Raw genomic sequence first — 57,671 nt, forward strand, 5'->3', positions numbered from 1 at the left:
GAAAATATCAAAGCAAAAAGAGAATATACTGAGCAATCTTCCGCTTCATTTAAAGTCTTCAAAGTGGAACAGAAAGCGTTTACGGCGTATTGGCATTATCATCCAGAAATTGAACTCACTTATATTACCAAAGGAAGTGGATTACGGTTTGTAGGCGATGAAGTCAGCACTTTTGAAGAAGGTGATTTTATTTGGGTTGCTCCCAATGTACCGCATCAGTGGGTTTCCTCTAAAGAAGTGGAAGAAGTGGAGGCGTATGTCATTCAGATCGATCAGGAAAGATTAATGCAAATTCCAGAATTAAAAGACCTTTTCAACCAATTCCAACATAAGATAAGCGGACTGAATTTCACACCTGTTGAAACATCTTTAAAGCATTTTGCTACTACTCTTTTCAATACTAAAAACAGTACTTCTCAATTTTTTAAGCTACTTGAATTACTTCATCAATTAAGTCAACAGAAGGGAGAACTCATTCCTATGATGAAAAACAGCACGCAACAAATTATTGGGAATGAACGACTAGATATTATTCATCGGTTCATTTTTGAAAATTATCAACAGCAAATTGAATTAGAAGCTTTGGCTACTAAAGTCAATATGACCAAAACCTCTTTTTGCAGATGGTTTAAACAGGCGAAAGGGATCAGTTTTGTGGCTTATCTACATCAATTTAGGATTGAGCAGGCTTGTCATCTTCTTAAAAACACTAGGCGCTCTAAAAGTCAAATTGCCTATGAAGTAGGATTTGACAGTATCAGTCAGTTTAATCGTACTTTCAAGAAAATTAAGGGAGTCTCGCCATCAGAATTTTCTAAAATTATTTCTTTATAAAAAAGAGAGCATACTTTTTCAACCCAAACTAAAACAAATTACTCTTAAACATGTTAAAATTCAGTATATTATGAAATGAACATTACAATATGCTCAGATAATAATTAACTAACTATTTTCTAATTACTGGATGAAAAATAAGTACTTTGACCTGATCGATCAGACCTACTATTTTCCGCAGGAAGGTTTTGATCTGAAACAGGATTCCTTGGCTTTTCATGGAATCAGTTTAAAACACCTCATCGAAAAATATGGAACCCCATTTCGGTTTTTCTATTTGCCTAAAATTGGAGAACAGATCAAAAAAGCACGCAACTTATTTAATAGAGCAAGAAAAAGACATGGATACAATGGCAGTTACAATTACTGCTATGTGACCAAGTGTAATCACTTCTCTCATGTGGTTTCTGAAGCACTGAAATTTAATGTTAATCTTGAAACTTCCTCTACGTTTGATATCAACCTCATTCAAAGCTTGTATGCTGAAGGGAAAATCGATAAAGAACGAAAAATACTTTGCAACGGCTATAAGACGGACAATTACCTCAAGAAAATCATAGAACTACAAGAATCGGGATTCTCTAACATTACCATCATATTAGATGGAAAAAATGAACTCAAACGCCTTCTACATTTTGTTCAGGAATCGGATCAGGTGTATAATATAGGTGTAAGAATTGCCATCAATGGCGAGCCGGGCTCTCCTTATAATACTTCTCGATTAGGAATACCTAGCAGTGAGATTGTGGAGTTTGTTAAAAATGAAATCAATCCATTAGACAATGTAGAACTGAAAATGATGCATTTCTTTGTGGACTCCGGCGTGAAGGACACTCTCTATTATTGGAGAGAGTTTCAGAATGCATTGTTTACTTATGTCAAACTCAAAGAGGTTTCTGAGTCCCTAGATTCTTTTAATATCGGTGGTGGTTTGCCTATTCGAAACAATCTTGGTTTTGAATACAACTATGATGATATCATCAATAATATTGTTTCGACTATCAAGGAAACGTGCTCTGAACACAAAATCGATGACCCGCATTTATTTACTGAGTTCGGGAAATTTACCGTAGGTGAAAGTGGAGCTATTATTTTTCAAGTTCTCGACCAAAAACATCAAAACGATACAGAGTGCTGGTACATCGTCAACAATAGTTTGATGAATACGATCCCGGATGCATGGTCTATTCATGAAAAATTTATCCTTCTTCCGATAAATAAGTGGCAGAATCGATACAGGAAAGTAATTATTGGTGGTATTTCTTGTGATCACTCAGACTATTATAATTCAGAAGATTTAAACCAAGAAGTACTCTTGCCAGAATATAGTGAAGAAGATGAAGAGCCACTCTACCTTGGCTTCTTCCATACGGGTGCCTACCAAGATGCCATCTCAGGTTATGGTGGAATCAAACACTGTCTTATCCCCTCTCCTAAACATGTGATTATTGACAGGGATGAGAAAGGAAATATTGTGGATTATGTCTATAGAAATGAGCAATCTGTAGAGGACATGTTCCATTTATTAGGGTATAAAGGAACAAACGAAACGGAATAGCTTATGCCAAATTTTGCAGGTTTAGAAGATGAATTTTGCCAAAAAGACACGGCAAAAGTATGGTTGCAATCCATTCCATATGACGGCACAAGCACATGGGGAAAAGGCGCTGACAAATCCTTTGTTCCTTTTCTTGATGCATTGGAAAATATGGAACTCTATGACATAGAAACGAATTCTGAAGTCTATCATGAAGGTGTTCATATTCTTGATCCAATCACTGAAAAAAGCACTCCCGAAGCGGTTTTTAAGGCCATCTATGAAAGTACAACAGAGCTTTTAAAGACGGATAAGTTCCTGACTTTCTTCGGCGGTGAGCATTCTATTAGTATAGGAATTATAAAGGCTTTTTATGAGAAGTTTGACAACCTGACTGTATTACAACTGGATGCCCACACGGATCTACGCCCCTCTTATTTAGGTACGCCTTATAATCATGCATGTGCTGTTTATGATGCTAGTGTGAATACAAATCTGATACAAGTGGGTATCAGAAGTATGGACATTTCAGAAATGAAATACCTCAATAAAGAAAAAACCTACTTTGCTGAAGAGATTTATGGTACTACAGAATGGATGCAAAAGTCTATTGATCAAATGACAGATGACGTTTTTATCACAATCGATCTTGATGCTTTTGACCCCTCTATCATGCCCTCTACCGGTACTCCCGAACCTGGAGGTTTACTTTGGAACCCTACCATTCAATATTTAAGAAAAGTATTTGAGCAAAAAAATGTGGTGGGTTTTGATATCGTTGAATTGGCTCCAATCAAAGGCCTCAAAGGTCCTGATTTTTTGGCCGCCAAACTCTACTACAAATTGTTAAGTTATAAATTTAAATTCAATGGGAAATAAAGGACCAATTACCGAATTCATGCTTGCCCACTACAAGCATTTTAATGCCGCTACTTTAATTGATGCATCAGAGGCTTATGTAAATCACTTAGGAGAAGGAAAGAAAATGTTAGTTTCTCTAGCCGGTGCCATGTCAACCGCAGAGCTCGGTCGATCTTTTGCAGAGATGATCCGACAAGATAAAGTACATATTGTCTCTTGTACAGGGGCCAACCTCGAAGAAGATGTAATGAATCTGGTGGCACACAATCATTATGAAAGAGTACCCAACTACAGAGACCTTACACCAGAGGATGAATGGAATTTACTAGAAAGAGGCTTGAACCGAGTAACGGATACTTGTATTCCTGAAGAAGAAGCATTTAGAAGAATACAAGAACATATTTTCCAAATATGGAAAGAGGCTGAAGAAAAAGGAGAGCGTTATTTCCCTCATGAGTTTCTTTATAAATTATTGTTATCAGGTATTTTAGAACAGTACTATGAAATTGATCCTAAAAATAGCTGGATGTTGGCCGCTGCCAAAAAGAATATACCTATTGTAGTTCCTGGCTGGGAAGACTCAACACTCGGTAATATTTTCGCCTCTTATTGTATTAAGGGTGAATTGAAAACTTCCACCATGAAATCGGGAATTGAATACATGACTTTCTTGGCAGATTGGTATACCGAAAATGCAACAGATTTAGGTATTGGTTTTTATCAAATTGGCGGTGGTATCGCCGGTGATTTCCCTATTTGTGTGGTGCCTATGCTCTATCAAGATTTAGAAAGAACAAACACGCCATTCTGGAGTTATTTCTGTCAGGTTTCAGATTCCACTACTTCTTACGGTTCTTATTCAGGAGCAGTTCCCAATGAAAAAATCACTTGGGGTAAATTAGATACAAAATCTCCAAAATTCATTGTAGAATCGGACGCAAGTATTGTCGCTCCTCTGATGTTTGCTTATATACTGGGCTGGTAAATTAAACTAAGTTTTCGTTAATTAAGACAATTCCTTTTATGATGGATAAATGGTAGTGTATTGTGATTCGTGAGGAATGAAATTTAGCTTTTGACTTCTAAGCCTAGATTTTTTGCTTCGTTTTTCATCAATGGAAAAATGAAGAAGAAGGAAGCTTGAAAGTAGATCATCAAAACTTGCAGGAATGTCGATATAAAGTTGAAAAAATAAAAAAGAGTAATCCCATTTACTTAGGATTACTCTTTTTATGTTAATTGACAAGTTTATTCCAATTGGCATCTGCTTTCTTTTCTAACTTATCAGGCCCTTCCTCATGCCAATACTCTTTGGTATTCGAAAAGAACTTATTGTAAAAAAGCATCAGCCTACCATTCTGGACAACGAAGGTTTCGTAGTTAACATCTACTTTCTCTCCTTTGTCTGCCATGGCATAAGCACACCAACCACCATAGGCAGGAAGGTACTTTTCTGGATTGGCTAAAAACTTATCAACATGCTTCTGTGAAATAAATCGATATTCAGCACCTTTGTATTCCGCTGTGAATTCTTTTTCACCTTCAACCGCTTTTGTATCGAAGTAACTCACAACATCGTAGCCACCAACTGCCAATTTTCCTTTCGAAAGATTTAAGTCTTGTGTGGTTTGTGAATAACTCCATTGGTTTAAACTGAAAAAACAAAAGAATACAAACAGTACCTTCAATTTAAATTTCATAGTAGATAGTTATTTTGAGCGAAAATTTTTAAATACCAACACTGTTGTTGATATCTTTTTGATTTATGTTCTTATACTGATTTAATAGTGAAAAGTTGTTCACATATTGAAAAAAATATTTTCAAACACGTTTAAAAGCTTCAAATTATCAACTTACCAACATCAATAAATTGTAGAAAAATGAGCGTATATGCTACTTTATCAACAGTTTGACACAAAATAAAAGGGATAGAGTTTTGCATTAAAAAAATACAAAACTTTATCCTCATTATTTCTATTTCTAATCCTGAACTAGTAGATCACTTGCTTGTCAAAAGCTTCTTCTACCTCTGAAAGGATATTCATTACCTCATCGTGCGTCATTGCTTCCACCAACTGAGTTCTGAAAGGTTTGAAATGTTGTACACCTTTAAAATAAGTAGTGTAGTGTCTTCTCATTTCAAAAATACCCGTTTTATCTCCTTTCCACTCTACTGAGAAGTTCAGATGACGTTTTACAGTATCAATTCTTTCTTGGATTGATGGAGGGTCAAGGACTTCTCCTGTTTCCATGTAGTGCTTGATTTCTCTGAAAATCCAAGGATAACCAATAGAAGCTCTACCAATCATGATCCCGTCAATACCGTATTTCTCTTTGTACTCCACTGCTTTTTGAGGAGAATCAATATCACCATTACCAAAAATTGGAATGTGGATATCTGGATGGTTTTTCACTTCAGCAATTGGATTCCAATCTGCCACACCTTTGTACATCTGCTGACGAGTACGGCCATGAATTGTCAATGCCTGCACACCTACATCTTGAAGTCTTTTCGCTACTTCTAAAATGCGAATATTGTCGTGATCCCAACCCAAACGAGTTTTTACGGTAACAGGTTTTTTCACCTGCTTCACAATTTCTTCGGTCATCTTTTGCATCTTGTCGATGTCCAAAAGAATACCTGCTCCAGCTCCTCTACCTGCCACTTTCTTAACGGGACAGCCATAGTTGATATCAATAATTTCTGGATTTGCTTCTTCAGCAATAGCCGCAGCCTCTCTCATTGATTCAATCTTCTCTCCGAAAATCTGAATACCAATTGGGCGCTCATAATCGTAGATATCTAATTTCTGACGACTCTTTACTGCATCACGAATTAACCCCTCTGCAGAAATAAACTCTGTATACATTAAGTCTGCACCGTTTTCCTTACAAACCGCTCTGAAAGGAGGGTCACTCACATCTTCCATTGGTGCTAACAGTAATGGAAAATCTTTTATTTCTAAATCCCCTATTTTTACCACTTTTCTATAGCTTTTAATACGTTTAGCAAAGTATGAACTTCCTGATTCCAATCGTGCGATTACTACACTTATTAAAAGAAGTGTATCTTTGCTATCATTAGTGAACTCTATTAAAACACTTTAGGTTCCTAAATTCCTAATTATGAGTCAATTCATAACAACTATTAGGAATATTAGACCTTATTTGTTTTAAAATACAAATGTAATAAAAGAACATGACAGACCATATTCAAGCACAAAATCCTGGATATTTCTTTAAAAAATTTCTTTTACTTATCCTTTTTGTGATCATGGCCACGTTTGTTGGCCAAGCTGTTATAGTGGGTGTTTTGTTACCGCTGTATGACTTTAGTGTCGAAGAAGTATTTAACCAATTATCGCATAAAGACAACAGAATGGTAATGCTTACCGTTCAAGGAATTTCTGCACTTTTCACCTTTATCTTGGGGCCATTAACTTATGGCTACTTTTATGATCAAAAGTTTACAGAACAGCTAAGTAAAAAGCTTCCAGAAAAAAGCCAATTACTTCTAAGTATGATTGTCATTGCAGTATTTCTACCTTTGGGTTCCGCTTTGCTGGTATGGAATCAAAATATAGAACTTCCCGCTGCATTTCATGATTTAGAAGTAATCATGAAAGAAACAGAACTTCATTTAGCAAAACTGACTATATTCCTTGTCGATTTTCAAAGTTTTCCAGAGTTCCTTGTTGGTTTTCTTGTGATTGCCATTTTTGCAGGGGTAGGTGAAGAACTTCTATTTAGAGGGTATGTTCAAGGCTATATCGAAGGGATGTTAAAAAATGCACATCTAGCGGTTTGGGCTACTGCTTTTATTTTTTCAGCGATTCATTTACAATTTTATGGTTTCTTTGTAAGAATGTTCTTGGGAGTATTGCTAGGATATTTATTTTTGTGGTCAGGTAGAAGTTTATATCCAGCTATATTAGCCCATATTACCAATAATGCCATCACTGTTATTAGCGTTTATGTAAATAAAGAGGAAATATTAAAAGAAATGGCAGATCCATTTTCAACGGAAGCTCCGGAATGGTATATTGTAATACTGTCTACAATTTTTGCTTTTGGATTTTTATTTTTTTACAAAAAAAGAGGAGAAAAATTGTCTTTTAATCACTAACCTAAGATTCAATAAACAACAATAACATGGATAATTGGGAAAAAGTGTTTGCTAGCGATCAGCTATATCAGGCCGAAATCGTGAAGGAAACATTAGAAGCACGTGGTATAAATGCCGTTATTTTAGACAAAAGAGATTCTTCTTACAATAACTTCGGTTATAGAGAAGTTTATGTTGAGAAATCTGTTGCTGAACAAGCAACACAAATTATTAAACAAGATGTTCAATTTGAATAAAAGCTCCGAACTCACTCAACGTGTCATCGTTGGATTTTTAGGGGGTGTTGGTATGCTGGGTGCCATCTACTACGGAGTTTGGACCTATTTTATTTTATTTTTAATTATCAGTGTCGCTACCATCCTAGAGTTTTATCAACTACTACGTTTGGAGTCGCACTTACCTCTGCGTACTTATGGTACTTGCTTAGGGATTCTAATTTACTGCCTAACGTTTTTTATCGAATTAGATATAATTGAAATGAAGTGGCTGTACCTTGTCTTTTTAGGCTTTTCGTCAGCTTACCTCATTAAGCTTTACAATAAGAAAGACGATAAACCATTTAAAAACTTAGCTTATACCTTTTTGGGAGTAATGTATGTCGCTGTACCTTACTCTATGATTCACGCTTATGTATTTTTTGATACAAAATATCATTATGAAATACTTATAGGAGCCATGCTTATTTTATGGGCAAATGATTCAGGGGCTTATTTCTCGGGAAAAACTTTTGGACGAAGAAAACTTTTTGAAAGAGTTTCTCCAAAGAAAACTTGGGAAGGAAGTATTGGAGGAGCAGCACTAGGTGTTACGGTAAGTTTGATCTTCTCGCATTTCTATACTTCTTTGGAAGCTTGGAGATGGGTGACCATTGCCATTATCATTGTAGTCACGGGCACTTACGGAGACCTTGTTGAATCACTTTTCAAGAGATCAATGAGTATTAAAGATTCTGGAAAAACATTGCCTGGACATGGTGGTTTCCTAGATAGATTTGATGGTTTATTACTCTCTGCACCCTTTATTGCAGCGTTTTTGAAGTTATTTCCACCAAATTTATAAAAAATACAGCAAATATTTGGATTGTATAAATTCATCCCACATATTTGCACCCGCTATCACACAAAGATAGCACATAGAGAGTTGGCAGAGTGGTCGAATGCGGTGGTCTTGAAAACCATTGTACCGCGAGGTACCGGGGGTTCGAATCCCTCACTCTCTGCAAACACAAGGCATCAAATCTTACGGTTTGATGCTTTTTTTATGCCCTTTATCTTCTCAATCCTTATTTTCTTTTCCTACAAAATATGTTGTCATTCTATGATTTTATAATGATATTATGATCAATATTTTCCAATTAATACACTACAAATGCTAAGCAAACTACTTCAGTTCTTCAGTGCTTCTAAAGGCACTACCCCTAGAACAAAACCTACGGGTCAAAACCTTCAAATGACCAAAGTTGAAATACCAAAAAGCGGTGAAGCTATTAGAATGCCTAAAATGATGGATGATATGAAATCTGGCATTATTTCGAAATGGCATGTAAAAATAGGTGACATGGTAAAAGCGGGTGATATAATTGCCGATGTGGAAACGGATAAAGCAACAATGGAATTAGAGAATTATGAAGAAGGTACTGTCACTTATATAAATCCTAAAAAAGAAGTATTGGTGAATGACGTCATAATGGTCATTAATCCCATAAACCCAAAAAGAAAAAATATTTTTGAACACAAGGACCTTACCATAACTGAAATAGATATTCCTGAAGGAAGCGTAGCTGTAAGGCTACCTATGATCTTTGATAATATGAAAATGGCTCATGTCACTGAATTATTCACTGAGGTGGGTAAAGAAGTTAAGAAAGGAGACATTTTAGCTGAAATTGAGACGGAAATAGGTGTAATGGAATTAGAAAGCTATGATGATGATGGAATAATCACTTACATCAACCCTAAAAAGGAACTGTTGGTGAATGAAATTATCATGATCATAAAAGGTCTGAATACCAACCCAACTGAAACTAAAACCTCCGAAAATATAGATAATGATAGCTTAGAAATCCCCAATGTAGAGGTACCAAAAAACGGTAAGGCTGTTATAATGCCTAAAATGATAGACAGCATGAAGTCTGCCATTATTTCAAAATGGCATGTAAAACTTGGTGACATGGTAAAAGAGGGAGATATACTTGCGGACGTTGAAACAGACAAAGCAACAATGGAATTAGAGTGTTATGATAATGGAATAGTCACTTACATCAACCCCAAAAAAGAAATCTTGGTAAATGACACCATCATGGTCATTGGTAGTCATGAATCTATTGAAGAAAAAGAAGAAGACCTTGTGAAGGTTCCATCGCTTGGTAGAGATATCAACACCGTCACCATTTCTAAATGGCTCGTAGAAATAGGTGATCATGTAAAAGTGGATGATCCTTTGGTAGAACTTGAATCTGACAAAGCTACATTTGAGTTGGTCGCCGAAAGAGATGGAATCATTAAGTGCATTACAAATGATAAAGAAGTCAAAGTAGGTGACACTATTTTAAAATACAGTTAATACATAGTGAACTAAGCTTTGGGTAACTTACAATTGATTATTGTGCAAGATTTTATAGGATCTACTTTCAAACTTCCTTCTTCTTCATTTTTGTCTTAACACAAAAACGAAGCAAAAAAGTCAAGGCTTAGAAGTCAAAAGCTAAATTTCACTCCTTTCGCCTAAATGATTTTAAACTCGCTAAAGCTCGAACAAGAAAATCATTTTTGACGGCTCAATCCATGAAATTCTTAACGCTTTTCCCTTCAAGGCCGAGGAAAGCACTACAAAACGAATTGGGTAGAAAGTCCACTGACGCGAATGTTAAGCGATAGCGACATTCGTGTCCTGTAAATCATCAGAAATCTCCTGATTTCTAAAAAGCATAAATGTCCGAAAAGTTAGATTACGGTATTTTGCTAATCATTTTCCATAAAAAACCTCCTGCAAGCTTATATACTTACAGGAGGTTTTAGTTATAATTCTACTATATCCACTAAAAGCCAATACCCACCACGGTAATATCGTCTCTTTGTTCTTCTCCTTCTTTAAATGTTTCCAATTCTTGCTCTATATTTTTAAGCTGTTCGGTGAAATCCAACTGAGAATTTTCATTGAGCATTTCCAAGAATTTCACTCTACCAAATTTCTTACGGTCAGCCTTATTTTGATCCATATAACCATCAGATGCCAAATAGATACAATCTTCTGGAAGAATAGTCAATATGTTCTTTTCAAACTTCACATCTGATTTTCTTGATGAACCAATTGATTTTTTGGTGGTAGGATAAACGGTAATTTCTTTTTGGAAACTATCATAATGATAAAGAGGTGTTTTTGCTCCTGCGAATTCCAAGATGGTAAGTCCTCCTTGAGGTGTGAATTTACATATGATCAAATCCATTCCCGCATCTTTAAAAGAGTCATCATGACGGAAGGCATTGTAAACCTTCTCATGAAGTTGATCAAGAATGACGCTCACATCATCAATCTTTTGTTCTTTGATCAAGTTATTTAAAATCGAAGAGCCAATCATCGACATAAAACCACCCGGTACACCATGACCTGTACAATCGGCCACTACGAAGTAAATATTTTCTTTATTTTGATGTAACCAAACAAAATCACCAGAAACTAGATCTTTAGGAAGGTATAGATTGAAGATCTTATTAAAGGCCTTTCTCAACTCACGTTCAGAAGGTAGAATGGCCTTTTGGATCGTTTTAGCGTATCGAATACTATCAATCAGTTTATTATTTGTCTCTGTGATCAGATCGTTCTTTTTCAATAAAGACTCTCTCTGCATTTCTAATTCCTCATGCTGTTCTTCGAGCTTAGCATTGTTAGACATGATTTCATCATGAGCATTCTGCAAGTCTACTGTACGCTCTCTCACCAACGTTTGTAGTATCTTCTTGCTCTTCTTATAAGCGTATACTTTATACTGATAGAAGGCAATCGACAGCAATACAAATAGGAAGGCTGAAGTGATCTTAAACCAGGTTGTTTCCCACCAAGGCGGTAAGATTGTTATCTTCATTTCCTTGACCGCAGGATTAAACTGTCCATCATTATTAGATCCGCGTACCATAAAGGTATATTCGCCTGCATCAAGGTTGGTATAATTTACCCATCTGTTTTCAGCTGAAACATCAAACCAATCTTTGTCAAAACCTTGCAGTTTATAAGAGTACTTATTCTTAAGAGGAGAAGCGTAATGCAGTGCAGCAAATTCAAGCGAAAAATTCTTTTCATCATGATCCAACACCAATGCATTTGTAAGCGAAATATTTTTATTAAGTATAACATTTCCATTTACAGAGTCTCCAACATTGACAGTCCTATTGAACAGTTTAAAGTTGGTAAACACAATCGAAGGTACAATGGTATTATGCGTGATTTTCTCTGGATCAAACATCGTAATCCCATTTACACCACCAAATAATAATAATCCTTCATCAGTTTTGGCCTTTGATAAATCTTGGAATTCATTTCCTTGCAACCCATCACTTCTATCATAATTTGTTATCGCTAATGACTCCGTGTTTAATTGTGCTAAACCATCGTTTGTTGATACCCAAATATGACTATTTTCATCTTCTAGAATACCTTTAATCGTATTATTAGGCAATCCATCAGCAGTCGTAAACTTCAAAAACTTATTTTCTGCAGCTATAAACTTATTTAATCCACCTCCCATAGTGCCAATCCAAATGTCTCCATTTTTGGAAGGAAGTAAATCTAAAATATAATCTTGACTGATACTGTTTTTATCATTCACATCATTTTTGTAAACAACAACTGAAGGATTATCAGCATAAACCTGATCTTCCGGAATCATATTCAAACCGTCTGCTGTTCCCACCCAAATATTGCCAAAACTGTCCTCTTGAACACTTCTAATAATTGAACTACTCAATTGCCCATCCAATTGTTGGGTAGGTAGTTGTACCACCTCATCCAGATTTAAATTATCATTGACTTTAAACAGACCTTTACTGTAAGTTCCCACCCAGATAATACCTCTACTATCTTGAAAAAGTGTCATGATAGAGGAGAAGTCAAAATCAATTTTGTTTATTCTCTTCTCAAATGGAATCGTTTTATCACCATTTACATCAGTAACCAACAATCCAAATCGGGTCCCTAGCCAAATCTTTTTCTTACTACCACTGTTTACCTCAATGATAGAATATAACTTGGGGATATTTTTTGCTTGCTGAAATTGATTATAATCCTTTTTAGGTGGTAAATAATTCAACCCCTCTGAACCTGTTCCTACCCAAAGCCCACCTTCACTATCAATGAGCAAACCTCGGGTACTATTATCAAGTAAACTTCCTATAGTCCCTGTTTTTTTGATGTGCAAAAATGGTTTACGATAAATATCCAATTTATTTACCCCGCCTGCTATAGTACCGATCCACAAGGTCCCTTGTTTATCTTTATAAAGGCTTGAAATATCATTATTATTTAAGCTATGTTCATTATAAATGTTCTCTTGATATTTTGCCTTAAATTTTAATTTACCTTTCTTATCGTACCCTATTTCCACCAATCCATTTCGAGTCGCCACCCATAAGGTTTCTTTATTATCGGTGAATTCTAGATCATTAATACCTGCATAAAACAACACACAAAAATAAGATTTCCCTGTCTCTACATCTTTAAACTCATAGTTCAACCCAGAATTGGATCCCATCACCAGCTTCCCGTTTTTATCTTCCGTAATGACATTTACAACACCAGTTGTTTTAAATCTCTCAAAAATAAACTTTCCTTTTGACTCATCTATCAAATGATAAGCCACTTGAGCACTTGCTCCAAACCACAATTCACCCGATTTTGTCTCGTAGACACACGTCACTCTTTTTGGAAATCTATCACTCAAATTAAGCTCCATCGACTTAAACTTTCTGCTTTCTGCAGGCATATTCAAGTCCAACATATCGATCCCTCTTAAGTGAGTAATCCATAATCTGTTTTTGGCATCAATGTGTAGATCTGTCACATGATCATTACTAATACTTGTGGGATCATCCGGGTCGTGTTTATAAACTGTAAATTCCTGAGAAGCTTGATTGAGCATACTCAATCCACCTCCAGATGTACCAACCCAAAGATTGCCTTCTGCATCTTCATCAATGGCGTAAATCAAATTACTACTGATTGACTGTTTAGAAGAAGCCTGATTTCCTTTTTTGTACACTTTAAAACTATAGCCATCATACTTATTCAAACCATCATAAGTACCAAACCACATAAAACCTTGATTATCTTGAAAAATACGGGGAACTGAGTTCTGAGCAAGGCCATTTTTGGTCGTAATGTGTTCAAAAAACTTCGATGAATTAATAGCTGCTTTTTGTTTGTTCAAGCCAAACCTTTTAATCCACGGTGTCTGAACAGGTGTAACCGCAATGTTCTTGATTTCAGCATTACCTTTATCACTCGTAGAGGCTATAATTTCAACATCCTTTGCTTTATGGTTTGTGGTTACTTTAAAAATTAGAGAATACTGTTTATCCTTCGGTTCATTAATATCCACCATTAGATTATCCAGCATATCTCCTTTCAAAGCCACATACGCTTTTACATCTGGATTATGATTGATGGCATTAAATGTCAGTTGGTAATATTTATAAGGCTGAACGGGAACTTTTCTTGATGCAGACGCTTGACCTTTCATCGTCAAATGGTAATCATTTTCTTCTATATTGGTCATAACATCACCTTCTAACTGATCCCATCCACTCTCTGTAAATGTGTTGCTTTGTCTTAAATGAAAAGGAATTTCTTTTTTAGCAATGATATACTTCTTGATCAATTTCTTTTGAGAGTGATGATCTTGAGGAGATGTGAAAAAGCATTCGATATAATACCCTTTATTTTGCTGAAAACTTTTCTTTATTTGAATGGGTATAGTCGTGATATGCTTTCCTACTAAAGCATCTTGTCTTCCAAAACCTATTATTTTTTTGTCCTTATCTTTTACAGCAATGTTGATGAACTGTTTTCGTGAACTATGGTATTGTACCGGAACATAAATTTTGGCATCTATTTTAACAAGATTTGAAGGGGAAAAAAATGCTATTGAATCTTTCTTCACATCAACTTTTCTGTAGGAAGAAAAACTGAGCATAGTAAGAATAATAGTTGCGAGAGCTAATAATTTCATCCAAGTAAATTTCATTTCATTAAATAGATTAAAAAAATCTGCGTTAGTGTTTACAGGAGTGCGAAGGCACATAAATAGTGTTGTTGTAAAAAGTTATGAATTTAATTTACTAAACAGGGGAGAATTAGTTTTATTTCTCACGAATCACAATTATACCCCCCTTAATTTCAAAATTTCATCTCCCTTAAAATCATCTCTATTACAATGTCTTTGGGGTAAAGGAAAAGAACTATTTAAAAGAATAAGCTTATTTTCAACCTTCTATGTTTTCATTTATCAAAAAAAATAGCCTCTCACTTTGTTATCAGCAAGAGGCCCAATTTTATATCTCACTCACAAGCTTCACCACGCTTGCTTTGTTCGTCTTAGAATTTCTCTCCAATTTCAAAACGTGATCGTAAATCGATGGATCATTTTCGTTTGGTGAACCGAAGATCAAGCGGATATTTTTGGAGTTGGTATAATGGATCAAATCTCTTAAGTAACGATCTGATAATTTACCAACCTCATCAATCACACAGTGTACAAAGTAATCCTCTTGTTCTTTGTAAGCGTTCTCTTGGAATACGGTCAGGAGCGTAATGTAAATCATCGATTTCACCAACACATCCGTACCTTCCGAACCTACATTAGACAGTTTCTCTACCCAACCTGTATCGTTGTTGTTTTCTATTACTCTAAAGCGCAACATGAAAGTATCTTCTAATGTAATCTGCTTTTGAGCATTTTCCTTAATTACTCTACGAAGGTCTTTCAACAACTGAACAGAGTAGCGAGAATCTTTTGCTGAAGAATTGACATTCACTTTAAAAATATCGCCTTGATCTGAGAATGAAACGTTTTCATTGAGCTTGTAGATTTTCTTTAAAGTAGTCAACAGTGGTGTGTTATTCTCATTGTATTCCAATTCGATGGACTTCACTACACCCACGAAGTTACTTTTCGCAAATCCGTTGTTGATGTCTTTGACAATTTTCTTAATCAAATCAGAAGTATCTGAAAGATCTTTCACCTGACGAGCCACAGCACTGATGATTTCTCTATGCTGTTTCTCTAATTGATCCCTCATGTGTGACAATCGTTCTCCATCCAATAAACTTGGAAGGACTTTCTTTGCCAAGTAGATAAATTCTTGTAAAGTCGATTGAGCAAAGAGTGCAGGAATCTTCAGGTGATTGTCTCTTCTGAAGACACCTGTAAAGATTTGTCCTTTTGATTTGAAGGTAGAAACCAAACGTGCTTTTTCTTTTAATGACTTTCTCAATTCTGTCAATAAGAAAGATAAATCGCTGTCGTTGATTTCTGCTTCGTTAAGGTTTTCTACGCCTTCATCAAAGTATTTTTGAAGACGCTCATAGGCTTGTTCATCTTCTTCTCTTGCTGCTTTGAATTGCTTTAATAGATGATTGGAATGATCTTTTGTTCTGCGGTAAGCATCTCTTTTATCGTCCAAGTAGTTGAGTTGTTCTTCGTATTCCTCAACTGCTTTGTCGTATTCTTCCTTGAGTTTTTCAAGCTCTCTGTCTTGGAATTTCTTTCTGCTTCTGGTCTCCTCCGCTTTGTCCAAGTAGTACGTTTTATCTTTTTCGTACCCTCTTTTTACAATTTGAGCTTCCTCTACCTGCTTCAGTTTGTGATTAAGAATCGTGATTTCTTCCTCAACCTCTGCTAACTTATCCGTATCAATCCCTTTCTCTTCCAATAAACCTTTACGTTCTTCTTCAAGTGCAGTGATACGTTTGTCATGATCACCTTGGTAAGACGACCACTCTTTCTCTAGTTTTGCGAGCTTTCCATCAATCTCTTCTTTTAAGGTATTGATTTTCGAATTGAAAATATCAGAAATCTCACGTTCTTGTGCCCAACGATCATCTTTTAAATCTGCTAGTTTTCCTTCTACAGACTCACAAGATTCTTGTGCAATTCTCAGTTTTCTTCTTAGATCTACTAAAGCTTCCTCCTTTAAAGTATTGCCTTTTTCGATAATAGAAGCTTCCTGTTCTCTTGCCTCTTTCAGTTCTTTTTCTTGATTAACAATTTCTGAAGAAAGGTCTGAAAGGGTTTGCTCAAGGTTTGAAAGTTTCTTACTGTAGTTGCCTAAGAGTTTTTCTACCTTTTTATCAATCACCTCATCCAATTCCGCTAAATCACTTTCAGCTTTCGCTAATGCTTCTTTTTTAGCTTCATAAGTGGATGAGATATGATCGGTAGCTGTCACTTTTGAAGTCAGTGAAGCAATATCCAATTTTACTCCATAGAAAGATTCGCCTTCTAATAAAGACGGCTCCAAATCTTTTCTGGAAAGCAATTCTTCATCACAAACCTTACCGATATTTTCCGCCCAATCTGATTTATTTTGATCTAAGAATTCACGGAATGTCCCTTCATAATTCTCTTGACGGACTTTCCATTCTTCCACCTCATCAGAAGCAATTTTCACCTGACGTTCCAATTCGATTTGCTGATTTCTCGCTTCATTACGGATAATCTGCTCTTCTAATCGCTTACGTTCTTTGGTGTTTTTGATCATGTTTTCCGTCTCTACCAAAGTATGTTTATTTTCTTTGATAGAAGATGAAAGTTTAAATCTTAAGGTATTATTTTCTACTAAAAGGTTCTTCGAGAAGTCTTTCTCTTGCTCCATTTCTAAAGCAACATCCGCTCTCGTTTTCGCTTCTTTTAGCTGATCTAATTCTGTTCTGTATTCTCCTTCCTGCGTAAAGAACTTGGTTCTTACTTCCTCTAACTTCTCTTGCTTTTCGCTTTGAAGTTTTTCTTTTTGAAGGTGTAATTGTTCTTTGAGTAATTGCTTCTGCTCATTGAACTCTCCTTTTCTTGATGTGTACTTCTGCTCTAGTGAAGCTTTTTGATCAGAAATCAAGCGTTCCACTTCCGCCGTTTTTGCCACCAACATTTGTTTGATCTCCTGCTGATAAATCAACTGATCTTTCAAACGTGGTTCTTCCGCCACCAAATCAACTACTTGCTCAATTGAGAATGTTTCCCCACCGATATTGATGGATTCATATTCCTTCTCTCTTCTTTCAATCTCCTTTAAGGTCGCTTTAATCTCCCCTAATTCTTGATTGACTTCAGCCGTTTTCTCTTGATAGTTGGTTTCTGCTTTCTCATACTTCGCCTTCATTTCATTTTCCTCTTTCTGCATTTCTGCTAAGAGTTTTTCACTGTCGGCTAAGTGTTTTTCAGCTAAAGCAACTCCACCACCAATTTGCTTTGCAAGGCGTTGTTGATAATCTTGTTGTTGGGTGATTTCAGCTTCCAATGAAACGATTTCCTCGGCATTACCTTTATTTCTTTCGAAGTCTTCAAAATCGGTTAACTGATCATCAAACTCATGAATGAAATTGGCAATAGTCTCCAGAGAAATGGGTTGCATTTCATAATCTGCCGAGGCCGCTTCACCAATTGCTCTTTTGATGTAATCCGACTTTAAGCCAGAACTTCTAAAGATGTTGGTAATTGCCTTCGGAATACCTTCTACGTGATGACTTTTTACACCTGCTGAAGGTTTCAATAAACTGAATTGTGTATTGTATTTACTTACACCATAGATCACTTTTCTTAAATCCGCAAACCTTCTGATCTCATCTGAGAAAGGAATTTCTGCTTTTTTTAAGTTCTCAATGACCTCATCGTGCGTACATGCTTTTCGGTCTTTGATAAATAGATCTTTGTTGTAAGAAGCGTCTATAAATCGGAATCTCAAACGACCTCCAGATTTATACACGGTCAATAAATGCTTTCCTCTTGGTGTCTGAATTTCATAAATCAAACGTGCATTGAGGTCCTGAAAATAATATTCAGAGAAAGACATTTGCTGTTCTTTGATCCCCAACTCCCTTTTCTCAGAAGTGGCGTGATAAAAGAATAAAACGGCTCTTAATGCTGTTGTTTTACCGAAACCATTGGATCCCACAAAGTGAACATTTCCTCCAAGATCCACTTCAGCATAATCAAAACCCGCACTTTTAATCAGGACGAGTTTATTTAAATATCTTTTAGGTGATTGTCTTGTATTCATTATTCGTTAGTTGGATCAATGTCTATTAAATCAACAATATCTTTTAGGTAGTTGTAAGAAGATAAAACGATATACCCTTCGTTTTCATCATCCTCACACTCCATAAAACCCTGCCTTTTCATTTCGTCTACAAGGTCTCTTACTTTATCATGTGTAGAGATCGATTTGTCTGAAGCAAAACGTTGAAGCTGATCATTCAAGTCGGTTTCAACATTGCATTTATGTACAATATCTTTGACATAAAAACGCATTCCTTCTCCAAATCCAGGAGCGAAAGTTGCGAAAAATGCCAATCGATCAATGTATTTATAGAAACGTTCGATTTTCTCTTCGATCGTCTGTCGACCACCTTCACGAGAAAAATAGAAGTAATTATTTCCTTTCTTTAGGTGAAACCCTAATGGGGCATAGACGCTTTCGAATGCAGAAAAATATTCTTCTACTTCATCGTATAATTTCCTGAATTCCGGTCTTATGGTATTAGCACTCAAAAATTGTCCTCGACTGAGCATCTCAAATACTCGACGGGTACTATTATGATCTATATTCATGCTGTTTGTTATTTCTTTTCTTTAGTAAACTGTTGTTTCGTGCACCATGACTGAAGTCATGGGCTTGTGATACTGACTCCAACAACACTAAAGTGTTATTTCCGCTTTTAAACCTCAAGACTTCAGTCTTGATAGGTTTACATATCACCTGCCCATAGTTTTAACTATGGTGCACAAACCACATTTTTCATTTACTTTTGCTCAGCTACTTTAGGACGAATAAAAGCAAACTGTTTTCCATTCAGTTCGATTTGTTTGGCATCATCAAATGGGTTTTTCGGTAATCCAAAATCCATTTCATCTTCAAAAATCAATGCCACCTGACAGTAAATTTTGATCAGTTGATCTTCTGTCATTTCGTATCCATAATCATATTCTTTCACAAAGTGGAATAAGTCTTTGTCCTGCAAGAAGAATGCTCTTTTCAGCTTTCCAAAGTCGATATGCAACATTTTCTGCTGTTGAGGATCTAGTAAATCCCCATCGATATCCAACTCCGCTTGCAATTGCATTCTCATTTTGTGCTGACGACGAATCGCAACTCTTTCAATAATATCCAACCCTTCATCACCTCTGAGGTAATCCAAATCCAACATAGTCTGAAAACGTAATTGCGTGTCGAAGAACAAAGCACTCTCATGCGTGAAAACCTCCTCCACATTGGTACGCACTTCCAACTCATACAAATCTCTGTATTTCTTGAGTTGTAAGATCTTTTTATGTTGACGATCAAGCTCCGCAATCTGATTGATAAAGCGGACAATTTCCTGGCGTAAAGCAATCAAGTTATGACGTGCCATGGTCAGGTGATTTCCTCTTAGTTCATTGACGATGGTACGAAGCCCTTCATCTTGAACGACTCTGAAGAATGGATTTTCAAGCAATTCCTCAGCGTTTTGAATCAATTGTAAAAGCTTTTCCGCTTGTTCGTTGTGGTCTTCAATTTTTACTTTTTTGAGTTCGATTGAAGATGCCGTTTTATATTCTTGTTTTACTAAAGCACTAAGCGTGGCTGCATTCTTACGAATTACCCTCCCAATACTGTTCAGGTTTCGCTTTACTCTATTTAAATAACGCTCTCTCTCCTTACTATCTTCATCAATTTCATAAAGGTAAATCGTCTTCTTCAAGATTCTGATACTCTCATCAATCTCAAAATTTCGGATATCCTCATTGATCTCCAGAAAATCCTCTACAAAATTGAGTAGACGTTCGTCTAAACGTGCCGGTTCCCCTTCCTGCAAAGAGATGATTCCTCTTGCATTGGCCTGCAAGATTTCCTTTTCCTTACCATCAGCTATCTCCGTGAGTTCATCAAAAGAAGCACTCTTCTTCTTAAAAAGATGATTGATCACTTTTCGATGCCTGTAAAGTTCCCTTATTAGTTCATCAGCTGTCTGTATATCTGCCACTTATCGTTGGTTTTGAATAATGATGAATTCAATTCATCAACTGTAACCTTGTCACTCAAACTTGATGAAATAATATTTTCATCGAGCAAGGTTTTAATTAATAAAGATGGAAGAAGTTATGCAAATAAATCAGTACTTTTTCTTTTAGATAGTTTATCAAAAAAAATTAATAAGTCAAGCTATCTCATTACTCTTCCCTTCAAATAATGATGTATTTACATTAGTTATTTAAATCAAACTCTCTATGGTTAAATGAATTAAAAGTTTGATAACAAACAGAAACACCCTCTTTATTCATCAATAAAAATATTCATTTTTATACTACAAATTTACTAAAACAAGAGAGTAAATACCTCATAAATTTAATTGATTGGCAATCTATTAACGTACCTAATAATTTATTAATTCTACAATTAAAGAAATGAAAACGACAAAACTGTCTATGATCATCGCGGTGATTCTTTTCACTGTTGGATGTAACAAAGAAAACGATCAACTCATCCCTCAAGAACATATCAAAAACATTGACCTGAGTTATGCTTCAAGCATCTTTATTGGTCCTAATGTGGTGGATACTGAAAATAGAAAAAGATTGTATAAGGTGACCAATGAAAATGAAATCGACACGGTGACTTATACCAATAATTTTGATGAAATCTATACACCTAAATGGGTTCCAACTGATATTGTAAAAATCAATGACAACCTGCTTTATTTAGGTTTCCAAGGGGTAGAAAACTATATTTTAGATACAAGAAGTGGAAATACCGTTCCTATGACATCTGCACCTCCCGTATCAGGTAAGTTTTTATCTAGTGAACAATTTATTCCTACGAGTCGAGGATTGATTTACCTTGGTAACGACAGTAATTTATACAGTATCATAGTGAATGAAAGTACATTGACAGAAATGCCTATTTCAACTGCACATGATGGATCGATAACTAGATTTGCAGCCGACCCTAAGGGTAATATTCTTTATGCTGCTGATGTGGATAATTTTATTGAAATTCATCTTCAGACTACCAATTCATCAAAGAAAATTGACACCATCAATAAGGTGGGGCATACTACACTTTGGAATGGTATAAAGGAGAATGAATTATTTTACTATAAACCTACTGACAATGAAGAAGAAACGAATGTTCAGTTAGTAGATACGGATCAACAAACTTCAAGAAATTATGGAAATAACCGCTTTATACTTTCTTGTGGATTGTCAAATATCATGACATTTGACAGCAAGGTAATGGGTATTGGCTGTAATGAAATCTATGAGCTTGTTAATACAGAAGAGAGTGAAGAAGTTTTGATTACTCCATTGAGAGATTTCAATATCATCAATAACCAAACTGCCGATAAATCCCAAGATCACATGGTGATTGCAGGTATCAATACTACTGGTAATCCTCAGTTGCTTAAGATCGATCCAGTTGATTATTCATCACAACATATCATGCAGTTTGAAGGTCTTACTGTTTATGAAATTTCTTCCAATTCCTTTGGCGAAAGTATTTTCTGGGGTACTTTCCAACATAATGGAAAAACTGCAGTTGGTCATTTACACAATGATGGGACCTATACAATCCTTGAACAAAATATTGATGGGACCATTGATGGAATAGGTAAAATGAACTAATCTTTATTCCTCTTCCCTCCTCATAAAAACCTTCAGTAAATCGTTCTTACTGAAGGTTTTTTATTTTACTGACCACAATCATTAACATTTATTGATAGTTATCATCAACTAAAGTGTATAAAATACGCATATTTGATTATAATAATTAAAACTTATCAATATTTGACAAAATGAAATCGCATAAATTATATGCTTTCTTTGTTCTTATCATTGTTGTTACCCTGTTAGGCCTTTCAAATCTTACGAACAACAAGGATGATCAAAAAGAAATCAAAGAAGTAAAGACAGAACATACGAGTAGTGGGGTGCATAATGCACAAGAGTAAACACAATTATCAAAGAGTATATACTAATAATATGCTCAGAAATAACTTAGCTATAAAACCAATAGTTTCGATTTTTTCTTAAACTCAAGCCTGAGAATTTGAACTATCATAAATTCTGTCATCAGCATATGCTAACAACAAACTATCAGTGCTTGAGTACTGAAATGAGGTGGTCTTTTTTAAGACGACCTCTTTTCATATAAGACTAATAAGACGATTTGGTAAATTTGATCGTAATCAAGAAATTCAAAATAGTATTTCAGTAGTGAAGCTGTTAGCAAAAGTTAAATTTTGTTTAGGCGCAAATGAATATCAACAATAATTCATTTGAGGGTGTAAATTGCATATCTGTACATAGTGAGCATTTTATCTATTATGCTTGGTATGGCAGTATTAAACAAAGAAAAGTTTTTGTAAGCAAATAATATGGCAGATCATAAAGTACTTCATGACAAAATCCATGAAGTGATTACAGAAGTAGGAAAAGTAGTCGTAGGTCAAGACTACATGGTTAATAGATTATTAGTTGGACTTTTTACAAATGGTCACGTCCTTTTAGAAGGTGTACCTGGTTTGGCAAAGACCCTTACAGTAAACACTTTGTCTAACGTGTTGGATTTAGACTTCCAACGTATTCAGTTTACGCCTGACCTATTACCTTCAGATTTGATTGGTACAATGATCTACAATCAAAGAGAAGGAAAATTTGAAGTAAAGAAAGGCCCTGTATTCTCTAACTTAGTATTAGCGGATGAGGTGAACCGTTCTCCTGCAAAAGTACAAGCGGCTCTTTTAGAGGCCATGCAAGAAAAGCAAGTAACGATTGGTGAGACTACATTTAAGTTAGACCGCCCGTTCTTGGTATTGGCCACTCAAAACCCGGTAGAACAAGAAGGTACTTACCCTCTTCCTGAAGCACAAGTTGACCGTTTCATGTTGAAGGTATATATCAACTACCCTCGTAAAGAAGACGAATTAGAAGTGATGAGAAGAATGTCGAATCAATCATTTGATGATTCAGTTCGTTCTATCTTATCGAAAGAAGATATTTTCGCTATCCGTGATGCGATTAATGATGTGAAAGTTAGTGAAAGCTTGGAACAATATATTATTGACCTTGTTTTTGCGACACGTTTCCCTAAAGATTACGGATTGAATGAGGAAGCACAATACATTCAGTTTGGTGTTTCTCCTCGTGCCTCTATCAACCTGCACAGAGCAGCAAAAGCAATTGCATTCTTCGATGGCAGAGACTATGTTCTTCCAGAAGATATCAAAGAAATTGCTTATGATGTATTGAACCACCGTATCATTCTTAACTATGAAGCGGAAGCAGATGAAGTGAGTACAAAACAAGTTATTGATGCGATCTTGAATAAAGTGAAGATCAGTAAGTAGTTTTTATATTTTCTCAAAAAGGAAAGCCAAAACATTGAATATTTATCGTGTTTTGGCTTTTTTATTTTCTAAAGCCAACGAAATATTTAAGCTATAATTCCACAATAAACTTTAGAAACATAAGCTATTGAATGAAAAAAATTATCACTCTTAGAGTAAATAATATATTACTCTTTATTGTATTACTGAATTGTATCGCATGCAATGAAGAAAAGAAGGAAACGATTAATAATGATATTCCCACCTTATCTAAAATTATAAACCTGCCTGTTGTTCCCAATAGTGCAATTTGGGAGGTCAATTCAAAATCAAATGCAGATGGTTTTGTTCCTGGCCCTACAGATTATCAACTCTACTGTATTTTGGATTATGATTCCACTCAAATCCAAAAACTAATGCAGGTACTTAAAAATCGTGATGACTTAAGTAAAGCAAAATTTCTGAATAAGAAGTTTATCAAGAAGTGGTACCCTACTTCAGTCGAAGAACAGTTTTACAGCGATGGTAATTATTTAAAATTGAAGTCAAAGGTCTATCAGGGACAACCTTTTTATAAAGGTGCCTACCACAATGGTTTTTTCTTTGTGACTTATGATCATAAGGTTTTTGTTTACTTATATACAATGTGATTTTTATTACAACAGACATCAAAGAAAAGTTTCAGAGGCTATATCATGATAATTGATATAGCTTTTTTTATAAACTTACCTCAATAAGACATGATCGGTCACGGCATATTATTATCTTTGTTTCGATAAAAAAGAATTATGGAAGAGACATCATTATATATAGTTCCTACACCTATCGGGAACCTTGAAGATATAACAGCAAGAGCATTACGTATACTGAATGAAGTGGATACGATTCTTGCGGAAGACACTCGTAATACGGGTAAATTATTGAAACATTTTGACATCAAAAGTAATTTACAAAGTCATCATGCTTTCAATGAACATAAAACCGTTGAAGGATTACTTCAACGTCTTCAGAAAGGCGAAAAAATTGCATTAGTTTCAGATGCAGGAACACCTGTCATTTCTGATCCAGGGTATATCTTGGTAAGAGCTTGTGGAGAAACGGGGATTAAAGTGGAAACACTTCCTGGAGCCACTGCTTTTGTACCAGCTTTAGTGAATTCTGGTTTGCCGGCTGATCGTTTTACATTTGAAGGTTTCCTTCCACATAAAAAAGGAAGACAAACTAAAATCAAAGAGTTAGAAGAGGAACAACGTACAATGGTGTTTTATGAATCTCCTCACCGTTTAGTCAAGTTCTTAGAACAATTGGCGGAAGCATGGGGAGGAGAGAGACGTGCTAGTGTTTCTAGAGAGTTGTCAAAATTTCATGAGGAAACGATGAGAGGAACTCTTGAGGAATTAGCACAGTATTATACAGAACATCCTCCAAAAGGCGAGATTGTTGCAGTGGTTGAAGGAAAGAAAATAGAAAAAAAACCTAAAGGCAATAAGTATAAATACAAAGATCAATAATGAGGAAATTTATCTACGACTTTATAACAACAAACAGTGAGAAGAAGTGGTATCCATGGCTTCTAGCTTTGCTTAGTGGCACCTTCTTGGGGCTTTCATGGCATGGATTCCTTCCTTTGGTGTTTATTGGGTTTGTGCCTTTGCTAGAAATTGAAAGAGTGATTTCCCTTGACAGCAAGCGTTTCAAAGGGTGGAGAATTTACGGCTTTGCATTCCTAGCCTTTTTCACTTTCAACTTTGTAGGATACTGGTGGCTTTGGTACGCCTCTAAATGGGCTACTTTTGGTGCTTGGGGAGCAAATGCTGCTTTGATGGCATTACCATTTTTAGCCTTTTATCATACCAAAAGAATTTCTCAAGGGAAATTTCATCATCTTGATTTTGTCTGTTGGTGGATCGCCTTTGAATATGTGCACATGTTCTGGGAATTCTCATGGCCTTGGTTAAATATCGGTAATGTACTGAGTTTTACACCTTCTTTAGCTCAATGGTACGAGTATACAGGTACTTTTGGTGGCACACTTTGGATCACACTGATCAATATCTATTTCTTTAGTTTTATGGTCAATGGAAAGAAAATTGTTTCCATTTTCTTTTACTTATTGATACCTATCTCAACTTCTTTATATATGTATTATAATTATGAAGAAGTAGGAGAAGAAATTGAAGTCGCTGTCGTACAACCTAACATTGATTGTTACTCAGAAAAGTTTAGGTATAATGCCAGAACGGGAGAGCAAAATACTAAAACGTACATTCCTCCTCAGGAACAAGTACAACGTATGATTGAACTTACTGAAAAGGCAATCACACCTAATACAAAATTTGTATTCTGGCCTGAAACTTCTATCAGTAACAATATTGACGAAGACCGCCCTCAAAGAAGCCCTGATTTATTAGTGATCAAAAAGATGATGATGAGGCACCCTAATACTACCTTAGTTTCCGGTGCTGACACTTACAAAATCTACGGTGATACGTCTTTGACTTCTACTTCAAGACATTCACAAAATATAGGTTATTATGATGTTTTCAATACAGCAGTCAGAGTAAAAGATAACGAACCTTTCTCTTTCTATCATAAATCACAATTGGTCATTGGTGTAGAAACAATTCCATTCCCAAAAATTCTAAAAGCCATTATTCTCAACTTCGGAGGCAGTTCAGGTGGATTAGGAAGACAAGAGGAAAGAGAAGTTTTTGCCAATGGTGACATCAATGTGGGGCCTATTATTTGCTATGAATCTGTCTATGGTGAATATGTGACAGAGTATATTAAAAAAGGAGCTGATTTTCTTACCGTGGTTACTAACGACGGCTGGTGGGATGATACTCCAGGCCATACACAACACCTTGCTTTTTCATCACTAAGAGCTATAGAAACACGTAAAGATATTGCAAGGTCTGCCAATACAGGTATCTCTTGTTTTATCAATCAAAAAGGAGATATTCTTAAGCCTATTACCTATGGTGAAATGGGTGCTGAAATTGGAAAAGTGAGAATCAATAAGGAAGAAACTTTCTATACATTATACGGTGATTATATTGCAAGAGTGGCAAGCGTATTAGCGGTTACAATGCTTCTTGTAGGATGGTCACGAAGAAAAAACGCTTTACCTATTTAAAAAAATATGGAAACTGTTTTCAGAGATTATATTGAAACTCCTCTAGGACTTATGGTGGTGGAAGCCACTCCTAGGGGAGTTTCAAAAATTCGTTTTTTAGAAGAAGGAGAAGAAATCATTGATGATTTACCGAACCCACATACTATGGACGCTATCGAGTGGATCGATAATTACTTTCAAGGAAATAGCAAATTAGGGTTTGACTTTTCTATTGATTTGTCGGGCACAACATTTCAAAAACAGGTTTGGAAAGAACTCTGTAAAGTAAAATACGGTACTGTTGCTACTTATCTTGATATATCTGAAAGAATTGGAAATCCTAAAGCAATTCGCGCGGTTGGTGCAGCTAACGGCCAAAATCCAATTGCATTGGCAATTCCCTGCCATAGAGTCATTGGAAGTGATGGTACACTCACTGGGTATGCAGGCGGATTAGGTAGAAAAAAATGGCTTTTACAACATGAAGGGTACATCAAATATGGGCAAGAACAACTCAGCCTTTTTTAACCAAAAAAACTTTTAAAGAATCCTTTTTTGTCCTCTTTCTTATCATCATCCTGCTGACCAACAAATGCATTTTCAATATCAAAATTCCTTACAAATGGAATTAAGGTTTCATCAAACATGCAAATCAGCTCTAAATTAACTCTAGACTTAAAAGCTCCTAATTCAGCTTTCAATGCATAAGAGACGTTCATGACTTCTTCCTTTTTATGAATAAATTTATCAAAGTTTTCCAAAGACATTTCCTGAATAGCAGGAACATGACCATACATTGTATTATTGAAAAGATTGGCAAACTTTGTCACAAATGCAGCGATTAGGATATTATCTAATTCCAATAACATTGCCTCTCTCATATGTTTCTTTCCCCACTCAGTTCTAGGTAATGTCTTTTCTATAATTCCCTGTTCATCTTCTCCATGTACTATAAGCATGGTCTCTGCTTTCATATCACCTACAATATCTGTTGTCAATACAAATAGATCTTCTTTATAATCTTGACGCAATAGTTGTTCTTTAGATAAATCTTTAACTTCAATCACATTCCTTACTAAAATTTCATCTTTTAGAACGGTAGACAGAGCACTGGCTACATTTCCTAGTGCAATATTTGTTATATCATTTATCAAATAAGATTTCTCTATTGAAAACTGGGATTGAAACATAATGAATTCTTTCTGGTATTCTAAGTTAATTATACAGTTGCAAAAGTGGGTTTAAATAAAAATTCAGATATATCGTTAGCATCTAATACAAGACAAACATTTCCATTACCTAAAATTGTAGCTCCACTGATAAAACGAGCATTTTCTACAGGTTTACCCAATGGTTTTTCGATAATTTCTTTCTGTTGTAGTAATCGATCCACTACAAAACCAATCATCTTATTATCAACTGAAACCACTACAATATTAATTTTAGCTTCAGGGTCTTCTATCTGATCAAAAGAACGGTGAAGCAATTGTGGGTTTTGAAGTTCTTCATTGTCTTTGCAGTCAAAAATATCTCTCAAAAACATCACTGTAATAGTATCATCCAAATGTGAAGTAACTAAACCACTACCTACTTTGTGAATTGAAGATTTTTTGACAGAAATAACTGCCTCTGTAAATGATAACGGAATAGCATACTCTGTATTGTTGATAATAAAAAGTAAAGCTGATTTTACAGCCATTGAAGAAGGCAAACTGAGACTAAACGTAGTTCCTTGTCCTAATACTGTTTTGATATTTATTTTTCCACCGACAGCATCAACTGCTTTTTTGACAACATCCATTCCTACTCCCCTACCACTCACTGAAGTGACATTATCAACACTTGAAAAACCAGGTTCAAAAATAAACTTCACCACATCATCATCAGAAAGGGAGGCGATAGCCTCTGGTGTAGCGAGGTTTTTCTCTACTACTTTTTTCCTGATTTTGTTCGCATCAATACCATATCCGTCGTCATTTACCTCAATAATCACATACTCCTTATCAGACGTTGCTCTTAGTTGAATGGTACCTTGCTCTTTTTTCCCTTTCTTTCTTCTTTCTTCAGGGCCTTCTATTCCATGACTTACCGCATTACGGACTAAGTGAATCATAGAATCACTAATAATCTGTAATACATTTCTATCAATTTCAATTTCTGTACCTTGAAGATCAAGGTTCACCTTTTTATTTTCAATAGAAGCTACATCACGTACAATACGGTGAAACTTATGAAATAAAGCACCAACTTGCACCAATCGAACTCCCATTACAGAATATTGTAAATCAGAAGTAATTCTATACAAACGGGTATATTCATTCGTTACACCGACACTTGCACCTTGAGCTATAATTCTATCTTTTTCAATAGCCAATTCCCCTACTAAATTCAATAAAGTATCTAGTTTGGAAACAGGAACCTGAACAAAATCAGAGAAGGTAATTTTTGATTTCTTCTCTTCTTCATCCATAAACTCATCGGCTAAAGGAATACCAATTGGAACAGGTTGTTCTGAGGCTAAGGTTTCTTTTTGACTTTCCGTTAATTCTTCCTCCAACTGTTTTTGGAGGGTTGCTTCTATTTCCTTGTCTTTTTTTTCTGACGACTCACCTCCTTGCGTATGCTCGTATTCAATTTCACCTTTTAAGTTTCGAAGGATTACTTTGAGCTTGGCCCGCATTCCTTTATAAGGTACTTTTTTATCGACCTTCACACCTTCAATCATTTCTCCAAGCTTATCAATCGCTTTAAAGAGATCATTAAAAACCATAGAGGTCAACGTAATGTTGCCTTTTCGAATTTCACTGAAAATATCCTCCAACAGATGCCCAACGGAAGCGACATCTTCGAATCCCATAGCCGCAGCATTACCTTTGAGGGTATGGATTATTCTAAAAATAGCTTCTGTTGCTTCTCTATCAGCATGATTTTTTTCCAGCTGTGTAAATAACCTGTTGAGCTGTTCAAAACTATCCTGAGCTTCGGCGAGAAATATCTGTTTAAGTTCTTCTTCTTTCATTCGTGTAAGTACATAATAAGTACTGAGTCAAAATGGACTGAACGCGTTTTTAAATATTCTTTGTATAAAAGAATAGCACATTCAATCACTTTGAACTGGTACTTCAATTAAATAATCTGACCTATTGCTTCAGTCAACTGCTCAGGAGTAAATGGTTTCACTAAATAGCTATCCAACCCTAGGTTCATACCTTCATCAATCACTGCCTGTTGTCCAACAGCACTAATCATTATAATTTTAGAAGTAAGGTCTTCCTCTTTTAGTGTTTTTAAAATATCGAGCCCTAACATATCAGGGAGAATATTGTCCAATGTAATCAGGTCAGGTTCTGAGTCTAATGCTAGGTCTATCGCTTCTTCACCGTTTGATGCTTGTCCTATTACTTCAAACCCCGCTTCTTCTAATGCGTCCTTGATAATAGAACGCATGTACAAAGAATCATCAACTATTAATACTTTTTTAGCCATGGGTAAATAAACATTAAATTTTAAATCTTCGACCCTATAACAGTTTTCAGGTCTTCTTTTGTGATAATCTTAAAGATGTCTATCAAAATGATCAATCGATCTTCAATCTTAATAATACCATTAATATAATCTTGCTCTCCGTGCATTTCTGTTACTACGGCGGGCGTGTAATCAATATCCGTATCCGCTACAGATAAGGTATTAGGGACATCTTTTACTAAAATAGCCATATTGAATTCATGACTTTCCACTACAAGTGTATAGCCGCTGGTCTCATTAATGGTTTTATTGAGCGAAAACTTATCTTCCAAATCAATAATGGCCAATATATTTCCTCTGATATTTGCAACACCACGTACGTAAGAAGGTGTTAGAGGTATTTTCGTAATTCGAGGAGTGATCACAACTTCTTTGATTTGGTCTATCCGAAGTCCATACTCTTCCTCTCCTAGTCGAAAAACAATAATGTTACTTTTTTTTTCTTGCTCATCATCAATGGTCACTTTAGCCATATCTAGAGCCTCAGCAATTCTTTCTTCTTTTGATGGAGATGCATTGCTTGGTTCTTCCACATTCATAATAATGAGGTCGTTTTTAGGATAATTATTTAAGGAAGGGGCGTTTGAAGTGTAACGCCCCTGTCTACTATTATTTTAATTTAAACTTACCAACTCCCTCTTTCAATTGGGAGGCCACTTGGTTAAGTTCTTCCGATGTTTCACCCATCTCTTTCACTGATCCAGACATTTCATCGGCAACACCTGCCACGTTTTTAGTTCCAGCGGCGGTATCTTCTGATACAATTACAATTTTCTCAATATTTTGAACAACCGAGTCAATTGAACCTTTCTGAGTATCTGTCGCTTCCAATACGTCTTTTGACAGTTTCAAGGTTTCTTCACTAGAGTCTAAAATGGTTTTGAATACCTCTGATACATCTTTTGTGGCACCGTTCCCCACTTTTACAGACTCTTCCATTTTGTCAATGGCTTTTGTTGCTAACCCAACGTCTTTCTGAACGTCTTGGATTACTTTCTCAATACCACCAGCAGATTGTCTGGAATCTTCAGCCAGTTTACGAATTTCTTCGGCAACGACTGCAAAACCTCTACCTGCATCACCTGCTCTGGCGGCCTCAATAGCGGCATTCAGTGCGAGTAGGTTGGTTTGTGATGCAATGTCTGTGATTACGGTTAGTGCTCTGGAAATTTCTTCTGATCGTTTGGCCAAGATTTCAATAGATTCAGATGTAGATCCCGCAGAGTTTTCAATGGCATTCATATTTTCTACCAAGTGCTTGATGATCATCATACCATTTTGACAAGACTCCATACCAGATTCAGCTGATCGGTTAATGACGTGTGCCTTATTACCGGTGTCTTCTGCAGCTGATAGAATCTCATCTACCAATTTCGACGATTCATCCGTTCTTGCTACCTGTTCTAACATACCAGATGATATATCCTGAATGGCTGATACCACCGTACCTGTAGATTGATCCATGATCCCAAACTTCTGTTTCATTTGATCCGAAGACCCTGCCACTGTATTCGACATCTGTTCAATTTCAAGCAATAGACTTTGTAATCCATCCAAGGCTTCGTTTAGACCTTGAGCCATTTGCCCAATATCACCAGCAGCGTGTCCTGTAAATCGCTTCGATAAGTCACCTTGTGCCATTGATTTGGTTAGCCCTTGGAACTCTAGAATTGGTTGTGAGATAGAGATCAATAAGTTGTTGAAGGCATCGGCTAATTCTTTCCATGCACCTTGAGCGCTTTCAATTTCAAGACGTTCACTCAGCTTACCTTGTTCACCTGCGATTTGCACTACTCGGTTAATTTCTGTAATGAAGTTTTTGAGGTTATCTCTCAATGACCTGTTGTTTTCGATCATTCTACCGATATCTGAATCGAGGTTGATATTACCTAGATCAATCTTTGCATCAAAATTACCTTTCGCAAGTTCATCTAAGAAATCAGAGAGTGCATTATAGGCCGTTTTAAATTCGGTAACATCTGAAGCATATTTCACTACTTTGAAGATTTTACCTTCTGCATCTTCAATTGGATTATAAGTGGCTTGCAGCCATATTTCTTTACCCGATTTATGAACACGCTTATACTCTCCACTATCAAAGACTCCGTTTCTCAGTTTTTCCCAGAAGTTTTTATATTCAAAACTTGTCGCATATTCTGATTCCACAAAGATGCTGTGATGTTTACCCAATATCTCTTCTTTACGATAACCTGTCGTGGTTAAGAAGTTATCATTACACTCTAAGATATTACCTTGAAGATCAAATTCTACGGACGCTTGTGCTTTAAGAATCGCATTGATTTTACCTCGGTTTTCAGCGTTGGCTAATCGTCTTTGCGTTACATCCTCCGCAATTTGTACTACTTTATAGTAATTACCTTCATGGTCTTGAACTGGGTTATAAGTAGCTTGTAACCAAATTTCTTCTCCTGATTTATTCAATTGTTTGTAGACATCTCTATCAAACTCCCCTTTACGAAGCTTACTCCAGAAATTTTTATATTCTTGAGAAAGTGCATATTCTTTTGGTACCAATTTACTGTGGTGTGCTCCTACCAACTCACCTGTATTGTATTGCGTATTTTGACAGAAGATATCATTACAATCAAGGATGTTTCCAGATAGATCAAATTCAACACGCATGTAACTCGCATCAATCGCTGCAATCTTACCGCGGTTATCAGCATTGGCAATTCTTCTTGCTGTAATGTCGTTGAGGTAAGCTACAATCTTCACATAATTACCATCATAATCCTGAATTGGGTTATAAGAACCTTCTAACCAAATCTCTCGACCATCTTTAGTGATACGTTTGAAAGAATCTACGACATACTGTCCTTTCTGTAGTTTTGTCCAGAGTTCTTTGTTTCGAAGAACGGTATCTTGATCAACACCAACGATGACATCATGTGGGTTATTCAAAACTTCTCCTTCATTGTACCCCATCACTTCGAGTAATGTATCGTTCATGGCAGTGATTTCTCCTTCCATAGAAAGCTCCATTACACCTGACGATTTCGAAATCGCTTCATCTAAACCATCTTTTTCAACTTGTTGGTCCATTTGAGCAGTTACATCGAATCGAATACCAATATATTTGATCGGTTTACCCTCTTGATCCAATACCGGTGCAATCGTTGCATCAACCCAGTAATAACCACCATTTTTCTTCTGGTTACGGTATTTCACTTTGAAAATTCGACCTGCTTGAATCGTTTCCCAAAGCTCCTTGAATACTGCCTTCGGTGTTGAAGGGTGACGTACAATATTATGTGGCTGCCCTAATAATTCTTGTTTGGTATAACCTGATAGTTCTGCAAAAGTATCATTCACAAAAGTAATGTTACCATACAAGTCTGTTTCTGACATCAGAGCGGCTGAATTAAAGGCTACTACTCTTGATTCTAACTCATTCTTTAAAGCTTCTGCTCTACGTTGGTTTTCGATTTGTTCAGTAATATCGGTAGCGTATTTCACTACTTTCATTGTCTTATTGTTCAAATCAAAGATTGGATTATAAGTAGCTTGTAACCACATTATACTTCCATCTTTCTTCACCCTTCTGTAAACTCCTTCATCATGAACTCCTTGTTTCAGTTTATCCCAGAAGCGTTCATATTCAACCGTATTGGCGTAATCTTTTTCGACCAACATTCTGTGGTGTTGTCCCTTTAACTCGGATTTAGTATAACCTGTAGTTTCCTCGAACAAATCGTTACAATCCTGCATCACTCCATCTAAATCAAATTCTACTACGGCCTGAACATTGCCAAGGGCTGCAATTTTTGCTCGTGTTTCGGAGTTTCTTAGACGTCTTTCTGTTACATCTTCTGCAATTTTTACAATTTTGTAAACTTCGCCTTCTTGATTACGAATAGGATTATAAGTAGCCTGTAACCAAATTTCTTTCCCTCCAGCAGCTTTACGTTTGTAGACATTCTTATCTGCTTCTCCATTCCTCAGCTTATTCCAGAAATTCTTATAATCTTGCGATTGACCATATTCCTTTTCCACCAAATTGACATGATCCAAACCTATCAATTCGTCTTTATTGTAACCTACTCCCTCAGAGAACAAATCATTACAATCAAGAATACAACGGTCAAGATCAAATTCAACACGCATATAACTCGCATCTATTGCGGCAATTTTACCTCGGTTGTCTGAATTGGCCAATCGACGTGCAGTTACATCTTCTGCTATTTTTACGATCTTATAGACATTTCCTTCAAAATCTCTAATTGGACTATATGTAGCTTGTAACCAAACCTCTCTTCCGCCTGCTACTTTACGTTTGTAGACGTTCTTATCTGCTTCTCCATTTCTTAGCTTATCCCAGAACCTCTTGTATTCCTGAGATCTTCCATACACTTCATCTACTAAATTGATATGATCTAATCCTATCAATTTCTCTTTTGAATAACCAACACCAATACTGAACAGCTCATTGCATTCAATAATACGACGATCAAGATCAAACTCCACACGCATATAACTCGCATCTATTGCGGCAATTTTACCTCGGTTGTCTGAATTGGCCAATCGACGTGCAGTTACATCTTCTGCAACTTTAATGATTTTATAGATGTTTCCATCGTGATCTCTAACAGGGTTATAAGATGCCTGTAACCAAACTTCTTTTCCTCCTGCTACTTTACGCTTGTAGACATTCTTATCCGATTCACCATTTCTCAGTTTATCCCAGAAAGTTCTATATTCTTGTGATCTTCCATACACCTCATCTACTAAGTTGATGTGGTCCAAGCCAATCAATTCATCTTTTGAATATCCTACGCCTTCGGCAAATAGGTCATTACAATCAATGATTCGGCGTTCCATGTCAAATTCAACACGCATGTAACTCGAATCAATTGCCGCTACTTTACCTCTGTTATCAGCATTGGCTAAACGTCTTTCGGTTACATCTTGAAGGTGAGCGATTACTTTCGCAATATTTCCATCGTAATCTTTCACTGTATTATATGTACCTTCAAGCCATTTGACATCTCCATTGACATCTATCCTTTTGAAGGTCTCTTTTACAGCTTTACCCGATTTCAATTTCTCTTTTCGGTTATTATCAATCCTAATATGATCAGATTCTTTAGGAACAAGTATATCATGGTTTTTGCCCACAAGATCATGCTCTCTATAACCTAGATAATCCAAGAACATCTGATTCACAACAGTAATATTTCCATCCATATCCATTTCAAGGATACCATTAGAATTTGATATTACTTCTTGTACAGCCTCTCTTTCTTTTTCATTGTCCATTTGGTCCGTTACATTAAAACGGACACCAATATATTTGATTGGCTTTCCTTCGGCATCTAGCACTGGAGCAATTGTAGCCTGTACCCAATAGTGACTCCCGTCTCTAGCTAGGTTTCTATAAGTACCTTGGAATATTTGTCCATTTTGAACTTTATCCCACAACTCTTTGAATAGTGACTTTGGATTTGCCGGGTGTCTAACTATACTGTGGGGTTTACCTATTAATTCTTCAGGCGTATAACCTGATAGTTTAGCAAAGGTTTCGTTTGCAAAAGTAATGGTTCCGTAAAGGTCAGTTTCTGATACTAAAGCTGCAGTGTGAAATATGTTAACGGTAGATTCCAGCTCACTTTTAATGTTTGAGAACTCTTGCTCTTTAAGTGCAGTATCAGTGACGTCTATGCCTAATAAAAGGTACTTATAAAGCTTATTATTTTCATTATAGATAGGTGAAATCGTCACTTCCATCCACGCAGATCCTCCTTCTTTTGTTAGGTTTTTAGTCGTACCTGTATAAGTTTCACCTTTCTTTACAATACTAAGAACACTGTCAGAAAAGTGCTTAGGAGTCTCCGGAGAAAGGATTTTAGACAAAGGTTGATCAAACAGTTCTTTGGGTTTATAGCCTAAAAACTGAGCAAAACGGTCATTACATGAAATAATTGTACCGTCTAATTCGGCTTCAGCAACCAGAATTGTTTTGTTTAAAGCTTTTGATTTTTCACGAAGCTGAAGGACCTCTTTCTTTAAGTCACTACAATCTTCATTTTGAATTTTTTTGGGTCTTTCATTTCCAGCAGAGGAATCGTCGCGGCTTAACAAACGATCCTTCTTGATATTATCTCCTAGTGCCATATTAGAGCTATTTTGAAACGGGTAATTTTATGGGTTATAAAGAAAGTCTAAAGAACTTTCATTACTTGGTTTTAGAAACTTAGATTAACTTCCTAAATTAAATTACGACTTTTTCAAAACAATATTATGGTACTGTTTGTTTGACTAGGAATATTTATATAGATACTTCAAAAATCAAATTTGAGAATTCACTTTAGGGTAAAACTGATACCAATTCTCTCGCTACTCTCATATATGCCATAGCTCCTACTGAAAGCGGAGCATAATCATAAATAGATTGTCCAAAGGATGGAGCCTCCACTAATTTAACATCGATGCCTATGTAATTTTCAAATACTCTGATACCAAAGTTTTCTTTGATATGCTTATGGATTTCATGGGTCACCGTTCTTCTTGTATCAAACATAACAGGTAAAATACCTAGAATTGTAAGCTTATTATTCAGTGTTTCCTTAATCTGAAAAACAGTTTCTAGTATTTGAGAGAGCCCTTGCATACTTAGGACTTCCATTTGCAAAGGCACAAAGATATGGTCTGAAGCTGTAAGGGCATTAATACTTAAAATAGATAATGCAGGAGCACAATCAATCAAAATAAAATCAAATTTGTCTCTGACCTTATCTACTGCATTTTTAAGAATAAACTCTCTTTGATCAGCATTCACCATATTGACTTCTGCATCAGCTAACGATACATCCGAGGCGGCGATGTATACCTTTTCTCGCTTTATGGCTATTTCTTTCAAATTGGCATCTTCAGTCAAAACATGAGTCACTGATTTTTTATATTCATTCTGAATTCCAAAATGAAACGTCATATTTCCTTGAGCATCCATGTCTATCAGTAATACCTTATTACCTAGCTTTCCCAAAGCTACACCAAGGTTGGTGGTGGTAGTAGTTTTACCTGTTCCTCCTTTCTGATTTACAATAGCGATAACTTTTGCTTGACGCCCCATATACTAAATAAAGTCTTTCTTTTCTGATTGATATTTTTAAAGCCTCCAAAGTGATTCATTTTTCATGAATTTTCCTCTGATTGATGAAGTTCGAAAAAAAACTTAAATAATTAAAGTTCAAACTATTTTATTTCAAAATAAAAAGGCTACCCATTACTGAGTAGCCTTTACGAAATTTATTTATGAATTACTTAATAATTAGATTAAGCAATCTCCTGTCATTTCTTCTGGTTGATCCACACCAACAATTTTCAATACTGTTGGAGCGATATCACCTAACTTACCGTCTTTGATTTCACCATCAAAATCAGGATCAACAAAGATACATGGTACCAAGTTAGTAGTATGTGCTGTGTTTGGAGAACCGTCAGGGTTTCTCATTACATCTGAGTTACCGTGGTCAGCAATAACGATTGATGAATAACCGTTATCTAAACCAGCTTCAACTACAGCTTTAGCACATTGGTCAACTGCTTCACATGCTGCTACTGCTGCTTCGAATACACCGGTATGACCTACCATATCAGCGTTAGCGAAGTTCAAGCAAACAAAGTCAGCTTCACCTTTTTGTAATTCAGGAACAATTTTGTCTCTGATATCACCTGCACTCATTTCAGGTTTTAAATCGTAAGTAGCTACTTTTGGAGAAGGAGCTAATAAACGAGTTTCACCTTCGAATTCTTTCTCACGTCCACCAGAGAAGAAGAATGTCACGTGAGGATACTTTTCAGTTTCAGCAATTCTGATTTGCTTTTTACCAGCACCTTCTAATACTTCACCTAATGTTTGTGATAAATTATCTTTATGGAATAATACATCTACACCTTCGAATGTCTCATCATACATTGTCATTGTAAGGTATTTGATGTCTAATTTCTTAGTTCCACCCTCTTCAATATCTCTTTGTGATAAAGCTTGAGAGATTTCACGACCACGGTCAGTACGGAAGTTGAAGCAAAGTACTACGTCACCTTCTTCGATTTTCGCCACTGGCTCACCGTCTACTGTATTTACTAATGGCTTCACGAATTCATCCGTTACATCAGCATCATAAGAAGCTTGGATTGCATCTTGGATGTTTGTTACTTTTTCACCTTCAGCATTTACCATTACGTTATACGCCAATGCTACTCTTTCCCAACGGTTATCTCTATCCATTGCATAGTAACGACCAACAACTGAAGCAATTTGACCAGTAGTTTTAGCCATGTGCTCTTCTACGTCAGCAATAAAACCTTTACCTGACTTAGGGTCACAGTCACGACCGTCAGTGAAAGCATGAACGAAAACTTGATCTTTATCAAAACCTGCTGCACTTGCTGCAGTTAATAATCCTTTTAAATGTCCAACGTGAGAGTGAACACCACCATCAGAAACAAGACCCATAAAGTGAACTTTTTTGTTGTTCTCTTTTGCATAAGTAAATGCGTCTTGTAATTCTTTGATATCAGCGATAGAACCATCTTGAACAGCTTGGTTGATTCTTACCAACATTTGGTATACAACACGACCAGCACCAAGGTTCATGTGACCTACTTCAGAGTTACCCATTTGTCCTTCAGGAAGACCAACAGCTAAACCAGAAGCCTCTAATTTACTATGCTTATATTTGTCATATAATGAATCTACGAAAGGTGTATTTGCTTGTGCAATAGCAGACACTTTAGGATCAGGACCAATTCCCCACCCGTCTAAGATCATTAAGATTGTTTTCTTGTTCATGATGATAATTTTATCGTCTTCTTTTTATAATAAAATGAATGCCGCAAATATACAGTTTGTTGTGAGTTATATAAATGATATTCATCACAATGTAAGTACAAGTTTGAGGTTTTTAAAGTGTCGAAAAAACCTTTATGAGGGCATTTTTACAAGAATTATGAAGTACATAATTCACTAATTAAAATAGAGAAGTTATTCTTGAAATAGTCCTATAAAGTTCCGTTGTTTTAGTGTATATTAGGCGTATCAACTACACTTATATATTAACCCTTATCACATCTTATGAATATTATACCAAAAGCACTTATTGTCGTCTTCTCTATTTTTTGTTTTTTAGCTTGTGAAAATGCGGATATTGCTAACACTGCCTCTGCAGTAGAAGGTAATTATCTGGTTACATCTATCTCTGCAAAAACAGGACAAGGACAATCTTCGTCACAATCGTTGACCAGTAATGATGTTATTACTCTAAGAAAAGCAGGTGATAGAACAGTAGATGTATACACTTCTATTCAATCTGTTTCTGTAAAGCTTGGTTCTTCTCAAGAAGATTTCCTTAAAAAAGTATACCCTGAGGTACTGGTGGAAGGCAACTTAGAAAATGGTTCGTTTAAATTATCAAAAATTGTCAATTACGATACAAATGCTGCTATCAGTGGTTCAATTGGTGATGATGGTCGTTTAACTCTCTCGTATCGTATCTCTGGAACTGAGTTTTTCTCTATTGTAGCCATGAGAAGGTAAATCTTGCATCATTTTTGACGTACATCTTCTAACATTGTTTAGATGAAACCCAAGTCTAGACAATATTGAATCTATAATTATGATCATATATTAAACTAGTATGAAAAAACTTTTAATTCTATTCGTCTTTTCTTTAACTGTTTTTACGTCATGTAGTGACTCTGTAGATGATGCAGTCAATAGTATTATCGATACCATAATTTCTTATGGAGAAGCTTCTGCTAAAATAGACGGTACAGATACAAATCTGAATAACTATGCAGGATTCAGAACTTCGGCAAATATCACTTCTATCTATTTTTCAGATATCAAGTTTGATATTACAAACACTGACTTAAAAGGTGATGCAATTCTTTGTTTCTTACATTCTGACTTAGTAACAGCAGGAAGTAACATCAACATTTCCCTTTCTAATATTCTTCAGATTGGAGGAGATGTTAAAATGGCAGGTGTTGGAGTTTTATTCTTAACTGATGTGTCAGCTAAGGACCTTTTTGATTTAGTTTCTGAGTACAATAACAGTCAAAGCGTTGTGAATGTAATTCAGATTGCAGGACAAAAGGATATTTCGGTAAAACAAGCTTCTGTAGCTAATATCTTGAATGGTTATATCAACTTTAGCTTTACTGATGTTTCAGAAGATAAATTATCAGGTACTTTCAGCTTCAAAGCATTTGGTTCTGATAATACTTCAGTGGAAGTAACTGAAGGTACTTTTACAGATACACCTAAAGACCTTACGAATCTTTAAGCGATAAAATAACTTCAAAAGTGGCGTTTAAGAGCATTAAACGTCACTTTTTTTTATGCCCATTTTTTAGTAAATTATAGAGCGCCCAATTAACAATAAAACATCCCATAACATGCTCTATTTACTATTCATCGCCTTCCCAATTCTTACCCTTTTTTCTCCACAAGAAAAAGAAAAAAACAACACCTCCAAAGTGCTTTTTGAAGTCATCAATTATGATGCTCAACAACTGAATGGACTCGAACTGGAAATCTATGATGACGAGCGATTGATTGCTCGTCTTAACACAAAAAACATCACCGCTATATCTTTACCGAAAGAAGAATATGAATTCATTCTTTACTATTGTAATGAGGTCTTTAGTGTAAAAAAAGAAGTTGTTGCTCAAAGGCATCATTTGGTGTTCGTAGTGGGAGAGAAAAATTGTAAAGAAAACTTACTATTCAGTAAATAATCACAATGATTGGTATTTAATACCTGAAAAGAAAGGAAGTATTCATTCTAAACCTTAATTTCGCAGTCTACAATCTAGATTCGAGGATAAAAAATTAGTAATTAGAATGGAATCAAATACTGAAACAAAACTTACCTTATCAAATCGATTTGATAATATTACAGAGTCTGCCACTTTAGTGATGGCTGTAAAAGCAAGAGAACTGCAAGCTAAAGGTGTCAACGTAATCAAGTTGAACCTTGGTGAACCTGACTTTGCCACTCCACAATATATTCAAGACGCAGCCAAAGAGGCAATTGATGATGGTAAGTATTTTTCGTATCCTCCAGTACCAGGTTACCCTGAGTTAAGAACAGCTATTGCAGAAAAATTGCAAACTGAAAATGGTTTGGATTATAAAATGGAAAATGTGGTGGTATCTGCGGGTGCAAAACACTCCATTGCCAATGTAATGCTAAGTATTCTCAACGAAGGGGACGAAGTTATTGTATTCTCTCCTTATTGGGTTTCTTACACTGATCAGATTGTGCTGGCAGGTGGTAAACCTGTTATCCTAAAAGGAGAAATCGAAAATGACTTTAAAGTTTCTGCTGAACAATTAAAAGCGGCAATTACCCCAAAGACAAAAGCTATATTATTCTCTTCACCTTGTAACCCTACTGGAACTGTTTTCACCAAAGAGGAGTTAAGAGAGATTGCTGACGAAGTGAAAAAGCATGATGATCTTTATATCGTTTCTGATGAAATTTATGAATACATCAACTTCGGTGGTCCTCACGTAAGTATTGCTTCTTTTGACGACGTGAAAGACCGTACAGTAGTAGTGAATGGATTTTCTAAAGGTTTTGCAATGACAGGATGGAGAATTGGCTATATCGCCGCTCCTGTTCATGTAGCAAAAGCTTGTATCGTTATCCAAGGTCAAGTGACTTCGGGTATCAATACCATCACTCAGCGTGCTGCTTTAGCGGCATTGAAAGGTGATCGCTCAGTGATTGAAGAAATGAGATCGGCTTACTTGAGAAGAAGAGATTTATTAAAAGGACTTTTAGATGGTATCGAAGGAGTAAAAACCAACCTTCCACAAGGAGCATTTTACATCTTCCCTGACTTCAGTTCTTATTTCGGGAAATCATTCAATGGTAAAGTCATCAAAGATTCTTCGGATTTAGCATTATACTTCTTGAACGAAGCACATGTTTCTACGGTAGCTGGTGCTGCATTTGGTGCACCAAATTGTATCCGTATTTCTTATGCTGCATCTGACGAAGAACTTGTAGCTGCTTGTGAAAAAATTAAAGTAGCTTTAGCAAATTTGAAATAATTATGAAGAGGTAATTCATGAAAATGGATTACCTCTTATCCTAAACTATTGATATAAATGGCACTAAGTGTAAAAGAGGCCTTAGAGAAATTTAATGGCTTAAAAGCTTTAGTTATTGGGGACGTAATGATCGATTCTTATATATGGGGGTCTGTAGATCGTATTTCTCCTGAAGCTCCAGTACCTATTGTTAATGTCAACAAAAGAGAATCAAGAATGGGAGGAGCAGCCAATGTTGCCAAAAACCTTCATTATCTTGGTGCTCAACCCATTTTATGTGCTGTAATTGGCAAAGATAGTCAAGCCGATACCTTCTTGGATTTATGCGACCAACTCGGTATTCCTAAAGAAGGTTTGATTCAAAGTGACAAAAGAGTGACTACAGTGAAACATCGTGTGATTGCTAGTGCACAACATGTACTTAGAATCGACAACGAAGATAGTTCTCCAATCAATGCTGATGATACTCATTTATTATTGGAAAGAATTGAAGAATTATCAAACGATGCGGATGTCATTATTTTTGAAGATTACGACAAGGGTGTACTTACGTCTGAGTTAATTCAAAAAGTAGTTGAAATTGCCCATAAAAAAGGTATACCAACAACAGTAGACCCTAAGAAAAGAAACTTCCTAGCCTATGAAGGCGTCACACTTTTCAAACCTAATCTTAAAGAAATGAGAGATGGATTAAAGTTTGACTTTGAAGGCGATGTCATAGACGAAGTAAAGGCTGCTACGAAGCTTCTAAAAGAAAAAATGGATAACCAACACACTATGGTTACACTTTCTGAACATGGTGTATTTATCTCCAACCATTCTGATGATGTTCATATTCCTGCTCATAAAAGAGAGATTGCTGACGTTTCAGGAGCTGGTGATACGGTGATCAGTATTGCATCTTTGGCATTAGCAGTTGGTTTGCCAATGGACAAAGTTGCAGGGTTAGCCAATCTAGGCGGTGGTTTAGTCTGTGAGCATGTGGGAGTAGTGCCCATCAACAAAGCGGCTCTATTGGATGAAGCTGAAAAGAAACTTTAAATATGATTTCAAAGGAAGAAAAAAAAGCTGCATTTAAGACGACTTGGCTGAGTATTCTTGGTAATATTGTGCTTACGATTACAAAAGGTACAGTAGGAATTCTTGGAAACTCACAAGCCATGATTGCCGATGCATTAGAGTCTTGTGCAGATATTATTTCTTCTTTTGTCGTTTTAATTGGTTTGAACTTTTCGACCAAGGCACCTGATGACAATCACCCTTACGGTCATGGAAAATTTGAACCAATTGCTACCTTTATAACGGTTGGCTTTCTCGTTACCTCAGCACTCATTATTGCTGAACAAAGTATAGAGCGAATACTATCAGGTGATGCTACTACCCCCTCTTCGTATACGCTGATTGTACTGGGGATCATTATTTTGGTTAAATACCTTTTATACCGCTTTGTAAAGTACAGAGGTAAAATACTGAATAGTTCTTCATTAGAAGCCGATGCAGGACATCATAAAAGCGATGCTTTAATTTCTTTATCTGCTTTTATTGGTATTGGAATATCAATTTATGGCGGCGAAGGGTATGAAGCTGCTGATTCATGGGCGGCTTTATTTGCTGTTGGAATTATTCTGTTTAATAGCTACCTATTGTTCAGACCTGCCTTTGGAGAGATTATGGACGAAAACCTCTATGATGATCTTATTGACAAAGTAAAACAAGAAACCGTGAAGGTGGATGGAGTGATTGACACAGAAAAATGCTTTATTCGCAAAATGGGCTTTAAATTTTATGTAGATCTTCATATTATTGTCAAAGGTGAAATATCAGTGAGAGAAGGGCATGATATTGCTCATAATGTCAAAGATTCATTGAAAGCTGATTTTAATGAAATAGCTGATATACTCATTCATGTAGAACCCAGTCCAAAAGAAGACAAACAATTTACTTAAGACTTCCTCATAACATGGGATTTAAATCTTTTTTAAGTAAGCCCCTAGCGGCTTACATCGTAAAGCAACAAAATGAATGGGCCAAAAATCCAAGCCGTTCTCAAGATAAAGTTTTTCAATCTTTGATTCAGGGTGCGAAAAATACAGCCTTCGGCAAAGACCATAATTTTGGAGATATCAGAAATTATGACGACTTCAAGAAGAATGTCCCTATAGTAGATTACGAGGCGTTACGCCCTTATATCGATAGAATTATCAAAGGTGAAAATGATATACTTTGGAAAGGTGCCCCAGTTTACTTTGCAAAAACTTCAGGTACCACTTCAGGTGCGAAATATATTCCATTGACAAAAGAATCCATCCCTAATCATATTAATTCAGCTCGAAACGCAATGTTGAATTACATCCATGAAACGGGAAACTCGAAGTTTTTGGATAAAAAATTAATTTTCCTCTCAGGTAGCCCTATTCTAGGCAAATCTGGTGAAATACTTTCCGGTAGACTCTCAGGAATTGTCAATCATCACGTACCTGGTTACTTAAGAAGAAACCAAATGCCTAGTTATGAAACCAACTGTATTGAAGATTGGGAAATTAAACTAGAGCGTATTATTGATGAGACAATTGCACAAGATATGTCGTTGATCTCAGGTATACCACCTTGGGTTCAAATGTATTTTGACCGTATTATTGAAAGAACTGGAAAGTCCATTCAAGAAGTTTTCCCTAATTTTGAATTATTCATATATGGAGGAGTAAACTTTGAACCCTATCGTAATAAATTATATGATTCTATTGGGAAGCAAATGCCTTCTATAGAACTTTTTCCTGCTTCAGAAGGCTTCTTTGCCTTTCAAGATTCACAACATGAAGAGGGAATGTTATTACAGCTGGATTCGGGTATTTTCTATGAATTTATTCCTTCAGAAGAATATTTTGATGAAAACCCAACTCGTCTAAAAATTGATGAGGTGGAAGTTGGAAAAAATTATGCCTTGATCATTAATTCCAATGCCGGACTATGGGGCTATTCAATCGGCGATACTGTAAAATTTGTATCCACAGATCCTTATAGAGTAATTGTTTCGGGTAGAATCAAACATTACATCTCGGCTTTTGGTGAACATGTCATAGGAGAAGAAGTAGAAAAAACTATGAAATTTGCTTTAGAACAACACCCTGAAGTAAAAATCACTGAGTTTTCTGTAGCGCCACAAGTCAACCCTACTGATGGGTTACCTTATCATGAGTGGCTGATTTCTTTTGAAAATGATCCTAATGATTTAGATGCTTTTGCACTCACATTAGATCATAAATTAAGAGAATTGAATACTTACTACGATGACCTTATTACAGGCAGTATCACAAGGACTATTGTGATCACTCCGCTTCAAAGAGACGCATTTCAACAATACATGAAGTCAATTGGTAAACTAGGTGGACAAAATAAGGTTCCTAGGTTGGCAAATGACAGAAAAATTGCTGATAAAATCGTTGAATGGAAAAAATAAATGTAATCTCTCAATAAAAGCTAATATTTATTGAGAGATTTTTTTTATTTTCGATTTCATAACATATCAAATGTAAAGCAGAGTTTTTGATATTCTTTCAATTATACAAGAGCTAATAGTATTTAATTTAGAAATTGGTGCAATACTTACTATATTTTTTGTATTTTAAAGTAGAATTGAATCTTTATATTAAACCAAGCTAGTTAAAAAATCAAACTACTATCAGAGGTCCAATTATGAGTAAAAAAATAAAAACTATATTGCTTGTTGATGATAACGACACTGACAATTTCATCAACAACAGAATAATAGAGCTAACTGATTTCGCTGAGGAAATAGTCATTAAGAACTCTGGTAAAAAAGCGTTGGAGTTTCTACAAGAACGTTTTGATTACAAAGGGAATTTACCAAGTTTAATCTTATTGGATATCAACATGCCTATTGTCGATGGATTTGTATTTTTATATGAATTTGAAGCGTTTCCTGAAGAACTTAGAAATCAATGTAAAATAGCCATCCTTTCGAGTTCAGACAATGAGTCCGATATTGAGAGAATTGTGAATAACGAATATGTAATTAAGTTTATAACCAAACCACTAACCGAAGAAGGGTTGTTAGAAGTGGGAGAATTACTATAATTATAAACCTAAGATATTATATTAAAAAAGGTACTTGCTTTCTAAAATCAAGTACCTTTTTGTTTTGCGATGCATTTGACTAGTGATGTATTGCTACAAAAACTGTAATGTCATCCCTTTGTTGAAAACCTTCGGTTTCATAGTTCAGTACAGTTTCCAATTCATCAATACAATCCTTAGTGTATTTGAGGTAATATTTCTCCAAAATATTTCTGAAACGTAGAGAACCAATTTTACCCTTCACACCATTTTGATCTATATAACCATCTGTATACAAACAAATCAATGTATCAGGTTGAATTTGCATATCAGTGACTTCAAATACTTTATTCTTTTTAAATTTTCCGCCAATTGACCTTGTGGTCGACTTCAGTGGAATAACTCCCGAATTATCTACCAACAAGCCTTTGCCTTTTGCTCCTGCATATTGGAATCGATAATCATGATCAATATACGCAACTGAAATGTCCATCCCATCTTGATTGCCATCTACTGACGACTGACGTAATTTTTCAAAGAAATAATGATCCATTTTCTCTAACAATTCAGCAGGAGACTCTGGTAATTCCTGCAAGCGATCCAATGCTTCTAAACCAACCATAGACAGCAACGCTCCAGGTACTCCATGTCCTGTACAATCTCCTACTACAATTAAAGTCCTGTTACCAAACTTCCTAGCAAAATAAAAATCACCTGAAACATGGTCTCTTGGTCTGAATAAAATATTGACCTCTTTAAAAATCTTATTCAATTCCTCTTTTGAAGTCAGCAATGCCATTTGAATTGTTTTAGCATAACGGATAGAGTCCGTCACGTGCTCCAATGACTTACTCAATTGTAAGTGGCTTTTCTCTATTTTATCTCTTTGTGACTCAATTTCTTCCTTTTGTGCATTAATCTCTTCATTAGTTTGGGAAAGTTCTTCCCCAAACTGGATCAATTCATCGCTATTTTTCTGCAACTTACTTTGAAAAAGGGAAGTTTGCTGATCAATCGATTTCACATCATTACTGATATTTGCAAGAATACCCAAGTCCAATGTCCAATTGAAAATAACTTGTTGCGTAGAGGTCAATGGATCAAAAAGAGGACCTCCATTCGTCCACTCAATGATGAGCAAAGTACACAACAATATGAAATTGTAGAGCAAAATATACCTACTTGCTTTCTTTCCTAAAAACCAATAGGAAGTAACAAGTGTAGTTGCTAAAAATGCTACTGCATGTGATTTTATCCCTCCTGTTGTTATTGCTAAAGCAAATAACATCGAAGACATAACGTACAAATAACCTGTACAAAGGGTCATCCAATTCAACTTTTTCTTCAACAAGAAAAGCGATAAAACAATGAACATTCCAATGGTTGAAATGATTGTTGTTAAACTAAATTGAAAGTAGTAAAACCCTACTAAGGAAAAGAATGTAAAAAGTAAAAAACTAGACTTTGTCTTTCTCCAAAAACTTTTCTCTTTGTCAAGCTCTATTTTATTGCCATAGAGCAATTGAGCATTTAAGTTCGAATTCATAAAATCATCATTTAAGGAGCCATGAAACCTTTTCTAATTTCATTTTCAATCAATCAGAAAATGAACATCAAGGTTGCTTGTGTTAATAAGTGAAGCGAAGAATCAATTTAATTTTCATTTTTCGTGTAGTAAACCATACAATTGTATAACGGAATCCCACTACACAATCGTTAATTTCAAACACGGTCAAAATGTAATCAATAAATATGACAGTTTTTTAATTAGTATACATTGTTGTGAGATGTTTTTTTATCAATAAATGTTTATAAAATTTTTGAAGAGTGAAACTGAAAAACTTTTAGGTGTCTATTTTGTTATGTTGATTGACTCTTCGTAAAAAAAAAGTTGTTTTGGATTAATTTCAAAAAAATAAAAAAAGGATACTTTTCAGTACCCTTCCTTTATTATTTTAAGCCGTAAGCTCCTCGTATCATTTTTTCTGCCACCTTATCAGGCAAAAATCGCTTTGCAAAAGCCAATAAACTTGCATTCCCTCCAGAAACATAAATTGGAGAAGGTGCATTGGTCTGAATTACTTTCATCACTGTATCAGAGATCACCTTTGAAGATTCTGCTTCTGACATACTTCCTTTCACACTTTGACGAATATTATCAGCATAAGGGAAATATTCAGACCCTTCAGGGCAATTAAAATCAGGAACAATGTTGGATGCAATGTGGTTAGGTTCCACTAAAGCTACAGTTACATTAAACTCTTTCATCTCGCTTCTGAGTGACTGAGTAAAGCCAGAAACTGCAAACTTTGTGGCTACATAAGCTGAATAATAAGGTGCTGCAAAACGCCCATTCAATGACCCAATATTAATAATTGTTCCTGAGCGTCTTTCTCTCATTTGAGGTAATATTTTTCTTGTTAAATCAATCAGACCAAAGAAATTTACTTCAAACAAGTACCTGTACTTCTCCATTGTTGTTTCCTCTACAGGTCCAATCTGCGATTGACCAGCATTATTGATCAATACATCAATTTTTTCTTCTTTGATTTCTTCCCAACACTGTGCTATACTTTCTGGACTAGAAACATCCAAAGCCACATAACGAACACCTTCTAATTTATCTTTTGTTCGTTCCGGATTTCGGGAAGTACCAATCACTTGATATCCTTTCTCTACTGCTGCTTTTGCAATAGATCTACCAATTCCTGAAGAGGCTCCAGTAATGAATAAGGTCTGCTGATTTTTCATAGTTTATTTATTTTCCACAAAGGTAATAAATACCGCCAACAAGAAAGGGTAGGCATTAACTATTGTTCTACCTCAAGTAAAAAAGAAGCATCTTCAGGATTGGGGTTTTCAACTACCCATAACTCCTTCCCATTTTTAAGAGAAATATAATATGTAGGATAATTTGTTGATACAAATGAAACTGTATTTTCACCCGTAAACCCTCTTATGATTCTAAATGTAGCATCTGCTTTAAATAAGTTGGAACCGTCTGATTTATGCCATTTTAATTGAGCGTTTTGATGTCTTAGGTAAAGATCAGGTTCTACTGATAATGCAAATGATACTAGATCAGGATTAGCTAATCCAGGTACAACCTTTACCATATTATATACCTTGTCACGTCTCTTCTTTTTCCTCTCGACAATTTTACCGATACCCCACTCCTGTCCAATGACATATGATTGATCTTTGTAAGGTGTTATTACAGTATTTTTATTCTGAAGTTGCCCCATTGATTGTGCTGTGCATACTTCTACTCCTAAAAAGCAGAGAAACAGCATTGACAAAGTTTTAAGATACATAGTATTAAAAATGTAGAATGATAAAAAAATTTCCTCCCCTATTTGAAATATAGTTAGACTTACTCGATCAATTATAAAGCCAATACATCGAACTTTTATTATTTATAAATTCTCTATTTCTACTTTTTTTCGAAGATCAATTATTTTATTCTACATTTTTTTAGCATTTGTAGAACACTTTAATTAATTAGTTGTTTGAACATATGAACCGCTTAATAATACATATTGGTAATGAAAAATTTTGAACTTTGGAACCCAACCCGCCTCGTTTTTGGAGAGAACAGAATTGAGGAAGTCAACAAACATATCCCCGCTGATGCTAAAAACATCCTTTTAGTTTACGGAGGAGGAAGTATCAAAAAAAATGGAATCTATGATGATGTAAAAAAATCATTAGCCGACAAAAATGTGGTTGATTTCAGTGGTATTGAACCTAACCCTCGTTATGAAACTATCATGAAAGCAAGAGAGGTGGCAATCCAAGAAAACATCGACTTCATCCTTGCTGTTGGTGGTGGATCTGTAATTGATGCTACTAAATTCCTTTGTGTTGCTATTCCGTTTACAGAAAGTGACCCTTGGGATATCATCAAAAAAGGATTGGGTAAAAAGGTGAAAGAGGCTATTCCTTTTGGCACCGTGCTTACTCTTCCTGCTACTGGTTCTGAAATGAACTCTGGCTCTGTAGTCACAAGAGAAGAAACGAAAGAAAAACTGCCATTTGGTGGCCCTCTTTGTTTCCCTAAATTCTCTGTACTTGACCCAAGAGTTGTCGCTTCTCTTCCTGAAAGACAATTAGTCAATGGTATCACTGATGCGTTTACTCACGTATTGGAACAATACCTTACTTACCCTGCTCAAGCACCACTTCAAGACCGCTTTGCTGAAGGTATTTTACAAACGCTAGTAGAAATTGCACCTCAAGTTATTGCCAATCCAGGCGATAGTACTTTGGCAGGTAATTTTATGTGGTGTTGTACAATGGCGTTAAATGGTTTGATTCAACAAGGTGTACCTACAGACTGGGCTACGCATATGATTGGTCATGAATTGACAGCTCTATATGAAATTGATCATGCTCGTACTTTGGCGATTATCGGCCCTAATTTGTACAGAGTAATGTTCAACAACAAGAAGGATAAATTGGTACAGTACGGTGAAAGAGTTTGGGGAATTACAGAAGGTTCTGAAGAAGAAAGAGCACAAGCTACTATCGAAAGAACTGTTGAGTTTTTCCACTCTATGGGTATTAAAACAAAGATTTCTGATTATACAGATAATCACTCAGAAGTAGTAAAGACCATCACTTCTCGTTTTGAAGAACGTAAATGGGTTGGTCTTGGTGAAAGAGGTGATATCACGTTGGAGAAAGTTCAAGAAATTGTAGAAATGAGTATCTAAGTTGCTTATCATCAACCATAGAAAAAGGGTGAAAAGTTTATGATTAACTTTTCACCCTTTCTTTTTATGATTCGATGAAGAACATGAACTTAATCACATTCTTCATTTTAATTCATCTTAGTTGTGAACTGCTTTCTTCTTCTCTCCTGAAGTAAGGTTTTGGAAGAACCAGCCTAATTGTTCCGCTAATAATAACATCACTGGTACAATGACCAAAGTTAAGAAAGTAGCGAACGTTAAACCATAAATTACAGTCCATGCCATTGGTCCCCAAGTATCTGCATTTGGACCTCCGAAGTAAATATCTGCATCAAAGTGAGCAAACATTCCGAAGAAGTCAATGTTCATACCTGTAGCCAATGGAATCAAACCTAATACGGTAGTAATGGCTGTCAACAATACAGGACGTAAACGAGTGAAACCTGCTTGCTCAATACATTCGATTAAGTCTTTGATTGGTAAACGGTCATCAGGATCCATACCTAGTTTCTCCTTTTTGGCCGCTACTAACTGATCTGCACAGTCAATCAATACAATGGCGTTATTTACTACAATACCTGCTAGTGAAATAATACCGATACCTGTCATGATGATTACAAATGGGTCATTGAAAATGATCAGACCTAATAATACACCAATCAAACTGAACAATACTGAAGCAATAATAATGAATGGCTTCACGAATGAGTTGAATTGAGAAACAAGGATCAAGAAAATTGCACACATGGCAATCAACATCGCTCTACTTAAGAAAGCCATTGATTCTGCTTGGTCTTCTTGTTCACCACCAAACTTGTAGTTGTATTGTGCTGGCATTTCATAAGAAGCCAGTAAGTTTTTCACATTTTCAACTACCACTTGGTTGTTATAACCTTTCGATACGTTAGAACTCAATGTCACGACTCTATCCAAGTCTTTTCTCTTGATCTCACCTACAGTTGTACTGTAATCTAGTTTTGCAACAGAAGAAACAGGTACTTGGTGGAATTGTCCTTTATTATCTCTGAAAGTAACTCTTTGGTCATTCAAAGTTGATAAGTCGTAGCGGTACTCGTCTTTCAAGCGAAGTTGAATTGGATAATCGTCTTCACCGTCCTTGAATTTAGAAACTTCTTGTCCATAAATAGCCGTACGCATATTTTGAGCTAACAAACCTGTTGAAACTCCAAAACGTCTTGCTTTATTACGGTCAATATTCACTAACAATTCTGGTTTACTCACTGAAATATCAATCGATAATTTATCAATACCAGGGATACCTGATTGCTCAATCATGGCTTTCATTTTCCCTGCCTCTTTGATCAACACTAAGTAATCCTCACCTGTCAATTCAATTGAGATCGGTTTACCAGTAGGAGGACCATTTTGTTCTTTATCCGTTACAATTTCTACACCTGGAATATCCTTCGCGATTTTAGCACAAAGTGTCATTACTTCCACTGAACTTACACCATCACGTTTTTCATAAGGAACAAAACCTACTGCAATTCTTGCTCTGTTAGGTGTAACTGTATTGGCTGCTCCATCTTGTGGATCATTTGTGTTTTCACCTACATTGGCTACAATCGATTCAATGATATCACTATACGGAGATAACTCTTTATATAACCTCTTCTCAAGATCTAAAGCAATCTTATTGGTTTCTTCAACATCTGTACCTTGTGGAGCCTCAATGTACATATATACATAACGAGGGTCTGAATCAGGGAAGAATTCGATTGGCACTTTACCACTACCTAATCTAGCTCCAAACCAACCAATTGCAATCACAAGGAAAGCTGAAATACCCGCAATTAAGAAATAAGGCATTTTACCTTTTAAGGCGAACCTTAATGTAGTTAAGTAAACAGACTCAAGTTGTGTTAAGAATACATTTTGGAAATAATAAGCCAATCTTTTTAAGAGAATACCATCAAGCAAAGCGATAGTAGCTCCCAACATTAATACATTTCCTAATGTATACGTTGGCCACATAATATAACCTGGAATCGATAATCCTAGAAGTACAAGTCCAACAGTTACTTTAGTCTTATTGATAGTTCTGTATGCCTCTTCTGAATCTACTTTCATGTATTTGAAAGCAATTACCGGGTTGATCACCAAACCTACAAATAGTGATGATGCTAATACTGAGATCAAGGTAATTGGTAAGTACTTCATGAACTCACCCATGATACCACCCCAGAATGCCAAAGGAACAAAGGCTGCCAATGTAGTGGCTGTAGATGAAATAATGGCCAATGCCACCTCTCCTGTACCTTGTTTCGCTGCTTCTTTGGTGGTCATTCCAGACTCCCTCAGTCGGTAGATATTTTCAATGACCACAATGGCATTATCCACGAGCATACCCAAGGCTAGGATCAAAGCGAATAATACTACCATGTTGATAGTTACGCCCAATGAACTTAAAATCAAGAATGATAAGAACATTGATAATGGAATAGCCATACCTACGAACATCGCGTTTCTTAATCCCATGAAGAATAAAAGAACCACTACTACTAGGATCATACCTGAAATGATACTGTTCTCTAGGTTTTTAAGAGAAGTTTTCATCTCATTGGATTGTGATTCTGTAATCACAATATCCAGGTTGCTTGGTAAATAGCTCTCTCTAGCGTCATCCAAAGCATCCATAATTTTATCCGTAGCATCGATTAAGTTTTCACCACCTCTTTTTACTACTTTTAGAGAAACTACTGGATAAGCCCCTTTTGAATTGAAATCCGAAGAAGCTAAACGTGCATAACTCTTACGTTCTACATAGCTATCTTTAATCTCAGCAAGGTCTTTCAAATAGATTGTATTTTGGTCTTCCGACTTTACAATCACATTTTTGATTTCCTCCACCGTTTTGAATTCTCCGTCTACACGCAATGCTCTACGGAAACCATTACCCATTTTCACATCACCACCTGACATGGTTACGTTTTCATTGGCAATCGCATTAGAAATATCTGAGAAAGCTAACTGCATCGCATCCATCTTATAGATGTCTGCATTAATCTGAATTTCTCTTTCTACTGAACCCGTAATATCCACACGAGACACCTCTCTAAACTCTTCCAATTCATCTTGAAGATCCTCAGCATAATCTTTCAGCTTTTGAATTTCAAAATCACCTGAAAGGTTAATTACCATAATTGGAATCTCAGAAAAGTCCATTTCTTGTACATCCGGATCTGTATCTAAATCGGTTGGTAATTCACTTTTCGATTTATCAACGGCATCCTTTGTATCTTGAAGTGCTTTTGAGATTTCTACATCTTCATTAAACTCCACTGTAATTACAGAGAAATCTTGTGCTGAAGTTGAAATAATCTCTTTCACTCCTTTCATTGATTTCAATTCCTTTTCTATAGGACGCGTAATCAATGATTCAATATCTACAGGTGAGTTACCTGGGTGCATGGTACGGATGTATACCATTGGAATACGGATCTCAGGAAATTGTTCCTTCGGCATTCCAACATAAGATGCCATACCAAATACTGCAATAATTACCGTTAGGATAAAAATTGAAGTACTATTATTGATAGAAAGACTACTCAACCCAAATTCCTTTGAGCTTGATTGTTCTTCTTCCTTATTTAAATTAATATTTTCCTTCATCAGTCTGCTCAAAATTAAATTTGATAATCAACAACTCTAACTTGCTCACCATTGATCACTTCAGAATAACCCTTATTAATTACTCTCATACCTGCTTTAATACCAGATGTGATCATAGTATTTCCTTTGTAAGATTTACCTGTTTCAATATCAACTTTTCTCACAACATTCTGCTTACCCTCTTTGTTTTCAAGGATGTAAGTAAATGTTTCTCCATTAGTATTTTTCTGAACAAGGTTACTTGGAATTGCCACTGCACCCTCTTGAGAGAAATCATTGATTGTAACCACCGCCATTGTATTAGGCTTGATGTCTAATCCTTTTTCAGAAACGCGCATACGGATTTTGAAAGTTCTATTTAATTGATTGATAGTTTGTCCTACTACATCAACTTTCATTTCTCTTTCAATTTCCAACATTGGGAACTTTACTTTTACTTTATCTCCTCTTTTTACAACTCTACTGTAAGCTTCAGAAACATCAGCAACTACTTCAATATTTGAGATATCTACTAAACGAGCATAAGGTTGGCCTGCAGGTCCCATTTCACCTTCTTTCATAAAGATTTCATCTACTCTACCAGAAATAGGAGCAATGATATAGCCTTTGTTTTCCTGCTCTTTTAAGCTTTCTAATTTCGCTTCTAATGACTCTTTATTATTTTTTGCTTGAAGGTATTGTACTTCTGAACCGATACCTTGCTTCCACAATTTATCTTGCTTTTCATAAAGTACTTCCGCTAACTCTAAGCTTGTTTTTACTTCGTCAATCTGCTTTTGTACTAACTCAACATCTAACTTAGCTAAGTATTGTCCTCTTTTTACAAAAGCACCTTCTATAACATATCTCTTTAAAATACGACCTGTTGTCTCTGGTGCTACTACTACATTTCTGTTCGAAGTAACATCTCCAGGAACGTCCACATAATGATTGAAAGTGGCTGCATTAACATTAAAAACTGTAACAGGTTTTAAGGTATTAACTTCAGCTTTAGGTCCACCTAATTCTTTAATTTCTGCTTCTAATGTATGAATATCACTTTCCAACTTTACTAATTGCTGTTGATATTCTATTAATTGAGCTTTTTTTGCTTCTATTGAATTTTCGTCTTCTCCACCACCGCAGGCAGATACAACCGAAGCAACTGAAAGTAATGTGATTAATTTATATCTTGATAACATATCTATTTTTTCTATTTTTATTTTTCGTTATTCAACTTTAATGTCTTTTGATCCTTTTCAAAATCTTCACTATCAACGTACTCTAATAGACGTCCATTCGCTTTTTCGTAAGATAATTTTGCTATTAATACTTCGTAGAGAGAGTTGTAAAATGTATTAGCAGCAGCTGCGTAATCTTGTGAAGAGGTTGTCACTTCTACTGAAGATCCCACACCATTCTTAAACTTAATCTGAGTATTTGTATAAACTTTTTCAGCTACACCCATGTTTTTCTCCTGTAAATTAAGCGTCGCCATGTTTGTTTCATAAACAATACGAGACTGTTCTTGCTCAATAGAGATCTGACGTTCTAAATCAATACGAGTATTAAGTAATTGTTGACCTTTAAGTTTCTTTTGTTCTATAATTTTCTTACGAGAAAAACCATCAAATACTTTCAAACTCAAAGTAATTCCAATATTTGCAAAATCACCTCCATCATCATATAATCCTTGTAACTCTCTTCCACCTGCGTTAAAACCATATCCGCCAAATGCATATAATTTTGGCCAATATTCAGCCTTGGTAGATCTAATATCAAAATCATTTAATTTGATGTTAGTCTGTAGGATTGAATATTCAATTCTATTTTTAGCAACTGCTAAATCAGTAGGCGTTACAATAAAGTCTCTGAAATCTTCTAATTTCTCAGCTAGCTCCATTGATGCATTGATATCCATTCCCATCTGAAACTTCAATAATTTTTCAGCGATCACATTCATTTGTTTTGATTGTGTTTCCTGAATCACCATACTATTGTAGTTAACCTCGATTCTATTCAGTTCAGTCTCTTCTACCATACCCGCTTCATACATTGCTTTGGTTTCGTTGTAAAGACCTTCTAAAATTTCTCTATTCTCAATAATTAGATCTAAAAATTCTCTTTGTACTAGAACGTAGTAGTAAGCTTGAGTTACAGCTTCTGCTACATCAATTTTAGAACGGATTAATTCCTTTGAAGCTAACTCAGTGTAAACTTTTGCAGCTTGAACACCAATAAAAAATGTTCCATCAAAAATTAATTGTGAAGCTTTTAACTGAAGACTAGAGTTGTACTTTGTTCCAAATTCAGCACCTATAATATCTGAATTAGGGTCAGTGAAATCTGATGGAATAAATACTCTTTGAATTTTAACATTATCAATTAGTTGACCTTCAAAATCAATTTGTGGTAAACCAATAGAAATAATTTCTCCTACTTTAGCTTGAGAGATGCCCTGTTCTAAAACAGCATTTTTAATTGTACCTGTATTTTGGAAAGCATAGTTGATACAATCTTGCACACTAAATAATGGCACACCTTGTACATTAGTGGTTGTTTGTTGTGCAGACAGTTGTAAACTAAAAAATAAGCTTAAAAAAGCTACGATCCATTGAAGGACGTTTTTCATAAGTTTGTAG

The 57,671-nt window shown here is 35.7% G+C and carries 44 protein-coding genes and 1 tRNA gene (2 of these 45 running past the window's edge); 25 read left to right on the top strand and 20 right to left on the bottom strand.

The genetic code is table 11. The annotated features are described in order from the left end of the window. The 4 genes from PL77_RS04715 to PL77_RS04730 form a co-directional block, all read left to right on the top strand. Positions 1 to 834, top strand: partial view of an AraC family transcriptional regulator gene (locus PL77_RS04715; protein ID WP_044202258.1) — the 3' portion only. It extends 42 nt beyond the left edge of the window; 834 of the gene's 876 nt are visible here — the last part of the coding sequence; the start codon falls outside the window, past its left edge; the stop codon is at positions 832 to 834. Positions 835 to 964: 130 nt separating this feature from the next. Beyond that, on the top strand, positions 965 to 2,392 hold the full coding sequence (locus PL77_RS04720; protein ID WP_044202259.1) for a decarboxylase: 1,428 nt from the start codon (positions 965 to 967) through the stop codon (positions 2,390 to 2,392). Positions 2,393 to 2,395: 3 nt separating this feature from the next. Continuing rightward, a complete protein-coding gene (speB, locus tag PL77_RS04725) occupies positions 2,396 to 3,250 on the top strand; it encodes an agmatinase (protein WP_044202260.1) in 855 nt (284 codons plus the stop codon). Next, on the top strand, positions 3,240 to 4,217 hold the full coding sequence (locus PL77_RS04730) for a deoxyhypusine synthase family protein (protein ID WP_044202261.1): 978 nt from the start codon (positions 3,240 to 3,242) through the stop codon (positions 4,215 to 4,217). Before speB ends, PL77_RS04730 begins: the two co-directional genes overlap by 11 nt. A gap of 250 nt (positions 4,218 to 4,467) precedes the next feature. Here the strand turns inward: PL77_RS04730 and PL77_RS04735 are convergent, their stop codons facing one another. Beyond that, positions 4,468 to 4,932: a YHS domain-containing (seleno)protein gene (locus PL77_RS04735; protein WP_044202263.1), complete on the bottom strand. Its 465-nt coding sequence runs from the start codon at positions 4,930 to 4,932 to the stop codon at positions 4,468 to 4,470. 291 nt (positions 4,933 to 5,223) lie between these two features. Next, a complete protein-coding gene (dusB, locus tag PL77_RS04740) occupies positions 5,224 to 6,216 on the bottom strand; it encodes a tRNA dihydrouridine synthase DusB (protein ID WP_044202514.1) in 993 nt (330 codons plus the stop codon). Positions 6,217 to 6,431: 215 nt separating this feature from the next. Here dusB and PL77_RS04745 point away from each other — a divergent pair, with 215 nt between their 5' ends. The 5 genes from PL77_RS04745 to PL77_RS04765 all read left to right on the top strand — a co-directional run bounded on the left by PL77_RS04745 (position 6,432) and on the right by PL77_RS04765 (position 9,920). After that, on the top strand, positions 6,432 to 7,358 hold the full coding sequence (locus PL77_RS04745) for a CPBP family intramembrane glutamic endopeptidase (RefSeq protein ID WP_044202265.1): 927 nt from the start codon (positions 6,432 to 6,434) through the stop codon (positions 7,356 to 7,358). 26 nt (positions 7,359 to 7,384) lie between these two features. After that, the gene (locus PL77_RS04750) at positions 7,385 to 7,594 is read left to right on the top strand and encodes a putative signal transducing protein (RefSeq protein ID WP_044202267.1); all 210 of its coding nucleotides are present in this window, start codon (positions 7,385 to 7,387) and stop codon (positions 7,592 to 7,594) included. Then, entirely contained in the window at positions 7,578 to 8,417 is an 840-nt protein-coding gene (locus PL77_RS04755) for a phosphatidate cytidylyltransferase (protein WP_044202269.1), read from the top strand. Before PL77_RS04750 ends, PL77_RS04755 begins: the two co-directional genes overlap by 17 nt. A gap of 75 nt (positions 8,418 to 8,492) precedes the next feature. Further along, positions 8,493 to 8,577, top strand: a tRNA-Ser gene (locus PL77_RS04760). Between the two features lie 149 nt (positions 8,578 to 8,726). Next, positions 8,727 to 9,920, top strand: a complete 1,194-nt coding sequence (locus PL77_RS04765) for a biotin/lipoyl-containing protein (RefSeq protein WP_044202271.1) — start codon at positions 8,727 to 8,729, stop codon at positions 9,918 to 9,920. A gap of 475 nt (positions 9,921 to 10,395) precedes the next feature. Here the strand turns inward: PL77_RS04765 and PL77_RS30260 are convergent, their stop codons facing one another. The 4 genes from PL77_RS30260 to PL77_RS04785 form a co-directional block, all read right to left on the bottom strand. Continuing rightward, positions 10,396 to 14,577 carry a two-component regulator propeller domain-containing protein gene (locus PL77_RS30260; RefSeq protein ID WP_172665799.1) on the bottom strand — a complete coding sequence of 1,394 codons (4,182 nt, stop codon included), beginning with the start codon at positions 14,575 to 14,577 and terminating at the stop codon, positions 10,396 to 10,398. A 322-nt stretch (positions 14,578 to 14,899) separates the two neighbouring features. Continuing rightward, positions 14,900 to 18,619, bottom strand: coding sequence for an ATP-binding protein (locus tag PL77_RS04775; protein WP_044202273.1), 3,720 nt, complete (start codon positions 18,617 to 18,619; stop codon positions 14,900 to 14,902). Beyond that, positions 18,619 to 19,170, bottom strand: a complete 552-nt coding sequence (locus tag PL77_RS04780) for a hypothetical protein (protein WP_156152241.1) — start codon at positions 19,168 to 19,170, stop codon at positions 18,619 to 18,621. Before PL77_RS04780 ends, PL77_RS04775 begins: the two co-directional genes overlap by 1 nt. A 191-nt stretch (positions 19,171 to 19,361) precedes the next feature. Beyond that, positions 19,362 to 20,582: a hypothetical protein gene (locus PL77_RS04785; protein WP_156152242.1), complete on the bottom strand. Its 1,221-nt coding sequence runs from the start codon at positions 20,580 to 20,582 to the stop codon at positions 19,362 to 19,364. 421 nt (positions 20,583 to 21,003) lie between these two features. On the opposite strand from PL77_RS04785, the gene PL77_RS04790 reads away from it, so the two are divergent. From PL77_RS04790 to PL77_RS04815, 7 genes are all read left to right on the top strand, one after another. Continuing rightward, positions 21,004 to 22,221: a hypothetical protein gene (locus PL77_RS04790; RefSeq protein WP_156152243.1), complete on the top strand. Its 1,218-nt coding sequence runs from the start codon at positions 21,004 to 21,006 to the stop codon at positions 22,219 to 22,221. A gap of 170 nt (positions 22,222 to 22,391) precedes the next feature. Further along, on the top strand, positions 22,392 to 22,547 hold the full coding sequence (locus PL77_RS31705) for a hypothetical protein (protein ID WP_156152244.1): 156 nt from the start codon (positions 22,392 to 22,394) through the stop codon (positions 22,545 to 22,547). Positions 22,548 to 22,973: 426 nt separating this feature from the next. After that, entirely contained in the window at positions 22,974 to 23,945 is a 972-nt protein-coding gene (locus tag PL77_RS04795; RefSeq protein WP_044202279.1) for a MoxR family ATPase, read from the top strand. Between the two features lie 131 nt (positions 23,946 to 24,076). After that, positions 24,077 to 24,574 carry a hypothetical protein gene (locus PL77_RS04800; RefSeq protein ID WP_044202280.1) on the top strand — a complete coding sequence of 166 codons (498 nt, stop codon included), beginning with the start codon at positions 24,077 to 24,079 and terminating at the stop codon, positions 24,572 to 24,574. A 138-nt stretch (positions 24,575 to 24,712) separates the two neighbouring features. Continuing rightward, complete coding sequence (gene rsmI, locus PL77_RS04805; RefSeq protein WP_044202281.1) at positions 24,713 to 25,435, top strand: 16S rRNA (cytidine(1402)-2'-O)-methyltransferase; 723 nt, start codon at positions 24,713 to 24,715, stop codon at positions 25,433 to 25,435. Beyond that, positions 25,435 to 27,060, top strand: a complete 1,626-nt coding sequence (gene lnt, locus PL77_RS04810; RefSeq protein WP_044202283.1) for an apolipoprotein N-acyltransferase — start codon at positions 25,435 to 25,437, stop codon at positions 27,058 to 27,060. The genes rsmI and lnt overlap by 1 nt, the downstream gene beginning before the upstream one ends. 6 nt (positions 27,061 to 27,066) lie before the next feature. Next, positions 27,067 to 27,567 (top strand): methylated-DNA--[protein]-cysteine S-methyltransferase, encoded by a 501-nt coding sequence (locus tag PL77_RS04815; RefSeq protein ID WP_044202285.1) that lies wholly within the window; start codon positions 27,067 to 27,069, stop codon positions 27,565 to 27,567. Here the strand turns inward: PL77_RS04815 and PL77_RS04820 are convergent. The 7 genes from PL77_RS04820 to gpmI all read right to left on the bottom strand — a co-directional run bounded on the left by PL77_RS04820 (position 27,564) and on the right by gpmI (position 39,376). Further along, the gene (locus tag PL77_RS04820; protein ID WP_044202287.1) at positions 27,564 to 28,229 is read right to left on the bottom strand and encodes a hypothetical protein; all 666 of its coding nucleotides are present in this window, start codon (positions 28,227 to 28,229) and stop codon (positions 27,564 to 27,566) included. The genes PL77_RS04815 and PL77_RS04820 overlap by 4 nt on opposite strands. A gap of 29 nt (positions 28,230 to 28,258) precedes the next feature. Then, entirely contained in the window at positions 28,259 to 30,058 is a 1,800-nt protein-coding gene (locus PL77_RS04825) for a chemotaxis protein CheA (RefSeq protein ID WP_044202289.1), read from the bottom strand. 107 nt (positions 30,059 to 30,165) lie between these two features. Next, on the bottom strand, positions 30,166 to 30,525 hold the full coding sequence (locus tag PL77_RS04830) for a response regulator (protein ID WP_044202290.1): 360 nt from the start codon (positions 30,523 to 30,525) through the stop codon (positions 30,166 to 30,168). A 20-nt stretch (positions 30,526 to 30,545) separates the two neighbouring features. Then, positions 30,546 to 31,103: a chemotaxis protein CheW gene (locus PL77_RS04835; RefSeq protein ID WP_052444180.1), complete on the bottom strand. Its 558-nt coding sequence runs from the start codon at positions 31,101 to 31,103 to the stop codon at positions 30,546 to 30,548. A 70-nt stretch (positions 31,104 to 31,173) separates the two neighbouring features. Next, entirely contained in the window at positions 31,174 to 36,696 is a 5,523-nt protein-coding gene (locus tag PL77_RS30265; RefSeq protein ID WP_052444181.1) for a PAS domain S-box protein, read from the bottom strand. 193 nt (positions 36,697 to 36,889) lie between these two features. Continuing rightward, entirely contained in the window at positions 36,890 to 37,654 is a 765-nt protein-coding gene (locus PL77_RS04845; protein ID WP_044202291.1) for a ParA family protein, read from the bottom strand. A 198-nt stretch (positions 37,655 to 37,852) separates the two neighbouring features. Beyond that, entirely contained in the window at positions 37,853 to 39,376 is a 1,524-nt protein-coding gene (gene gpmI / locus PL77_RS04850) for a 2,3-bisphosphoglycerate-independent phosphoglycerate mutase (RefSeq protein WP_044202292.1), read from the bottom strand. A 282-nt stretch (positions 39,377 to 39,658) separates the two neighbouring features. Here gpmI and PL77_RS04855 point away from each other — a divergent pair, with 282 nt between their 5' ends. The 8 genes from PL77_RS04855 (at position 39,659) to PL77_RS04890 (ending at position 46,744) form a co-directional block, all read left to right on the top strand. Next, a complete protein-coding gene (locus PL77_RS04855; protein ID WP_044202293.1) occupies positions 39,659 to 40,120 on the top strand; it encodes a hypothetical protein in 462 nt (153 codons plus the stop codon). Between the two features lie 100 nt (positions 40,121 to 40,220). Next, on the top strand, positions 40,221 to 40,871 hold the full coding sequence (locus PL77_RS04860) for a hypothetical protein (protein WP_044202295.1): 651 nt from the start codon (positions 40,221 to 40,223) through the stop codon (positions 40,869 to 40,871). A gap of 112 nt (positions 40,872 to 40,983) precedes the next feature. Continuing rightward, positions 40,984 to 41,325 carry a hypothetical protein gene (locus tag PL77_RS04865; RefSeq protein ID WP_044202296.1) on the top strand — a complete coding sequence of 114 codons (342 nt, stop codon included), beginning with the start codon at positions 40,984 to 40,986 and terminating at the stop codon, positions 41,323 to 41,325. A 106-nt stretch (positions 41,326 to 41,431) separates the two neighbouring features. Next, on the top strand, positions 41,432 to 42,649 hold the full coding sequence (locus tag PL77_RS04870) for a pyridoxal phosphate-dependent aminotransferase (RefSeq protein ID WP_044202297.1): 1,218 nt from the start codon (positions 41,432 to 41,434) through the stop codon (positions 42,647 to 42,649). Between the two features lie 57 nt (positions 42,650 to 42,706). Continuing rightward, positions 42,707 to 43,690, top strand: a complete 984-nt coding sequence (locus PL77_RS04875) for a bifunctional heptose 7-phosphate kinase/heptose 1-phosphate adenyltransferase (RefSeq protein ID WP_044202298.1) — start codon at positions 42,707 to 42,709, stop codon at positions 43,688 to 43,690. A gap of 2 nt (positions 43,691 to 43,692) precedes the next feature. Beyond that, positions 43,693 to 44,595, top strand: coding sequence for a cation diffusion facilitator family transporter (locus PL77_RS04880; RefSeq protein WP_044202299.1), 903 nt, complete (start codon positions 43,693 to 43,695; stop codon positions 44,593 to 44,595). 14 nt (positions 44,596 to 44,609) lie between these two features. Beyond that, positions 44,610 to 46,106, top strand: a complete 1,497-nt coding sequence (locus PL77_RS04885; protein ID WP_044202300.1) for a GH3 auxin-responsive promoter family protein — start codon at positions 44,610 to 44,612, stop codon at positions 46,104 to 46,106. 236 nt (positions 46,107 to 46,342) lie between these two features. Further along, positions 46,343 to 46,744, top strand: coding sequence for a response regulator (locus tag PL77_RS04890; RefSeq protein WP_044202301.1), 402 nt, complete (start codon positions 46,343 to 46,345; stop codon positions 46,742 to 46,744). Positions 46,745 to 46,823: 79 nt separating this feature from the next. Here the strand turns inward: PL77_RS04890 and PL77_RS04895 are convergent, their stop codons facing one another. The 3 genes from PL77_RS04895 to PL77_RS04905 form a co-directional block, all read right to left on the bottom strand. Beyond that, positions 46,824 to 48,269, bottom strand: coding sequence for a SpoIIE family protein phosphatase (locus tag PL77_RS04895; RefSeq protein ID WP_044202303.1), 1,446 nt, complete (start codon positions 48,267 to 48,269; stop codon positions 46,824 to 46,826). Positions 48,270 to 48,673: 404 nt separating this feature from the next. Next, entirely contained in the window at positions 48,674 to 49,474 is an 801-nt protein-coding gene (locus PL77_RS04900) for an SDR family oxidoreductase (protein WP_044202305.1), read from the bottom strand. Positions 49,475 to 49,533: 59 nt separating this feature from the next. Then, complete coding sequence (locus PL77_RS04905; RefSeq protein ID WP_082026399.1) at positions 49,534 to 50,037, bottom strand: AbfB domain-containing protein; 504 nt, start codon at positions 50,035 to 50,037, stop codon at positions 49,534 to 49,536. Between the two features lie 231 nt (positions 50,038 to 50,268). Between PL77_RS04905 and PL77_RS04910 the strand changes: the two genes are divergently transcribed. Next, a complete protein-coding gene (locus tag PL77_RS04910; RefSeq protein ID WP_044202307.1) occupies positions 50,269 to 51,438 on the top strand; it encodes an iron-containing alcohol dehydrogenase in 1,170 nt (389 codons plus the stop codon). 117 nt (positions 51,439 to 51,555) lie between these two features. Here the strand turns inward: PL77_RS04910 and PL77_RS04915 are convergent, their stop codons facing one another. The 4 genes in view from PL77_RS04915 to PL77_RS04930 are tightly spaced (at most 17 nt apart) and all read right to left on the bottom strand, a layout consistent with a single transcriptional unit that may run on beyond the window. Then, positions 51,556 to 55,050: an efflux RND transporter permease subunit gene (locus PL77_RS04915; RefSeq protein WP_044202308.1), complete on the bottom strand. Its 3,495-nt coding sequence runs from the start codon at positions 55,048 to 55,050 to the stop codon at positions 51,556 to 51,558. Positions 55,051 to 55,064: 14 nt separating this feature from the next. Further along, on the bottom strand, positions 55,065 to 56,231 hold the full coding sequence (locus tag PL77_RS04920) for an efflux RND transporter periplasmic adaptor subunit (RefSeq protein ID WP_044202310.1): 1,167 nt from the start codon (positions 56,229 to 56,231) through the stop codon (positions 55,065 to 55,067). A gap of 17 nt (positions 56,232 to 56,248) precedes the next feature. Further along, entirely contained in the window at positions 56,249 to 57,661 is a 1,413-nt protein-coding gene (locus tag PL77_RS04925; RefSeq protein WP_044202311.1) for a TolC family protein, read from the bottom strand. Beyond that, positions 57,658 to 57,671 carry the end of a TetR/AcrR family transcriptional regulator gene (locus PL77_RS04930; protein WP_044202313.1) on the bottom strand. 631 nt of this gene lie beyond the right edge of the window, so 14 of the gene's 645 nt are visible here — the last part of the coding sequence; its start codon lies off the right edge, out of view; it ends in the stop codon at positions 57,658 to 57,660. The genes PL77_RS04925 and PL77_RS04930 overlap by 4 nt, the downstream gene beginning before the upstream one ends.

The organism is Flammeovirga sp. OC4 (genome assembly GCF_000812565.1).
Lineage (GTDB): Bacteria > Bacteroidota > Bacteroidia > Cytophagales > Flammeovirgaceae > Flammeovirga.

Coding starts and splice junctions, on each gene's coding strand:
- PL77_RS04720 (WP_044202259.1), top strand. CDS start 965: ATGAAAAATAAGTACTTTGACCTGATCGATCAGACCTACTATTTTCCG.
- speB (WP_044202260.1), top strand. CDS start 2,396: ATGCCAAATTTTGCAGGTTTAGAAGATGAATTTTGCCAAAAAGACACG.
- PL77_RS04730 (WP_044202261.1), top strand. CDS start 3,240: ATGGGAAATAAAGGACCAATTACCGAATTCATGCTTGCCCACTACAAG.
- PL77_RS04735 (WP_044202263.1), bottom strand. CDS start 4,932: ATGAAATTTAAATTGAAGGTACTGTTTGTATTCTTTTGTTTTTTCAGT.
- PL77_RS04745 (WP_044202265.1), top strand. CDS start 6,432: ATGACAGACCATATTCAAGCACAAAATCCTGGATATTTCTTTAAAAAA.
- PL77_RS04750 (WP_044202267.1), top strand. CDS start 7,385: ATGGATAATTGGGAAAAAGTGTTTGCTAGCGATCAGCTATATCAGGCC.
- PL77_RS04755 (WP_044202269.1), top strand. CDS start 7,578: ATGTTCAATTTGAATAAAAGCTCCGAACTCACTCAACGTGTCATCGTT.
- PL77_RS04765 (WP_044202271.1), top strand. CDS start 8,727: ATGCTAAGCAAACTACTTCAGTTCTTCAGTGCTTCTAAAGGCACTACC.
- PL77_RS30260 (WP_172665799.1), bottom strand. CDS start 14,577: ATGAAATTATTAGCTCTCGCAACTATTATTCTTACTATGCTCAGTTTT.
- PL77_RS04775 (WP_044202273.1), bottom strand. CDS start 18,619: ATGAATACAAGACAATCACCTAAAAGATATTTAAATAAACTCGTCCTG.
- PL77_RS04780 (WP_156152241.1), bottom strand. CDS start 19,170: ATGAATATAGATCATAATAGTACCCGTCGAGTATTTGAGATGCTCAGT.
- PL77_RS04790 (WP_156152243.1), top strand. CDS start 21,004: ATGAAAACGACAAAACTGTCTATGATCATCGCGGTGATTCTTTTCACT.
- PL77_RS31705 (WP_156152244.1), top strand. CDS start 22,392: ATGAAATCGCATAAATTATATGCTTTCTTTGTTCTTATCATTGTTGTT.
- PL77_RS04795 (WP_044202279.1), top strand. CDS start 22,974: ATGGCAGATCATAAAGTACTTCATGACAAAATCCATGAAGTGATTACA.
- PL77_RS04800 (WP_044202280.1), top strand. CDS start 24,077: ATGAAAAAAATTATCACTCTTAGAGTAAATAATATATTACTCTTTATT.
- rsmI (WP_044202281.1), top strand. CDS start 24,713: ATGGAAGAGACATCATTATATATAGTTCCTACACCTATCGGGAACCTT.
- lnt (WP_044202283.1), top strand. CDS start 25,435: ATGAGGAAATTTATCTACGACTTTATAACAACAAACAGTGAGAAGAAG.
- PL77_RS04815 (WP_044202285.1), top strand. CDS start 27,067: ATGGAAACTGTTTTCAGAGATTATATTGAAACTCCTCTAGGACTTATG.
- PL77_RS04820 (WP_044202287.1), bottom strand. CDS start 28,229: ATGTTTCAATCCCAGTTTTCAATAGAGAAATCTTATTTGATAAATGAT.
- PL77_RS04825 (WP_044202289.1), bottom strand. CDS start 30,058: ATGAAAGAAGAAGAACTTAAACAGATATTTCTCGCCGAAGCTCAGGAT.
- PL77_RS04830 (WP_044202290.1), bottom strand. CDS start 30,525: ATGGCTAAAAAAGTATTAATAGTTGATGATTCTTTGTACATGCGTTCT.
- PL77_RS04835 (WP_052444180.1), bottom strand. CDS start 31,103: ATGAATGTGGAAGAACCAAGCAATGCATCTCCATCAAAAGAAGAAAGA.
- PL77_RS30265 (WP_052444181.1), bottom strand. CDS start 36,696: ATGGCACTAGGAGATAATATCAAGAAGGATCGTTTGTTAAGCCGCGAC.
- PL77_RS04845 (WP_044202291.1), bottom strand. CDS start 37,654: ATGGGGCGTCAAGCAAAAGTTATCGCTATTGTAAATCAGAAAGGAGGA.
- gpmI (WP_044202292.1), bottom strand. CDS start 39,376: ATGAACAAGAAAACAATCTTAATGATCTTAGACGGGTGGGGAATTGGT.
- PL77_RS04855 (WP_044202293.1), top strand. CDS start 39,659: ATGAATATTATACCAAAAGCACTTATTGTCGTCTTCTCTATTTTTTGT.
- PL77_RS04860 (WP_044202295.1), top strand. CDS start 40,221: ATGAAAAAACTTTTAATTCTATTCGTCTTTTCTTTAACTGTTTTTACG.
- PL77_RS04865 (WP_044202296.1), top strand. CDS start 40,984: ATGCTCTATTTACTATTCATCGCCTTCCCAATTCTTACCCTTTTTTCT.
- PL77_RS04870 (WP_044202297.1), top strand. CDS start 41,432: ATGGAATCAAATACTGAAACAAAACTTACCTTATCAAATCGATTTGAT.
- PL77_RS04875 (WP_044202298.1), top strand. CDS start 42,707: ATGGCACTAAGTGTAAAAGAGGCCTTAGAGAAATTTAATGGCTTAAAA.
- PL77_RS04880 (WP_044202299.1), top strand. CDS start 43,693: ATGATTTCAAAGGAAGAAAAAAAAGCTGCATTTAAGACGACTTGGCTG.
- PL77_RS04885 (WP_044202300.1), top strand. CDS start 44,610: ATGGGATTTAAATCTTTTTTAAGTAAGCCCCTAGCGGCTTACATCGTA.
- PL77_RS04890 (WP_044202301.1), top strand. CDS start 46,343: ATGAGTAAAAAAATAAAAACTATATTGCTTGTTGATGATAACGACACT.
- PL77_RS04895 (WP_044202303.1), bottom strand. CDS start 48,269: ATGAATTCGAACTTAAATGCTCAATTGCTCTATGGCAATAAAATAGAG.
- PL77_RS04900 (WP_044202305.1), bottom strand. CDS start 49,474: ATGAAAAATCAGCAGACCTTATTCATTACTGGAGCCTCTTCAGGAATT.
- PL77_RS04905 (WP_082026399.1), bottom strand. CDS start 50,037: ATGTATCTTAAAACTTTGTCAATGCTGTTTCTCTGCTTTTTAGGAGTA.
- PL77_RS04910 (WP_044202307.1), top strand. CDS start 50,269: ATGAAAAATTTTGAACTTTGGAACCCAACCCGCCTCGTTTTTGGAGAG.
- PL77_RS04915 (WP_044202308.1), bottom strand. CDS start 55,050: ATGAAGGAAAATATTAATTTAAATAAGGAAGAAGAACAATCAAGCTCA.
- PL77_RS04920 (WP_044202310.1), bottom strand. CDS start 56,231: ATGTTATCAAGATATAAATTAATCACATTACTTTCAGTTGCTTCGGTT.
- PL77_RS04925 (WP_044202311.1), bottom strand. CDS start 57,661: ATGAAAAACGTCCTTCAATGGATCGTAGCTTTTTTAAGCTTATTTTTT.